The 57,671-nt window shown below is 51.6% G+C and carries 46 protein-coding genes (2 of these 46 cut by a window edge); 18 read left to right on the top strand and 28 right to left on the bottom strand.

Annotation, left to right across the window (positions count from 1 at the left end; all coding sequences use genetic code 11):
* From FMR86_RS05265 to FMR86_RS05255, 3 genes are all read left to right on the top strand, one after another.
* A protein-coding gene (locus FMR86_RS05265; RefSeq protein WP_203544782.1) for an efflux RND transporter permease subunit crosses the window boundary here: on the top strand, positions 1-1,013 show its 3' end. 2,119 nt of this gene lie to the left of the window's left edge; 1,013 of the gene's 3,132 nt are visible here — the last part of the coding sequence; its start codon lies off the left edge, out of view; its stop codon occupies positions 1,011-1,013.
* Between the two features lie 161 nt (positions 1,014-1,174).
* Positions 1,175-2,341: an AAA family ATPase gene (locus FMR86_RS05260; protein ID WP_163350035.1), complete on the top strand. Its 1,167-nt coding sequence runs from the start codon at positions 1,175-1,177 to the stop codon at positions 2,339-2,341.
* 89 nt (positions 2,342-2,430) lie between these two features.
* Positions 2,431-3,054: a hypothetical protein gene (locus tag FMR86_RS05255; protein WP_163350034.1), complete on the top strand. Its 624-nt coding sequence runs from the start codon at positions 2,431-2,433 to the stop codon at positions 3,052-3,054.
* Positions 3,055-3,088: 34 nt separating this feature from the next.
* Here the strand turns inward: FMR86_RS05255 and FMR86_RS05250 are convergent, their stop codons facing one another.
* Both FMR86_RS05250 and FMR86_RS05245 read right to left on the bottom strand, forming a co-directional pair.
* Positions 3,089-3,358 carry a hypothetical protein gene (locus tag FMR86_RS05250; RefSeq protein ID WP_163350033.1) on the bottom strand — a complete coding sequence of 90 codons (270 nt, stop codon included), beginning with the start codon at positions 3,356-3,358 and terminating at the stop codon, positions 3,089-3,091.
* 88 nt (positions 3,359-3,446) lie between these two features.
* On the bottom strand, positions 3,447-4,739 hold the full coding sequence (locus FMR86_RS05245) for an MBL fold metallo-hydrolase (RefSeq protein ID WP_163350032.1): 1,293 nt from the start codon (positions 4,737-4,739) through the stop codon (positions 3,447-3,449).
* Between the two features lie 206 nt (positions 4,740-4,945).
* Between FMR86_RS05245 and FMR86_RS05240 the strand changes: the two genes are divergently transcribed.
* From FMR86_RS05240 to FMR86_RS05200, 9 genes are all read left to right on the top strand, one after another.
* Positions 4,946-5,974, top strand: coding sequence for a LacI family DNA-binding transcriptional regulator (locus FMR86_RS05240; protein WP_163350031.1), 1,029 nt, complete (start codon positions 4,946-4,948; stop codon positions 5,972-5,974).
* 68 nt (positions 5,975-6,042) lie between these two features.
* Positions 6,043-7,047, top strand: coding sequence for a C4-dicarboxylate TRAP transporter substrate-binding protein (locus FMR86_RS05235; protein WP_163350030.1), 1,005 nt, complete (start codon positions 6,043-6,045; stop codon positions 7,045-7,047).
* Positions 7,048-7,102: 55 nt separating this feature from the next.
* A complete protein-coding gene (locus FMR86_RS05230; protein WP_163350029.1) occupies positions 7,103-7,594 on the top strand; it encodes a TRAP transporter small permease in 492 nt (163 codons plus the stop codon).
* A 2-nt stretch (positions 7,595-7,596) separates the two neighbouring features.
* Entirely contained in the window at positions 7,597-8,877 is a 1,281-nt protein-coding gene (locus FMR86_RS05225; protein ID WP_163350028.1) for a TRAP transporter large permease, read from the top strand.
* Between the two features lie 13 nt (positions 8,878-8,890).
* Positions 8,891-9,832 carry a glycerophosphodiester phosphodiesterase gene (locus tag FMR86_RS05220; RefSeq protein ID WP_163350027.1) on the top strand — a complete coding sequence of 314 codons (942 nt, stop codon included), beginning with the start codon at positions 8,891-8,893 and terminating at the stop codon, positions 9,830-9,832.
* Positions 9,833-9,895: 63 nt separating this feature from the next.
* Positions 9,896-12,946, top strand: coding sequence for a hypothetical protein (locus tag FMR86_RS05215; RefSeq protein ID WP_163350026.1), 3,051 nt, complete (start codon positions 9,896-9,898; stop codon positions 12,944-12,946).
* Positions 12,947-13,073: 127 nt separating this feature from the next.
* Positions 13,074-13,559, top strand: coding sequence for a YbaK/EbsC family protein (locus FMR86_RS05210; protein WP_163350025.1), 486 nt, complete (start codon positions 13,074-13,076; stop codon positions 13,557-13,559).
* Positions 13,560-13,565: 6 nt separating this feature from the next.
* A complete protein-coding gene (locus tag FMR86_RS05205; RefSeq protein WP_163350024.1) occupies positions 13,566-14,453 on the top strand; it encodes a M14 family metallocarboxypeptidase in 888 nt (295 codons plus the stop codon).
* A gap of 14 nt (positions 14,454-14,467) precedes the next feature.
* The gene (locus FMR86_RS05200) at positions 14,468-15,514 is read left to right on the top strand and encodes a tRNA-dihydrouridine synthase (RefSeq protein ID WP_163350023.1); all 1,047 of its coding nucleotides are present in this window, start codon (positions 14,468-14,470) and stop codon (positions 15,512-15,514) included.
* Between the two features lie 62 nt (positions 15,515-15,576).
* On the opposite strand, the gene FMR86_RS05195 is transcribed toward FMR86_RS05200, so the two are convergent.
* The 17 genes from FMR86_RS05195 to FMR86_RS05115 all read right to left on the bottom strand — a co-directional run bounded on the left by FMR86_RS05195 (position 15,577) and on the right by FMR86_RS05115 (position 40,299).
* Positions 15,577-15,966 carry a PaaI family thioesterase gene (locus tag FMR86_RS05195; protein ID WP_163350022.1) on the bottom strand — a complete coding sequence of 130 codons (390 nt, stop codon included), beginning with the start codon at positions 15,964-15,966 and terminating at the stop codon, positions 15,577-15,579.
* Between the two features lie 113 nt (positions 15,967-16,079).
* Positions 16,080-17,063 carry a metallophosphoesterase gene (locus tag FMR86_RS05190; protein WP_163350021.1) on the bottom strand — a complete coding sequence of 328 codons (984 nt, stop codon included), beginning with the start codon at positions 17,061-17,063 and terminating at the stop codon, positions 16,080-16,082.
* A 251-nt stretch (positions 17,064-17,314) separates the two neighbouring features.
* A complete protein-coding gene (locus FMR86_RS05185; RefSeq protein ID WP_163350020.1) occupies positions 17,315-18,460 on the bottom strand; it encodes a hypothetical protein in 1,146 nt (381 codons plus the stop codon).
* 15 nt (positions 18,461-18,475) lie between these two features.
* Entirely contained in the window at positions 18,476-19,876 is a 1,401-nt protein-coding gene (locus FMR86_RS05180) for a hypothetical protein (RefSeq protein WP_163350019.1), read from the bottom strand.
* Positions 19,873-23,802: a hypothetical protein gene (locus FMR86_RS05175; RefSeq protein WP_163350018.1), complete on the bottom strand. Its 3,930-nt coding sequence runs from the start codon at positions 23,800-23,802 to the stop codon at positions 19,873-19,875. The genes FMR86_RS05180 and FMR86_RS05175 overlap by 4 nt, the downstream gene beginning before the upstream one ends.
* A gap of 2 nt (positions 23,803-23,804) precedes the next feature.
* On the bottom strand, positions 23,805-25,922 hold the full coding sequence (locus tag FMR86_RS05170) for a tetratricopeptide repeat protein (RefSeq protein WP_163350017.1): 2,118 nt from the start codon (positions 25,920-25,922) through the stop codon (positions 23,805-23,807).
* Between the two features lie 14 nt (positions 25,923-25,936).
* On the bottom strand, positions 25,937-28,012 hold the full coding sequence (locus FMR86_RS05165; RefSeq protein ID WP_163350016.1) for an NHL repeat-containing protein: 2,076 nt from the start codon (positions 28,010-28,012) through the stop codon (positions 25,937-25,939).
* 322 nt (positions 28,013-28,334) lie between these two features.
* Entirely contained in the window at positions 28,335-29,936 is a 1,602-nt protein-coding gene (locus FMR86_RS05160) for a PAS domain-containing sensor histidine kinase (protein WP_163350015.1), read from the bottom strand.
* Between the two features lie 10 nt (positions 29,937-29,946).
* Positions 29,947-31,374, bottom strand: a complete 1,428-nt coding sequence (locus FMR86_RS05155) for a sigma-54 dependent transcriptional regulator (protein ID WP_163350014.1) — start codon at positions 31,372-31,374, stop codon at positions 29,947-29,949.
* 176 nt (positions 31,375-31,550) lie between these two features.
* Positions 31,551-32,810 carry a phenylacetate--CoA ligase family protein gene (locus FMR86_RS05150; RefSeq protein ID WP_203544781.1) on the bottom strand — a complete coding sequence of 420 codons (1,260 nt, stop codon included), beginning with the start codon at positions 32,808-32,810 and terminating at the stop codon, positions 31,551-31,553.
* A gap of 131 nt (positions 32,811-32,941) precedes the next feature.
* Positions 32,942-33,739, bottom strand: a complete 798-nt coding sequence (locus tag FMR86_RS05145; protein ID WP_203544780.1) for an ABC transporter ATP-binding protein — start codon at positions 33,737-33,739, stop codon at positions 32,942-32,944.
* A 29-nt stretch (positions 33,740-33,768) separates the two neighbouring features.
* Entirely contained in the window at positions 33,769-34,932 is a 1,164-nt protein-coding gene (locus FMR86_RS05140; RefSeq protein ID WP_163350013.1) for an ABC transporter substrate-binding protein, read from the bottom strand.
* A gap of 58 nt (positions 34,933-34,990) precedes the next feature.
* Complete coding sequence (locus FMR86_RS05135; protein WP_163350012.1) at positions 34,991-36,034, bottom strand: branched-chain amino acid ABC transporter permease; 1,044 nt, start codon at positions 36,032-36,034, stop codon at positions 34,991-34,993.
* Between the two features lies 1 nt (position 36,035).
* Positions 36,036-36,923, bottom strand: coding sequence for a branched-chain amino acid ABC transporter permease (locus FMR86_RS05130; RefSeq protein WP_163350011.1), 888 nt, complete (start codon positions 36,921-36,923; stop codon positions 36,036-36,038).
* Positions 36,923-38,821, bottom strand: a complete 1,899-nt coding sequence (locus tag FMR86_RS05125; RefSeq protein ID WP_163350010.1) for an AMP-binding protein — start codon at positions 38,819-38,821, stop codon at positions 36,923-36,925. The genes FMR86_RS05130 and FMR86_RS05125 overlap by 1 nt, the downstream gene beginning before the upstream one ends.
* Position 38,822: 1 nt before the next feature.
* Complete coding sequence (locus tag FMR86_RS05120) at positions 38,823-39,659, bottom strand: ABC transporter ATP-binding protein (protein ID WP_203544779.1); 837 nt, start codon at positions 39,657-39,659, stop codon at positions 38,823-38,825.
* On the bottom strand, positions 39,646-40,299 hold the full coding sequence (locus tag FMR86_RS05115) for a CBS domain-containing protein (protein WP_163350009.1): 654 nt from the start codon (positions 40,297-40,299) through the stop codon (positions 39,646-39,648). The genes FMR86_RS05120 and FMR86_RS05115 overlap by 14 nt, the downstream gene beginning before the upstream one ends.
* Before the next feature lie 660 nt (positions 40,300-40,959).
* Here FMR86_RS05115 and FMR86_RS05110 point away from each other — a divergent pair.
* From FMR86_RS05110 to FMR86_RS05085, 6 genes are read left to right on the top strand one after another with little or no spacing between them, the layout of a single operon-like run.
* On the top strand, positions 40,960-41,721 hold the full coding sequence (locus FMR86_RS05110; RefSeq protein WP_163350008.1) for a DUF3450 domain-containing protein: 762 nt from the start codon (positions 40,960-40,962) through the stop codon (positions 41,719-41,721).
* 13 nt (positions 41,722-41,734) lie between these two features.
* Entirely contained in the window at positions 41,735-43,162 is a 1,428-nt protein-coding gene (locus FMR86_RS05105; protein WP_163350007.1) for a MotA/TolQ/ExbB proton channel family protein, read from the top strand.
* Positions 43,152-43,718: a MotA/TolQ/ExbB proton channel family protein gene (locus tag FMR86_RS05100; protein ID WP_163350006.1), complete on the top strand. Its 567-nt coding sequence runs from the start codon at positions 43,152-43,154 to the stop codon at positions 43,716-43,718. Before FMR86_RS05105 ends, FMR86_RS05100 begins: the two co-directional genes overlap by 11 nt.
* Before the next feature lie 4 nt (positions 43,719-43,722).
* Complete coding sequence (locus tag FMR86_RS05095) at positions 43,723-44,136, top strand: biopolymer transporter ExbD (RefSeq protein WP_163350005.1); 414 nt, start codon at positions 43,723-43,725, stop codon at positions 44,134-44,136.
* Positions 44,133-44,786 carry an energy transducer TonB gene (locus FMR86_RS05090; protein WP_239057141.1) on the top strand — a complete coding sequence of 218 codons (654 nt, stop codon included), beginning with the start codon at positions 44,133-44,135 and terminating at the stop codon, positions 44,784-44,786. The genes FMR86_RS05095 and FMR86_RS05090 overlap by 4 nt, the downstream gene beginning before the upstream one ends.
* Complete coding sequence (locus FMR86_RS05085; RefSeq protein ID WP_163350003.1) at positions 44,783-45,994, top strand: tetratricopeptide repeat protein; 1,212 nt, start codon at positions 44,783-44,785, stop codon at positions 45,992-45,994. Before FMR86_RS05090 ends, FMR86_RS05085 begins: the two co-directional genes overlap by 4 nt.
* A 61-nt stretch (positions 45,995-46,055) precedes the next feature.
* Here the strand turns inward: FMR86_RS05085 and FMR86_RS05080 are convergent, their stop codons facing one another.
* From FMR86_RS05080 to FMR86_RS05040, 9 genes are all read right to left on the bottom strand, one after another.
* Entirely contained in the window at positions 46,056-46,913 is an 858-nt protein-coding gene (locus FMR86_RS05080; RefSeq protein ID WP_163350002.1) for a DUF89 domain-containing protein, read from the bottom strand.
* A gap of 37 nt (positions 46,914-46,950) precedes the next feature.
* Complete coding sequence (locus tag FMR86_RS05075) at positions 46,951-47,850, bottom strand: electron transfer flavoprotein subunit alpha/FixB family protein (protein ID WP_163350001.1); 900 nt, start codon at positions 47,848-47,850, stop codon at positions 46,951-46,953.
* Positions 47,850-48,620 carry an electron transfer flavoprotein subunit beta/FixA family protein gene (locus tag FMR86_RS05070; RefSeq protein WP_163350000.1) on the bottom strand — a complete coding sequence of 257 codons (771 nt, stop codon included), beginning with the start codon at positions 48,618-48,620 and terminating at the stop codon, positions 47,850-47,852. Before FMR86_RS05070 ends, FMR86_RS05075 begins: the two co-directional genes overlap by 1 nt.
* 110 nt (positions 48,621-48,730) lie before the next feature.
* Positions 48,731-50,698, bottom strand: a complete 1,968-nt coding sequence (locus FMR86_RS05065; RefSeq protein ID WP_163349999.1) for a (Fe-S)-binding protein — start codon at positions 50,696-50,698, stop codon at positions 48,731-48,733.
* 97 nt (positions 50,699-50,795) lie between these two features.
* Positions 50,796-52,253 carry an FAD-binding oxidoreductase gene (locus tag FMR86_RS05060; RefSeq protein WP_163349998.1) on the bottom strand — a complete coding sequence of 486 codons (1,458 nt, stop codon included), beginning with the start codon at positions 52,251-52,253 and terminating at the stop codon, positions 50,796-50,798.
* An 11-nt stretch (positions 52,254-52,264) separates the two neighbouring features.
* Positions 52,265-53,914 carry a glycerol-3-phosphate dehydrogenase/oxidase gene (locus FMR86_RS05055; RefSeq protein WP_163349997.1) on the bottom strand — a complete coding sequence of 550 codons (1,650 nt, stop codon included), beginning with the start codon at positions 53,912-53,914 and terminating at the stop codon, positions 52,265-52,267.
* A gap of 187 nt (positions 53,915-54,101) precedes the next feature.
* Positions 54,102-55,604: a glycerol kinase GlpK gene (gene glpK, locus FMR86_RS05050; protein WP_163349996.1), complete on the bottom strand. Its 1,503-nt coding sequence runs from the start codon at positions 55,602-55,604 to the stop codon at positions 54,102-54,104.
* Between the two features lie 130 nt (positions 55,605-55,734).
* Positions 55,735-56,625 (bottom strand): permease, encoded by an 891-nt coding sequence (locus FMR86_RS05045; protein WP_163349995.1) that lies wholly within the window; start codon positions 56,623-56,625, stop codon positions 55,735-55,737.
* A 314-nt stretch (positions 56,626-56,939) separates the two neighbouring features.
* A protein-coding gene (locus FMR86_RS05040) for a GntR family transcriptional regulator (protein ID WP_163349994.1) crosses the window boundary here: on the bottom strand, positions 56,940-57,671 show its 3' portion. Its footprint extends 6 nt past the window's final position; 732 of the gene's 738 nt are visible here — the last part of the coding sequence; its start codon lies beyond the right edge, outside the window — the gene reads right to left on this strand; its stop codon occupies positions 56,940-56,942.

Below are 57,671 nucleotides of genomic sequence, written 5' to 3'. Positions count from 1 at the left end.
GCTATCTCATGGATGACCTGCGTCCGGGTAAACCGGAAATGGAAGTCCGGCTCAAGCAGGGAGCCACTGCCCTCGGACTGGACGCCACCCAGATTGCGCGGCAGCTGCGCTCCGCTCTGCAGGGTCAGCAGGCTGCGGAGATTCAGGACGGCAGTGAATCCTATGAAATAGACGTCCGCCTTGATCCCAAGGACCGCAACACCCTCGGTGATCTGGACTACTTTCATGTGACCACGCCCAACGGTGACCAGATTCCGCTGGGCACTGTTGCGGAACTGAAAGAAGGAAGGGGCTGGGCGCGCATCGCCCGCGTGGATTCCCTGCGCACAGTGACTGTACAGGGCGATGTGGACGGACGCGTGGCTAATGCCAACGCCATTGTGGCCGATACCAAAACAAAATTCCTGCCCGAATTGATAAAAAAGTATCCGGGCGTAAGCTACTCCCTGCAGGGAGCGGCCAAGGAAGGGGACACCACCGGGAAATCCATGGGAATGGCCCTCATGTTCGGGGTCTTCGGCATCTTCGTGCTGCTCAGTTTCCACTTCCGCAGCTATCTGGAACCCATCGTGGTCATCACCGCCATCCCGCTGGCCTTCATCGGGGTCATCTGGGGGCACCTGCTCATGGGCTACAACCTGTCCATGCCTTCCATCATGGGCTTTGTCTCCCTTGCCGGGGTGGTGGTCAACGACTCCATCCTGCTGGTGGAATTCCTCAAACAACGCATGAAAGAAGGTATGATTGCGGAAGAAGCCGCATCCAAGGCCAGCCGCCAGCGTTTCCGGGCCTTGCTGCTGACCTCCCTGACCACCATTGTCGGGTTGCTGCCGCTGCTCTTCGAACGTTCGCTGCAGGCGCAAATCCTGATCCCGCTGACCTGTTCACTGGTCTTCGGCATGCTCACTTCCACAATCCTTGTGCTGAGCGTTGTCCCGGCCCTGTACACAATTCTGGATGATCTGGGATTGACCGAAGGGGCGCGTTTGAGGAAGGCGGCGGAAAAGGCTTAAAGAGTTTAAGAATACTGATAAAATTGAAAGGCCGTGGGATTTTCCACGGCCTTTTATTTGATATTTGACTGAAAGTATATCGTGCTGATAAGTTTTGAGAATAAGTTGCCAGTAATTAAATTCTCATTAATAAATTTAAGCGAAACCACTCCAATTAAATCATGATTACAAAAATTCGCGTTTATAACTTCAAGTCACTTCATGGAACGGCTAAAGGACACTATGATTTTGAACTGGAACTAGGAAAATTTAATTGTCTGGTTGGACTTAACGGATCAGGAAAGTCTACCATTTTACAATTCTTTGACTTCTTAACCGTACTAATAAAAGGAAATGTTTCTGAATGGTTTAACAGCAGGGCTTGGACAGAAAAAGAAATTAACTTTCAAGGACGCATTGAGGGCAAGCTCAATCAGGAAAGAAACATCCTCATCCAAATTAGAACAATTCAAAACGATGCCATCGTAACTTGGACGGCAGCATTTAATAGAACCAATAAAAGATGTAGTGCTGAAAGCTTTCTTTATAATGGAGAAAAAATTCTTGATGTTAATAAAAACAAATTAACTATTTATGACGAAATTACATCTATAAACCATGAATACGAAGGATCAATTGTCGCAACCTTGCAAAACAAGATTCTACCTGATGCAGTATTCGAATTTAAAAAAACAATCGAAGGAATTAAATCCTTAGACCTACTTTCCCCAAATCTACTTAGAAAAAAATCCCGGTATGAAAGCGTTGATATCGGACATGGAGGGGAAAGCATCAATGCGTTCTTACATTCCCGTTCAGCTGATGAGACCGAAAGCATAATCCAGACCATGAAATCCCTCTATCCCAACTTTTCAGGATATAACACAAAGGCCTTAAAAGGCGGGTGGAAAAAACTCTCTATTACTGAACTTCATGAAAAAGAAGCAATAGACTTCGATTCCAAACACGCCAGCGACGGCCTACTCCGCCTTTTGGCGATTATTGCCGAAGCTCAATCTGAGCACAGCTTCCTGCTGCTCGATGAAATAGAAAATGGAATTCACCCGGAACTGATTGAAAAGCTAGTCAATATTATTGCAAGAGATGTTAAGGCGCAAACCCTTGTCACAACTCACAACCCGCTGATCTTGAACTACCTGACAGACGAAGAAGCACAGGAATCAGTTTCCCTGATTTATAAGACAAAAGAAGGATTTACCCGCGCTAAAAACTTTTTTGAAATCCCAAGCGTAGCTGAAAAACTCGATATATTGGGGCCAGGAGAAGTATACGTAGATACCAATCTTGAAGAACTGACCAAGTCTCTCCATACAGAAGAGAGTGTATAGCTGTGCTGATAGTTCTTAGCGGTGAAGGGGTTACGGATTTAGGAACAAGAGAACCTGCTGAAGTTGGGGCCGGCTTTAAGCCGGGACCTATGAGCAAACTGGTTGACCTTATTTATGAGGAAGAACTCGGATACTCTCCCTCTGATTGCGATGCTTATAGATTCATAACTAAGCCAGAACTTAAGGTAGCATCACAAAACAAACCCAGAATTCTACCCGGCAGCAAGAAGCGGCAGGGACAGATATATCACTATGCATACGCCCGCGCCTTGGCTTCCATTGCCAAGAAAATAGGAAAACAGAAAAAAACGCCGACCATTGCGTTACTCTTCAGGGATTGCGACGGCTCCAACACAGCAGAGAACACAAGATGGGAAAAATTAATCTCTTCCATGGAACAAGGTTTTGCAGCGGCAGAACATAAACGCGGTGTAGCCATGATCCCCAAGCCCAAATCGGAAGCATGGCTGCTTTGCTGCAAAAAAGAAACCCCGTCCTGTGAAAGTCTGGAAGAGGAATCCGGGAATGATGCCAGCCCCAATTCACTGAAAAAGCAATTGGAAGAACAGATGCCCGAAGGCTGTAATTGCGAAACACTTTTCGAGCTTGCAGAAAAATGCTGGGGCTGCCCAAAACAAAGAGCCAAGCTACGTACAATGTCCAGCTTCAAATATTTTGAAGACAAGCTGCGACAGGCAATCAGGACTCCATAACCAGACAATACTCTTAAAATTAAAGACCTTAAACCTACTTACGATCAACCCGAATAATGACCTGCTTGGCACCGTGCCTGTCATTGACCAGACTGACATTGCCGAATTTCAAATCCCTTAGTTCAAGACCGCCGATCCTGATCCGGTATGTGCCGGGGCAATAGACGAAGGCCATGTTGTCAACTTTTGCTTCCAGAAGACAGGGGCCACTTTGCGCGGGAGTTGGAGTTGAAAGCCTGCCGATCATGAAAGAGGTTAATATCACAGCAATAAGCAGAATGTATTTTAGCGGTTTGTTCAGCATGCTTTTCTCCTTGATTTGGTTGTTGGAGAATTACACTTACAGTATTTACGCTTTAAAGCCCAGCACGCGCAAAACTTCAAAGCCTTTATCATGCCCCCACAACATAACACCGTCCCTCCTCCGCCAACGGAAAAGGACTATTCGCCAGACGGGGGCAGTGATAGCCGAGCACTCGCCCGCTGATTTTGCTTTGCAGAGCCTCGATCTGCTTCCAGTGGGAATGGACACTGTACGGGTTGTCGAATTCTATTTCATGAAAAATAAGGTCGCAGTCCCCGAACCACTGGGCTTCCAGTTCGGGACGGTTCAATATTTTATTGATGGACTCGTCATACTTGGTATCGCCGGAATAGCCGAAGCAGCGGCCTCCGGCAAAAATTTTAAGCCCGATGGAACCGTAAGGAAGAATGTGATGATTCCAGCGGCTATGGATTTTGATGGGACCAAGTTGTAACGGTTTGGCGGGACTCAATGAGTGAAGATCTACATACTCCGCCAGATCGGGAAAGAGCGGCCCGTACTGCTCTGCCAGAACCCGGAAGACCTCATCGGCAAGGATTAAATTAAGCTTACGCCCCAGCATGCGCGCCCGCTGGAGACAAGCAGTGAAACCCTGTACATGATCTTCGTGATTGTGGGTGAACAGGTAATGGGTGATATCGTCCATATGGATTCCGCGTTGCGCCAATGTCTGCGCCGGATAACCGCAGGGATCGATCCAGATTACATATTCCCCGAAACGGACGATGGAATTGGCTACGGTTCCGGTCACCCCGTTGCCGCAACCGATGGGAGTAACTTCAAGTTTATCCCTGTTTTTGCCGTCCCTTGGTATAGATGTCAGCAATTTTTCGATACTCTCATCCGGATTTTCAAGCACGGGAAAATCACTGCGACGATAAAGGGCCTCCCCTGCATCTTTGATAATCACATCACCATTTTTGCAGCAGATTTCCAGCCCGCCGTTTTTATAGCAGGGGTCGGCAACATTAAAATGGCACCATCTGTCCAGCCAGTCCTTGCGGACCACCTTCAGATTCTGGTCATCAAAAAAATAGGGAAATATCCGCTCCAGATTTTGATGAAGCTGCTGCACATCCTGCGGCAAACCGGTGTATTCTTTTAAAATACCGCCCCTGATCTGAGCCTGCCAGAGCACAAACTCTTCCCCGGTACGGTTATCACCGGACATGGATACCTCCCACGGCATAACCACTACAATCTCCTCCCGGAAACCGTGCCCGTTCAGGAATTTCACCACATCAGGCATGCTGCCCACCCGTACGGTCCCCTTGGAAGTGCGCACCAAATCTACAAACATCCCACAGTGTTCTATTCTCTGCACCCGGTCTGTCAGCTTACGTAGCGTACTGCTAGTCATCAACATGCCTCTTTTTCACAATGTATATGTTTACATAGATATGACACTAGCGAGACCGCAATGTCACATCAATTCATTATAATCAGGTCATATCAAAACAAAAAAATCAATAAAAACAAGACAAAGAACCATTTTTTAACAATTTTGTTGACACAAACATTAGCAAGCTGCTAACAAAATGTAAACGTTTACATAATGAGGTTGATGTGAGCACAATTCTTGATGTCGCCAGATTGGCGCAAGTTTCCACCGCCACGGTGTCCAGAGTGATCAATTCACCTGAGACAGTGCGTGAAACGACCCGGAAGAAAGTCCTCCGGGCCATGAAGATGTGCAATTACAAATACAACGCCCTTGCCCGTGGTTTTGTGACCAAAAAATCCAACACCATCGGACTGATCATACCAAACATCAACAACCCCGTCTTCGCAGAATCCACCCTCGGCGTACAAGAATACGCCAACAGCAAAAACATCAAAGTCATCCTCGGTAACACTTCCTACGACGCAGATCAGGAAAAAAGCGTCATCAAGGCCCTGCGCGAAAGTCAGGTGGACGGACTTATCATCACCTCCACCGACCCCAAAGGAAAACTGATCAAAACTCTTACTGAAGAAGACGTCCCTATCGTGCTATTGTTCAGCACAGTGAAGCCCGGCCCGATCTCTGCGGTTGGGGTCGACAACTACCGGGGCGGCTACGAAGCCACTGAGCATCTTGTTTCGCTGGGACATCGCAGAATCGGTATGGTTGCGGGTAGTTTCGCTGTCACCGACAGATCCTACCATCGCTGGCACGGATACCGCCAGTGCCTGAAAGACAACGGCATCCCTTATGACAGCAAATTGCTGATTCAGACCGAATACTCCCTTGAAGGCGGTCGGGATTCCATTAGAGAACTCCTGCATCTGGAAAACCCGCCCAGCGCGGTTTTCTGCTCCAACGACTACATCGCCCTCGGCGCAATTAAAGGCGCACGGGAAGAAGGGCTTTCCCTGCCCGAAGATCTTTCCATAGTCGGTTTTGATGACATGCCCACAGCCTCGTACATGGTCCCGGCCCTGACCACCATCAACCAGCCGGCCTACGAGATGGGCAGAACCGCCTGTGAAATTCTGCTGCAGATCATGGAGGACCGCACTCTGGTCATGCAGCATATGATGGAGACCAAACTGGTTGTCCGCGAATCCACCGCAGCTGTGAATACTGCTAGGGACGAGAAGGACAGACAGTAACAAAACAGGATTGCCGCAGTTGTTGCCGCAATTCTGGTAAGTAAGGAACCTTTAGGAGGAATGTAAAAATGAGCTTCAAGAAGACCCTTTCCGTGCTTTGTGCCGGAGCTGTTCTGGTCCTGTCCATGTCCGGCCTGTGTATGGCGGACGACTACAAACTGACCCTGAAACTGAGCCACGTTTTCAGCCCGGCTGAGCAGCTTTCCAAATCCATGGACGCTGTTGCCGAGTCCATTCACAAGAAAACCGACGGTGCAATCAACATCCAGACCTTCCCGCAGGCACAGCTGCCCGCATACAAGGAAGGCGTTGAACAGGTTGTACGCGGCGCACGCTTCATCTCTGTTGAAGACCCCTCTTTCATCGGCGACTATGTTCCCGATTTCAAAGCACTCTACGCTCCCATGCTTTACCGCAGCTTTGACGAATACGTTCAGCTGACCCAGTCCGACCTCGTTAAAAAAATGCAGGCCGAAGCTGAAAAGAAAGGCATTAAAATTCTCGCTCTGGACTTCATCTACGGTTTCCGTAACCTGATCACCCAGAAAGTGATCAAGACTCCTGCTGATCTCAGCGGCATGAAAATCCGTACCCCCGGTTCCAAATCCTACATCGACACCCTCACCGCCATGGGCGCGGTTGCAACCCCCCTGCCCTGGGGTGAAACCCTCTCCGCAGTCCAGCAGGGTGTTGTTGACGGCCTCGAAGGCTCCGAGTTCACCAACATCGGCACCAAAGTATACGAAGGCCCCACCAAGAACGTAGCCAACACCCGTCACATCCTCGGTACCTGCGGTGTATACATCTCCACCAAGGTCTGGAACGACATTCCGGCCAAATACCAGAAGATCATTCAGGACGAATTCTCCAGTGGTGCAACCCACATGGTCAACCTGCTCAAGTCCCAGCACGGCGGCGTGGTTAAGGAACTCGAATCCTACGGCGTAAAGTTCAACGAAGTTGACGGCGACGCTTTCCGCGCAGCCCTCAAGCCTCTCTACAAAGAACAGAAAGGTATGACCCCCGGTGTATACCAGACCATCTTCAAAGAACTCGACGCAATGAGAAAATAAAAACCTTGCGGTGCATGGAAGGAAAGCCTTCCATGCACCGTTTCTGGTGGGAACAATGTCTGAAGCATCAAGATTTCTATTCAAAAATTTCGACCTTCTGGTCAGCGGTTTTTTCCTGTGCATTACCGTTGTCGTGGTCATCGTCAATGTCGGGCTGCGCTATCTCTTTCAGGGCGGTCTCTTCTGGGCTGAAGAAGTAGCCACCACGGCCTTCATCTGGTCCGTATTCGTCGGCTCCGCAGCAGCTTACCGCTACAAAATGCATATCGGCATCGACATGATCAGCAAGATCGGCCCCAAACTGTGGCGCAACTTCATTGCCGTGATCATCGACCTGCTCATGTTCACCATCAACGGCTACATCGTCTACCTCAGCGTGCTATACATTCAGGCCAACGAGCTGAAGCGCACTCCGGTGCTCGATGTTCCGGCCCTGTATGTGAACCTTGCCCTGACAGTGGGTTTCTCGCTCATGGCGATCTACGCTCTGGCCTTTTTGTATGGCGACCTGCGCAAACTTTTCGGCCGTCAGGTAGAAGGAGAATAGACATGCTTACATTTCCCGTAACCATTGTAATGGCCCTGTACTTCACCAGTATCCCCATTGCCTTTGCCCTGCTTGCCGCAGGTCTCGCATATTTCACTTTCGGTGATGTAGGGACACCGCCGGATCTGATCCTGCAGAAGTTCATCACCTCCACCGCTTCATTTCCGCTGCTGGCCATTCCCTTTTTCATCATGGCCGGCGAAATCATGAACTTCTCAGGAATCAGTTCCAGTCTTATGAAAATGGCCGAGGTGCTCACCGGGCATCTGCGCGGCGGACTGGCACAGGTCAACGTGCTGCTCTCCACCCTCATGGGCGGAATCTCCGGCTCCGCCAACGCGGACGCGGCCATGCAGTCCAAGATTATCGTCCCGCAGATGACCAAGCGCGGCTACAGTGCATCTTTCTCCACCGCCATCACTGCCGCATCTTCTGCTATCGCTCCGGTTATCCCGCCGGGCATCAACCTGATCATCTACGCCCTCATCGCACAGGTCTCGGTGGCCAAGATGTTCATCGGCGGCTACACACCGGGCATCCTCATGTGCTTCGGTCTCATGCTTACCGTGCATTTCATCGCCAAGAAAAGGGACTACAAACCCTCCCGCGAAAAAATGGCTTCCGGCAAAGAAATCCTCAAACAGGCCCGTGAATCCATATGGGGCCTGCTGCTGCCGCTGGGCATCATCGCCGGTATCCGTTTCGGTGTTTTCACCCCCACTGAAGCCGGAGCCATGGCCGTACTTTTCTGCATCATCATCGGGGTATTTTTCTACAAAAAGCTGCGCTGGGAACATTTTCCCATCATCATGAAAAACACCATTCTGGGCACCAGCTCGGTAATGCTGATCATCATCGCGGCTTCGGTCTTCGGGCAGTACATGAGCTGGGAACGCATCCCCCACCAGCTGACCGGTGCGATTCTGGCTATCTCCGATTCCCCGTGGATCATTCTGGTGGTCATCAACATCCTGCTCCTTGTCCTCGGTATGTTCCTTGAAGGCGGCGCACTGCTGATCATCGTTGCCCCGCTTCTGGTACCGCTGATGAAGACCATGGGCGTCGACCTGATCCATTTCGGTCTGATCATGATCGTAAACATCATGATCGGGGGCATCACCCCGCCGTTCGGATCGATGATGTTCACCACCTGCGCCATTACCGGGTCCACGGTGGGTGAATTCTGCCGGGAAATCTGGCCCTTTATACTCGCCCTGCTCATCGTTCTGGTCATCGTGACCTACATGCCGGCCGTAGTAATGTTTCTGCCCAATATTCTTTAGTGGAGTTATTTAAATGATGCTCATCGGACATCGGGGCTGCAAGTACCCCGGTTACAACCAGAATACCATCCGCTCTTTTGAGAAAGTAACTTCCGAAGGTGTGCCCGCTATCGAATTCGATGTTCAGCTCAGTGCAGACAAAGAACTGGTCATTGTCCACAACCTTGACCTTGAAGAGGTTTCCACCGGAACGGGAGAAGTTTCCAGCACGGACTGCGCCACCCTGAAATCTCTTTTCGCCGGGGACCCGAAGCAGGGCGAGGACCGTATTCCTTTTCTTGCGGAAGTCTTTGATTTCTTTGCTTCCTGCGCAGCAGACAAACGCCCTGCAATCCATATGGAACTGAAAGGGAACAACACCGGAAAACAGGCCGGGGAACTCTTCAACGAATATGTTGCAGCGGGAAAACTTGCCATGTCCGATATGCTGGCAAGTTCGTTTAACTGGCAAGAACTGGAAGCGTTGAGGGAAGTCTGCCCGGACGCAAAAATCGCGTTACTTGATGGAGCCATCCGCCGCAATCTTCTGCTGGAAAAAACAGGTCCGCAGGGCGAGCAGTATTTTGCGGAGCTGTTTGCTTACGGCAACGAAGATTACATGCTGCCCCGCTTCCCTGTGCTGAAAGACAATCTGGAACTGCTGGAGAAACTCTGCCCGGAACCGCAGATTCGTGAAAAGCTGGCGCAGGAGATCAAGGACTGTCTGGGCGGTGGGTACTATACCGACGAGCTGCTGGACAATGCCTGCTCCATGAACGCTGCTTCCGTAAATCTCTGGTACCGCACCGTCTCTCCCGCTTTCATCAAGAAAGCCCACGCAAGGGAACTCGCAGTATTCGTCTATACCGCCAATCTTCCCGAAGAATGGAAAAACCTTGCCGATATGGGGGTAGACGGTATTTTCACCGATTTTTACGCGAGCGCGTCCCGCACACTGGCTGATTATAATTTTTAACCGGACATGGGGTTCAGGCACGGGGCTTCCGGCTTCTGCCGGACCCCGGAACCAAGCCATGCCATGACCAGAATTTCTTCTATTTTCTTCGATAAACTCGACTATCAGCTTTTGCAGATTGTCGATGATGTCCTCAAACGAGGTCCCAAATCCCGCGCCTTCCGCTCTCTTTTTGTCGAATACATGCATCCGCACGGGATCAAGGAAATGGCGGCCCCGCAGGGGCTGCGCATTGCCTACGCCGTAATCAGCCTGCTGGGCAGCTTTGAAAACGGCATGGCCCACGACCGTCTGAAAGCCCTGCGCTCCCTGCGCGATGAGGTTTTCCTTTCATCTTCCGGGTACTACCGCAAAAACACCGCCCGGGTACTCCTGCAAATCATGAAAAAGCTGGTCCGTCCGGGTAACAGTGAACTGAGCAGGCTCAAGCTGGCCCATGATTTCCGCATGGTTTCAGCAGGCAATCCGCGCAAAATCAGAAAAGAGCTGGCCAAATACCATCTGGTTGAAATGCCTGAAGAATGGAACCAGTACGCCTTTGACCATCACGTGCATGATGCCAATACCAAAGGAAGAAAATCACCCACGCACCTGATCATGGATGCATGGATCAAAGGCATCCGCAAGCTCAAAGTAGTTTACTACAACTACGTGCGTCCCGAAGTCATCGAAGAACTGCTTGAAGCGGGAAGCATACTGGATATAAAAGTCCGGGTGAGCATCGAACTTTCCGCCCGTTTCCGGGACAAGTTCGTGCGCTTCACCTGGGAACCCAACGTACTTTCTGACAGCTCCAGCTACCAGAAGTTCCTTGCAAAAGAGCGGGTGATTGAGCTTTTTGAGGAAGGCCGGGAGGTCTCGCGCTACCAGCAGAAATATGTCTTTGACGTACTTGCAGAATTCAACGGCAACCATCGTAAGGCACTGAACAAGCAGCTGGATGTGCATATCCCTCTTTTGGATCAGGAAGAATTTCTGGATTTTGTCGGTACCGGGCAGCCGTCAATCCTGCATCTTGGACGGTTCATCAACAACAAAATTTCAACTCTCATTGAGGAGCGTTCCGGCGAAGAGTCAGAACAGGAAGATCTGACAAACGAACAAAAAAAACAGCTTCGGGGGCTGACCGCACGGACTGTCATTGCCGAATATCTGCTCCCGGAAAAGAATCCGCAGTTGCCGAACCCGGACGAGCCGCATAAGGATACAAAGCTGCCGGAACTGCTGCGCTGCAATATCAATGAATTGATGACCCGTTTGCTGCGCATCCATTCCAGCTCGAAATTCACCCTGAACCTCGCCAACCTCACAGCACAGGACACTCTGGAACTGCTCTACGAGGGCGGGGGCATGGTCACCCATATCGAGGCATACAACCTAAAAGACGCTTGCAGAGAGATCACTGGAGACAGGCGAATCGGCGAGGAGCAGAACACACAGCTGACCGGGCAGGAAAAACATTACCGGTTGATCGGCAGATTGCAGAAGGCCCTCAACGAAGACAGTGTGATCACCCTCAAAAGCGCAATCCGCGAAATAATTTATGATTTTGAAGACCGGCTTGAACAGCTGAAAAGAGAGCAGGAACCGGCTGACTCCATAAGAGAAATGCAGGCCCGCAAGCCGGAACTGGTGGCAATTCTTTCAGACCTTGAAAAATTTCATACTATTTACCGCAAACGCAGCCTGAAATCCCGCATCGGCTCCGGGTCCACCGGACAGGCGGAGCACAGGCACGGCATGGGCTTTGTGGTTCTGGATACCCTTCCTCCGCGGGCGCGCAAGCCGTTTTACCGGAAAAATTGCGGGGAAGGCAGTACCCGTATCCCGGTCAGCGCACTGATGACCAAAAGCATCAACAGCAAGGTGGGACGTTCCGGAAGAGTGCTCTCCCGTGCTTCCGCAAACAATGACAAACGCTGGATAAAATGGAGCCTTGATTCCTTCAGGATTCACGCAGGCAAACCGGGCAATGTCGGCACTCTCGGGGGACTTAACATCCAAACCGAGAACAGCCTTGAGGGTGAAAAACACACAGACAGGCTGGACAAGCCGTGGACCTACCTGAACACCAATATTAAAAACACCGCCAAGGTTCTGATCGGTTTCATTCCGGCATTCCTGACCTTCTACCTGACCAAGGACTGGTGGCTGCTTTCATACTTCGGGGCGGTAATCTGGTTTGCAATCACCGGATCACGCAATATCATCCAGTCGGTGCTCGGCGGCGGAGGATTGCGGCGTTCTCCCCTTCTGCCATGGAACTCACTGGTCAGCTGGAGCCGTATTTCCGACTCTCTGCTCTATACCGGATTCTCAGTGCCCCTGCTGGATTATCTGGTCAAGACCCTGCTGCTGGACAACACTTTCGGGATAACCACCGCCACCGACCCCATCATGCTTTACTCGGTCATGGGGCTGGCAAACGGAATATACCTGTCCAGCCACAACGCCATTCGCGGACTGCCCAAGGGAGCAACTGTAGGTAACTTCTTCAGGTCCATCCTCGCCATTCCTGTGGCCGTGGCTTTGAGCGGACTTATCGGAGCGATGCTGGGTATGGCCGGAATCCCGGATGTAAGCGGCATTCTGCAAAAATGGGCAGCCATTATCTCCAAATTCGCGTCGGACGGTGTTGCCGCTTTTATCGAAGGTATTGCCGATCGCCAGACCAACATCAAAGCGCGAATGAGCGGCTATAAAATGAAAATCGCGCAGCTGTTTTCAGTCTTCTCCAAGCTGGACCTGCTCTTCCCGGAAGAAGATGTCCTGGAAATGCTCCAGAGCCCGAAAATAATGATGCGCACCTTGAATAAAGAGACACAGGATCTTGAAAAGCTGATTATCGTAAACGCGCTTGATCTCATGTATTTCTGGCTCTACCAGCCGCGCTCGCGAAAGGCACTGGCCATCATTATTCAGGATATGTCACGGGAAGAATGGTTAATCTTCTACCGCTCTCAGCTTATCCTGAAACGGCATAAGGAAATCAGTCAGGTCTTTGTGGACGGTCTGGTAGGCAAGCACTTCTCCAAAGCACTGGCCTTCTATCTGGACCAATCCCCGCAATACCTTGCGGACATGGAAAAGCTCGGAAAGAAGCAACTGTCTTAACTGCCGGACAATGAAAAGGGGCTGTCCCGGCACAAGAAGATGAAACAATGGCTTGATTTTACCCGCCCCTCTGCGCAATATTTCCTGCACAGGAATTAAAGAGACATGAACCGCATTGGAGCCCATAATGAGTAACGAATTAAGCAACAGCGCAAGCCGGGTGCAGGAATTTCTTTCAAAATCCGGCAAAGATTTTGATGTCCGGGAGTTCTCCAGCTCCACCAGAACAGCGGCGGACGCGGCAGAAAGTGTCGGCTGCGAAGTGGGACAGATAGCGAAATCTCTCATATTTCAGGACAAAAAAACCGACGAACTGGTGCTGGTAATCGCGTCCGGCAGCAACCGGGTGGACACCAAAAAAATCAGCAAAACTGTCGGCTTCAAACTGAAACAGGCCAAGGCTGATCTGGTAAAAGAAAAAACCGGATTCGCCATCGGCGGAATCCCGCCCGTAGCTCACAGCGAACCTCTGCAGACAATCCTTGATGAAGACCTGCAGCAATACGCTGAGATCTGGGCCGCAGCGGGTACCCCCCATTCCGTATTCCAGCTCACGCCCACTTCCCTTGAAGAACTCACCTCAGGCGAATGGCTCGACCTGCGTCAGGAATAAATACCGATGAATAAAAAATGGGGAGCAAAAGAAAAACAGGCATGGCTGGACCGTGCTGTATTTGAAAAAAATTACAAAAAAGAAGTTCTGGACCGGATTTTCGAACTGCCCGACTTTTTGCAGATAAAAAAATACGGTGAGCTGAGCTATGCTCCGCAACGCTACCCGCTTTATGCTGTAGTTCCGGCGAAATGGACTCAAGGAATCCCCACAGCACTTATCACAGCCGGGGTGCACGGCTATGAAACCGGAGGGATATACGCGGCACTCAAGTTTCTGGAAAGCGGAATTCAGGATTACTCTGAAAAATTCAATGTGGTCGTCGTTCCCTGTGTAAGTCCGTGGGGTTTTGAGACCAACAACCGCTGGAATCCCTACACGGTTGACCCCAACAGGTCATTCGGCGCAAACGGGAAATCCGAAGAGGCTGCGTTACTCAAGCAATTCGTCTCCACCATTGCGGGTGAGATACCCATCCACATTGACCTCCACGAAACCACCGACCGCGACAAGACCGTATTCCGTCCGGCACTGGCCGCGCGAGACGGTGTTGAGCCTGCAATTGAAGATATTCCGCAGGGATTCTACCTTGTGGGGGATGAAGAGAGACCTGAGCTTGAATTCCAGAAAGCGGTGGTAAGCTCAGTGGAAAAGGTGACTCCCATCGCACCGCCGGATGAGTACGGCAATATTCTCGGCAAACCGGCTGTAGCCCATGGCGTGATCTGCTACCCCATGCGCGAGCTCGGTCTGAGCGGGATAATCACCGAAGCCCCTTTTCACACCACCACCGAGATATACCCCGACGGGGCGTGGATGACTCCGGAATCAAGCATCGAAGGACAAATTGCGGCAATCCGGGGCGGACTTGATTTTGTACTGAAGCCAAAGTAGTCATGACGGCTCCCATGACCGAATCAATTTCTCAACACTTACCCGAACTGGCGGCCCGGCTAAATTCCCCCATTACCATTGGCGGAAAGAGCATCCCCAACCGTCTATGGCTGGCCCCCATGGCCGGGTTGACCCACAGTGCTTTCCGGCAGGCTCTGGCCCATTACGGTTCCTGCGGCCTGATGTTTACGGAAATGTGCAGCGCCAAGGCTGTGCCCACAGAAAAACCCGGCGTATCCCCGGTTTTTAACTGGCATACGTGGGAGCTGCCCAATCTGGTCTGTCAGCTGGTAGGTGCCACAGCGGAAGAAATGGTCATTGCCGCAAAACGCGTGGAAGACGAAGGATTCTTCGCCGTGGATATCAACATGGGCTGCTCGGCACGGGGAATGATTAAACGCGAAGCCGGGGCTGCCCTGCTCAGAACACCGGACAAAGCGGCGGAAATAGTGGAAGCTGTGCGCGAAGCTGTGTCCATTCCTGTGTTTGTCAAATTCCGCACCGGCTGGTCCAAAGAGATTGAACCGGCAATGGCAATGGCCAAGAGACTTGAATCAGCAGGGGCCGATTGTCTGGTCTTCCACCCGCGTGTGGCCCCGGACAAACGGACCCGCCCGCCCATCATCGACCACATCCGGTCTATCAAGGAAGCAGTCTCTATTCCCGTCTTCGGAAACGGCAACGTAACCACCCCGCAGCATTGCCTGGATATGCTGGACAGAACAGGCTGCGATGGAGTGTCCATCGGACGCATGGCTATGGCCCGCCCATGGCTCTTTGCCCAGTGGACATCCGGTTTCACCCCGGACGACAATATTTTTCAGGACTACGTACTGCGGCTGGCAGATGCTTTGGAACAGGATTTTGATCCCATCCGGGGAATCAAAAGATTCCGGCTGTTCATGGCCTATTTCGCGGCCAATTTCCGATACGGGCACAGCCTGCAGGCCACCTTTTCCACAGCAAAGAGCATGGATGATGTTCGGCGCATGGCCAGAGAACACATCAGGCCGGACATGGAATTAACCAAGACTCCCAACATGAATCTGTATAGTCTGTAAAACTTAGAAGCCCCGCAATGCGCTATGCATTGCGGGGCTTTGATTTTACGGGGACATTTCAGCTATGCTCCGGTCAGCACATGTTCCTTGGTAACAAAGCAGGTGAAAGTTGCGCTGAAAACCTTATCCTCATTGCAGAAGACTTCCACTTTGACGATATGTTTACGTCCGTCCTTTTCCTGCTCTTGCGCCTTGGCAATGAGAACGTCACCGACCTTGGACGGCTTTAAAAAGCGGCTCTCAGCTCCGGCCAGCACAACATTTGGATGGTTGACAGCCAGCATAGCCGCGTAATCGGCCATGCCGAAAATAAATCCGCCGTGAACCAGTCCGCTGGCGTCAGCTGCCATATTCGGGCTGCAGGTCAAACGAACTTCACTGCTCCCGGCAACAACTGCAACCGGCTCCCCGCAAAGAGCGCGGTCTATCTGCTCGTGTGTATTAATATCCATAATATTTCTCCATCTTATTTCAGAATCCCAAAGGGGCAGGACACTGCATATAAACGGAAGTCTCAAATAATTCGATGATTAACTTTATCCTTAAAAGATGAAAAGTTGCTTGTTCATGATCCGGACCCTTTGCTGCGCAGGGTATGGATGGTGATTTCCGGCGGACAGTTGAACCGGGCCTGAACACCGGAGCACCCGGCCCCGCGTGAAGTGTATCCGGACATGTTTCCGTAATTCCACCGGCCTGCGGCCATGTACCGGGGGCAGGCGGCATGGGTCATGACCGGGATTCCTCCGGGCAGGCAGATCTGCCCGCCGTGGGTATGCCCGCACAGATAGAAATCAACAGACAGGGCGGAAGCTTCGGCATATAGTTCCGGTGAATGGCTGAGCAGGATTGTCGGTATTCCCAGCGGTCGGGACCGGAAAGCCCGTTCAAGATCATGAGTGCCGTAAAAATGGGGATCATCCACCCCGGCGAGGAACAGCTCCGCGCCGTTGTGCTTGATTATCCCGCCTTCATTGAGCAGCACCCGCACCCCGCTTTCTTCCAGAGCCGGAACCTGCTCCAGAAAATCATGGTTGCCTAAAATTGCGTACACCCCGTGCGCTGCGTTTATCTGGGTGATCAACCGGGACATGCCGATGGCTGATGGTTTGTGACTGTGGAAAGTCAATAAACGATAATCCCCGGTAAGCACGCAGAGATCACAACGCAGAGGGGCGATCATATCAAAAAACTTTTTCCCGCCATCGATAAAGCCGTCGATATGGAGATCAGTCAGCTGCAATATCCTGAATCCGTCAAATTCCCGGGGCAATGCAGGGATGAGGACTTCATTTTCCTCAACCCTGAAATCAAGGCTGTTGCGCCGTCCCCAACCGCGCATCCCGCTCAAACGCAAAACAAGGTCGACAAAATTAACAAAGCTGTCCAAATTTTCCAGATGGACATGCCCGCCTCCTTTGCCGAATGCCTTGCAAAACCCCGTAGCACTAATCTCAGCCTGCATACGCAAACGCCGGGAAACTATTTTTTCGCCCATGCGCCGGGCAAGGGAAGAATATAAATCGTACGGCAGGGGATTGCGGTTCATTGCCCGGCTCCTGTTTTACAATGCTCTGAAACATGCCACATTGGAAGAAATTATGACAAATGGGAAAGAGGGCCGCATTCCACTTTTTTGTGGACACCCAGTTCAATCAGCATACGTTTCTAGTGGACAAATGTGAAGAATTCAAAACATGGCTCTACAAACTCAAGTCGAAGCCCCGCAGCATTTACGTGCTGCGGGGCTTTATTTTTCATGGAGCCAACGGTCGGAATTGAACCGACGGCCATACAAAATTACTTCTTCAGAACAAAATCAGCCTTTTGCGGAGAAACACTGAGTACTTCCAGCCTGAACTTGCCGAATTTGGCAAGAGCGACCTCATCCACAAAAGCTTCCGGGGAACCGACCAGAGTGATATCCAGCTTGGCAACATTGCCGCCGAAACTGCGCTGGCGGAGCTTGGATATGGATTTAAACTTCTTACCCATGATCTTTTTCAGCACGGTCAACTGTTTATAGTTCACATTGCTGACTGTGACGGTCATGGTTTCCTCGGTGGAAGCCATACGTTTGTCCATGCCCTTCATGAGCCTCTTGAAAGCTTTTCCGGCAGCTTCGCCGATGGCCTTGCGCTGTCCGGTAACAGCATTGATGTGCGGATAACTGCCGCTGCCCTGCCCGGTAGCAAGAATACGCCCCGTATCAGCCTGCAATGCCTGCAGGACAACATCCGCCCCGTAAGCCTGCATGCCTCCGGCCTTCATACCGCTGGCAGAGCCGATGGCCCGCCCGGTAATCAATAACCCTGCTCCGTATTGCAGGGCCACGGCCTGCGCCGCCCTCGGGTTGCCGCGCAGCACGCCCTGCACAGCCTGATCATGGGCGGAAGCTTTCTGGACCAGAGTCTGATCCAGCACGTCATAACCGTCTTCCATGAGCTTTACTATAATCTGATTGGAGACAAAGGGAAACGGATTCTGAGCCCCGTTCATCTCCTCAACCACAAGGACCATAACCGTGGGCAGGGACATTTTCTTGGCCTCTTTGGCCTGCTCCGCCAGAAAGCCCTGACTGCCAAGAAATCTTTGTAACTTGTTTTCATCCACATCCACAGCAACAGTCACCCGGAGCACCTTGCCCTCAACCTGCTGTGAAACAACGCGCTTGCCCTTCACAAAAGACAACTTTCCTTTGAGCAGGAGCGGTTTTTTACGTCCATAGGCTAGACGTCCTTTGGAGCCTGCCGGAATTTTGGATTCCATGGCCTTGGAGACAGCCTTTTTATATGCAGATTTGGTGGCCAGATTAAGGGCCGAAGCCTGGTCTCCTTCGATAATTACCCCCATACCGTTTCCATTGTAGGTTCCTGCTTGAACGCAATGGGGAAACAAAGCGATTACAAAGAATATGAAAATGAACGGACTGTACGACTTTCGCATATGAATCCTTATGTATTACTGAGCTTTTTTTATGCTCATGGGTTTCCTTTTTTTTATACTCACGGGCTTGAAATTACTTTTGTAAACTTCATACACCTGTCGCTTCACTGCGGGTTTTGTCGAGGGAACCGCAGGCAACAAACCCATCTTCCCACCTCGTCCTGGATCGTAAGTGACGGTCATGACTGCGGTTTTACCTGTCAGTAGGTTATATGACTGCTGAGGGTTACCTTCCACAACATTCATTACCTTGATGGCCGCTGTGTTCGGGGACTGTGTCCCTACATTCAAAGCCTTGATCAGCACCTGATTAGGACCCTGACGCAACATGAGCTGTACGGCTGTTTTTGAATTGCCGATGGTCGCGCTTCCCTGCACGGTCTGGCCGTTCAGAGAGATGGAAATTTTATCCCCATCCTCACTGCCATGATCCCAAATATACATGGTGGTAGGGCTGACTGAGACCGTTACCGGGGCCATTTTCTGGGCACCCGCCGGGGTTGGCAACTGCATGTTTTTGTATGGATCATAACCCGGTTTCATCCAATCCGGAGTCGGCGGCGGCAGATAAGGCGAGGGAGTGTCAACATCATTATAACCTCCGGGACCACCGCCCTGCTGATCCAGCAAAGCGTTAATCATCGCTTCTTCCCGCTGCTCTTCTGCCTCGGCCAGTGCCTGTTCGTGCTCCATCTGCATATCATGCATTTTCTGCTCAAACTCAGCCTCACTCATGGCCCCGCCCTTGACCTGCTCCTTCCATTCCGCAAGCTGCTGCGCTGCCTCGGCCTTGAGCTGCTGAGTCTTCTGGTCAGCCATTTGCTCTTGCTGAATGCGGGAATCCTCGGCCCGTTTCAAAGCCTCATCCCACTTGCCCTGCTCTGCAAGGTTGGCCTGATCAAGGGCCTGTTGCTTGGCAAGTTCACTCTGGGCATCATTGGCCCGCTCATTCTGAAGATATTCGGAGAGATCAAAGCCGCCGTCCTGCGGAGCCGAGCCCACATTCATGGCAGAACCCTGCTGACCTTGCTGGAAGGTATCTTCGGCTGCGGCAAAACCCTGAGCCAGTCCCTGAGTCTGCGAAGGATCAAACCCCTGTTCTTTATCCTTTAGCTCAAGAGCCTGAAATGTTGACCCCTCTTCACCAAAATCATCAAGAGCGGCTTCAAGCGAACCGTCATCAATTTCCAGCCCGCCAAAAGAAGGTTCACCCTCTTTATCCTGCTGTTCTTCAGGTTGAGGCGGAGGGGCGGAGAGCAAGGACTCAAGCTGGGAAATACGTGTTTTGATACGTGAAATATCTGTTTCAATCTTACTCAGGGCAGCCTTGATGGAATCCGTGTTGGTGGACGCAGCAACAGGAGCTGCGCTACCTATCAGAACCGCACACAGGAGCAGGTATAAGAGTCTTTTCATCGTGCATCCCCCAAAGCCCCGAATTCAGCTTCAAGACGGTAAAAAGCATCTTCAAGGTTCCTGAAACCGAGCCTGCGGACCTCGGCCTCAACCTGTCTGGGATCAGAAGAGGAATCTCCGGTCTGCTTTTTCATTAACTGGACAACCTGCATAAACTTCGGATCCAGCTTGTGCAAATTCTTGACCCCCTGCAAACGGTAACTTTCCCGAACGGCAAGCAGCATGGATGCCCCCTTGCTGGCCTGAGCCAAGGCTTCGCTGCGGTTACCCCGGTTTAATTCCTCATTGGGCTTGAAGAAATACATCTCACCCATCTGACCGGGGTTATTGAGCAGAACCTTATTATCACCACCCGGATTCTGCTGCTTCCATTTCCGCAACTCATCAGGATCAAGCATTTTCTTGACCTGTTCCGCCCGCGGGGTGACCTTAACCCGCTGCCCTTTTTTATCGAGCTTGTAGGAACGGTAATCGTCACAGGCTTCAGGATCATAACCGTCCATGGCCTTCTGCCCATGCCTCTCAAAGTTACTGTCATAAAAACGCTGTTTCTCAGCGGCACTCATCACTTTCCAGTTGGAAGGCTTGGGCACCTCGCTGAGCTCGGAAAAAGAACGGGAAATCACCTTGCGGTAAAGTTCCTTGGGAACTTCCATCTGTTCCCCGGTCTTCTTATTTCTAGCGACGAAATTGATATCATTGTCCGTGTTGATGGCACTGTTCTTCGCCCCCGGAGTACGCTTGGAAACCGCGACAATCTCCATATCCTTGAAGCCCGGCTGTTTCTGAATAAATTTGCGGGTCTGGCGGTACATGGGATTGTAAATCTCTTCATGCAGGGTTTTATTGAAAGCATCCTGCAGCCTTTTGGCGTCCGGCCCTTTCAGCCCTTTAAGGTCACGCATCTGGCGTGTATCACGCTGCATATCAAGAACTGTTTGTTTGTCAGCTCTGGGGTTCGTACCGCCGGAAATGGAATTACGTAATGCACGTATATGCGGCAGGTCGTTAGCATCACGCCCGCTGGTCTCAACGCGGTCCTGTGATTTTTGGTTGAGCTTCCGAGTAGCGCGGGCCGCAACCTCCTTGTCTGCCATGGCACGCTTGCCTTTCTGCTGCTGTGCGTTTTTCTGAAGACGCTCAACAAAACCCTTGCTGCGCTTATCCACCGCCGGGGTCCAAGCCGTATCAAAAGAAGCCTTAGCCTTATTGGAAGCAGTCCGGTAGGCTTTTTCAGCACCGATGGCCTTCTTCTTGGCCATGCCGCCGAGCATCATCATTTCACTGACTGTCTTGCGGTCCATGCCTGTCTTCTGGACGATGACCTCGGTCATGACCTGCGACTGGGCATTGGATAAAATACCGTTAACCCCGCTGGCAGGGTTGAAAGCACTTCCTGCGGCTTTTAGCTTTTGTCCGGTGGTGGCTCCTTTGCCGGCACCTCCTGTGGCAAGATACATGACCGCGTCCGTGCCCACCTGCTGCACCAGCGAGGCACTCATCTCATTGACCTTACGGTCAACCTGATACTCGCGGTTGGTCTTGATCAACCCTTTATACAAGGAAGCCTTCTGCGGATTGCGCTGGGCCTGCTCTTCGTAAATGGCATTGGCCGCTTCGTAATTACCTTTGGCAACCTGATTTTCTGCCTTCAGGTGTGCGCTCTGGTCCAAATAAGAGGCGACCCGCTTTCCGCTGGTAGCACTGATTTCCTGTCTCTTCTTCCAAAGCTCATCCCGGTTTTTAAGATTTCCGGTGGCAAGCTCGGCGTCAATGGCCGCAATCTTCTTTTTCGCGTTGTCCTTTTCCAGTTGCGCGGCAAGCTCAAGACCGTGATCATTGGTGCGCATGAACCGTTTCATGTCGCCTTTATCTTCAAGACCTGCCTTATAGTCCTCACGCAGATATTCAATCCGGTTCAGTTCCTTTTTTTTATCCGCAAGAAGGCGCATGGCCTTGTCTTTTTCATGGGAAGTCAAAGCGCGGGAGGCCCATGTAGCCGGATTAACACTTAATCGCTGTGTTTCAAGTCCGAGCATCATGTCATGCTCGGTAGTCAGGATCGTTTTGGTATCCTTAATGTCGTTTTTTAAATCCCGCTCAGCCTTGGCAAGGGCAAGGGCGGTTTTATCGCGCGGCGAAGCCGGGGGAGGCCCGGCACTGATCAGATCAAGACTTTTGCCGCCCTGCTGGGAAAAATAGTTTTTATCAAGCTGATCATAAACTTTCTTGGATTCCTTGCTTAAAGGCTTGCCGTAAAGTTCATGCTGAAGGAGTTCTTCCTTGCCCTGCCCGGAAAGATTTTTATAAGCCTGCACAGACCGGATGGAAGCCATGGTATTGTCATTGGCCTGCTCTTTCTGCTGATTCGCCCGTGTGGTACTACTGGTTGCCCCGGCCCCTCCGGTCACATCAGAATACTTATCCACCACCACACCTGCGGCATCACCCATTATGGATGAAACGAGATTGTAGGACTTGTAAAGCACACCGGTCTTAGATCCGTGGGTTTCCTCATTCCATGTCGCTTCGGTCTGAGTAAAAACGCCCTTGGTCTCTTCAATACGGTTACTACCGACCCTGTTCTTTTCGATAAGATCAGCCGTGGCTTTAACAGCTTCATTATTCCGAGACTGGTCGGCAACATCCTGCAAAGCTGCTGCGGCCTGCTCCCCATCTATTTTACCGGAAGCAAAATCCTGCTTTACCTGCTGGGTTTTGGCGTCAAGAGTCTGCTGTCGCTCATCCGCCCCTCTTTTCAGGGCCTCGGTCATGGCTTGCAGCTTTTCTTCATTACGGCCCAAACCCTGCTTGCCGACCTCGTTTTCCATATTGCCTTTAGCAGCAAGAGCTACGGATTTACTGAAATCACCGGTCATGGCGGCATCAAAAGCAGCCTTGGCAGTATCCTGATTACGTTGCTCCTCTTCCACCCCAAGGGACTGTTCCTGACCCTGCACGGTCAGAAGCTGGGCCACAGCTCTTTTTGAAGCATGCTCAAAAACATCATCCGCTGCTTCACGGGCTTCAGGACTGCTGTCCGGCCCTACGGTTCCGGCTTTGACCAGCATTTCCTTCTGGGTTTCTGCAAATTCCTTTTCCAGCCCGGCGGCTATTCCACGCTGTTTTTTCAGCTCATCAAGCTGCTCCTGAGAAGGACTGCCCAGTCCCAGCCATGCGTTGTCCGCTTCGGCAACTTCTTTTTCGAGTTCCTGCAGCCTGCCGTTTGCCTGAACCAGCTGTTGATGGATTTCCCGTTCCCCGTCACGTAATTCATCCAGTTCAACAGACTGTTCTTCGGGCGGCTTATTTTCAAATTCCTTTTTTTTGCGGGTCAGTTCCAACTCATCAATGACCTGCTCTTTGACTTCAAGCTGGCCTTGAAGAACATTGGCCTTGAATTCATTGCCCTCGGCTTTGGCCTGCTCAATTTCATCTTTCAGGCCGCCCACTTCCCCGGAAACTTTGTCTTTGAGAGCTTTCACATCGTCCGGGCTGTTCAACTGATTGGCGAGGTTCAGCCTTTCCTTATCAAGCCCGTCACGGATATCCCAATTCTCCGGGCCACTATATACTTCTTCAAAAGACGCAATATCTTCCAGAACTTCCTTGCGTTCTTTCCCGCCCTCGTCCTCAATCAGTACCTTCTGCTTGTATGCTGCACCGGCCTCAAGTTTCTGCTCCGCCGGAAGCCCGGCAATATCCTGCGGGGCTTTATCCTTAACCAGCTGCTCCGAAACGGGATTCTCAATGGCATTCAATGCACGCAGCAAATCAGCGCGCTCTCCTTCAAGCTGTTGCAGGAGAGCGCGCAGGGAACCAAGTTCACTCTGCACTGCCTGAACATCAACCGCCGCGCCCGCCTGAACAGGTCCGCTCAGACTGACTATACCGAGAAGTAATGTGGCAATGCAGATTTTTTTCATGATCAGCCTCCGTTTTTCACAACCAGCAGACCGATATTGTCGTAGATATAGCGGTTGGCATGCTGCACCCTCGGATCACCGAGATCGGGCGCGGAATAGATAAAACGGATATAGGATTCAACCGCTTCATCGGGCAGCCCCCTTTCCTCGGCCAGCTTGCCCGCTTCATAGTTGGCAATGGCGTGATGACTCAGCTCTTCGCGCAGAGCGAGAAATGCCTCATCAATGGCCTCACCGAGCAGCTCTTTTTTGAACCCCTCTTTGGTGGGCAGGTCATTGGGATCGGTGGGCACATTTTTGCCGGGATCACCGGGGATATAGCGGTCGGTCTGAATATCGGTTTTACGAATGGTATGTACATTTCCGATCTCGGAAGTGGTATAGTCGATGACTCTGAAGCTCATGACCGCCTCACCTTCCATGGTCAGGTCAAAAATCTCGTAACGGTAGTCGGATTCAATCTCTTCCTGCAGTTGCATGGGAGTGTTGGACATCCTGTTCTGTGCGGCGGCAAGATCAGCCTGCGCATCATTCAACTGTCCCTGTGCACCGGCAACTTCCATACTGGAACCCAATGCAATCATAGCCCCGGCCAGACCGCCGCCCATAGGAGCTTGAGCCGCCCCCATCTGGGCATTATTGACCTTGGACTGGGCCATCATGACCGCATTCTGGGCCTGCTGCAGCTCCATCTGAACTTTCTGGTATTCCGGGTTGGGAACCATGCGGGTTCCGCTGATGTATTTACTGGAACCGTAAGAAGGCTTCTCACGTCCGGATTCAACGGCGGTCACCTTGATGATGCTCCCTTTGATCCCGGCCTGCACGCCTTTGATTTTCTTGACCTGCAAGGCAGTGGATTCATCAAGGAATCCCTGCCCCAGCCCCTGTTCGCGCAGGATTTCATCCATGGTGGCCCGTTCAAGAAGACGAACGTTCTTCAAATTTGAATCTTTAAGCCGGGACAAGAGCCTGTCCTTAACGTATCCGGACGCACCGGGCTCGGCACTTTCGTTATCCACATCAAAGGAGACCCGCAGCTCTGTTTCCTGAAACAGCTGTTTCTTGGCTTCCCTGATTTTTTCATCAATATCCCAATACTGGGGCAAACCCTGCTCACGGACCAGCAGCAGATTGGCAAGAACGGTTCCGGCCTTGGATTTATCCCCTTCGTCCATGATGGCCATGGCTTCGGCATAATATTCAGCGGCCAGAGTTTGACGAATTTCGTTAAGCATCTCTTCCACATTGAGATAACCCGGCTTCATACGCGAAATCTGGGTCAGCCCGGCATTGGCCTTGGCAAGACGTCCTTCATTATAAGCACTGATCGACTCATTATAAAGCAGATCTGCCCACTGGGATTCAAGCTTGTGCTTGTATGCGAGCAGCTTCTGGTTATCAGGGACAAAGTTCAATCCGTTCTGAATTTCATCGTAAGCCTTGCGGTAATTTCTCTGCTGCAGGGCCTGACTGGACAAAAGCAGGTGATGCAGGGCCAGATTCTTCTGCTCATAAGTAGGCAGGGGCTGCATCTCCATAGCCTGACCGCTGAAATCATACGCAGACTGATAACTGCCTTTATCAATTGCGGCATCGGCCTGTGAATCATAATAAACTGCGGCCTCATGCTTGAGAGCACTGATACGATCATCAAGATCGGGCAAAGTCTGAGCATAAGGACGCAGGCTTTGCAGCGAGGTCAGTGCCCCCACCCAGTCGTGGTTTTTGCGGCCCATTTCCACAGCTTCGTCAGCCTTGGTGGCTATGCTGGAATGTTTTTTACTGACCTGCCCGTATTTACGGGCATAATCCATATTGTCCGGCTGCAATTCCACAGCCCGACCATACTCAAACAATGCCCCGCCGAGGTTGTTCTGTTTTTCGAGAGCCTGCCCGGAAGCAAAATGATCGGCTGCGGCAAAAACCTTGGCCTTTGCCAGATCAGCCAGAAGCTGACTGTTGCCGGGATCAGCCTGCAGAGCGGATTCAAAATATTCCACAGCCTTATCGTAGGAGCCGGCCTGCATAAAAGCCTGTCCCTGCGTATTTTTCTTGCAGCCGGCAAGGCTGAAAAACAATGCCGGAAGCAGCAGGGTAATGATGAGATACTTACGCATGTTTCAATTCCTCTTTACTGCAACTGGTACTTAGGTGCTTTTTTGACTTTTCTGGGTTTGGGTGCGACCCGCTTTTCCGCAGGAATCTTCTTAGGCGCACTTATGGTCACTTTGACCCTTCCGTCAGGGAAGACTTCCTCGTCTTCAACCTCGATATATTTGGACATATGCATGGGCGAAACCTTGTATTTAGCGGCAAGGTCTTTAATCGCCATCTGCTTTGCATTCTGCGTTGTTGCCTTTTTGCCAGCATCACCGTTCATACCTGGTACAGGATAAGCCATGCTTGTGGCATAAGTGCGGTCTTTTTTAACAATGCCTTTGGGATAAAAGCTGAAGACCTGAATTTTTTCAGAATCCTCATCAGCAACGTAGACCCTGCCTTTGCTCGCAGCTACAGCACTCAGTTTCTTAAAACGCCCGGTACCTTCGCCGGGAGACCCGAAAGCCACGACAAGATTTCCATCCCCATCAAAAATCTGAATACGACTGTTCTTGGAATCAGCCACATAGAGGTAATCTTTTTCATCTGTGGCAATGGAAAGCGGTTCATCAAATTGACCGAGCCCTTCACCGGGACCGCCGATCACCCGCTTGAAATTGCCGTCGGAATCAAAAAGCTGGACCCGATTGTTCTTGAAATCAAGAACATAAACATTGTCCGCGCTGTCGATGGCAAGATCTGTGGGTTTGTCGAAGCTGCCGCCTTCGGGATTCTTGGAATCCTCGGTTTCAAGGCCGAAAGAAGCCAGAAACATGGTGTCCGGGTTAAAAATCTCCACCCGGTGGTTGTCGGTATCGGCCACGTAGATCAACCCTTTTGAGTTAACCGCCACATCCGAAGGATCGTCAAACTGCCCGGTCTTGTCGCCTTTTTTGCCGAATTTGTAGTTGAAACTTCCGTCAGGATTGAGCAGCTGAATACGGTTGTTGCCGGTATCGGCAACGTACACGTTACCTGACTTGCTTACGGCGACGCCCTGCGGCTTGCGGAATTCACCGGGATCATTACCGGAATCTCCCCAGGTCAGGCTGGCGGAACTGCCGCGCAGGTGAATCTGCCCCTCTTTGCTGTTCACGGCATAGAGTTTCTTGTCCGGAGTGACGAACAGCGCGGAAATATCTTCTCCGCTGACAATTTCCTTTTCAAAAACAATCATGGGCGGGGAAACAGTTACCGGAGTCATTTCCTTTTTGCTGCTGCCGCTGATGTTGAAGGACTGGACCCTTTCGTTGCCGGTATCGACCACAAAGACGGTATCATTGTCAGTGCAGGCCAGCCCGGCAGGATCATCAAACTGCCCTCTCCCTTCACCTTCTGAACCGAAGGAGATCAGCAGACGTCCGGTTTTATCAAATTTTTTAACGCTCTGGTCTTCATCTTCTGAAATATAGATATCACCGCGCTTATCCACTGCCAGACCCATGGCATCCTTGCCGAAATCATCGCCATTGGCTGTGCAGGCAATACTTCCGCTCTGCTTGCCCTTGGAATCAAAGATGAGCACCTTGCCTACTTTCGGCACCAGCACATAAACATTGCGGGCCGGATCAAGGACGATGTCCTTAGGTTTTTCCGGAAGCTGTATGGCCCAGAGGAAAATACCCCGGGAGGAGAATACCTGCACCCTTTTGGTGCCTTCTTCGGCTACGTAAACAAATCCGAATTTATCAATGGCCACGGCCACGGGATCATTAAGTTGTCCCGGTTTAGAACCTGCTTCCCCGAAATTTTTTTTGAAGGTTCCATCCTGTTTGAAGACAACGATACGATCATTACCGGTATCAGCCACCACCACATCCCCCTCCGGGCTGATGGCTATGGAGCAGGGACTACGCATCTCCCCGTCATCTTTTCCGGATTCTCCGAACCTGCTTTTGAGATGCCCTTTGGAATCAAAAACAATAATCTGGCCTTCTTTGCCGTCCACAACAAATATTTCACCGTCCCTGTCTATGGCAATATCCACAGGTTCAGGAGTCCCGGTCGGCATGGAGGACTTGAATTTCACATTTTCAAAAGCATGGGCCGGCAATGATGCAATAAGCAGGAATAAAAGAGAAACTACATATCTACACAAATAAGGCATGGAGGACTCCATTAAAGGACAGCTTGTTAAAATCGTTGGTTGTAGCGCTTCCACCTAGAGGTAAGAACAGCGAGAAGCCCCCCCTTTACCCTGAAGGCAGGCTAAGAGACGCTCTTTCATTAATGCCATTCTTATGTTTTTTAATGTTTATTTATAGATCATACAGAGAGCAAAATGTCTAGTATAAGGCAACAAGCTGAACCTCTTTGAAACACGCAACCAGGATAATCACGCATACAAATCTGACCAAACAACCACAATAATGGACGACGCTTAAACCGAAAATTAAAAATATTGGACTGCATCTCATAGGAGAAATCTTTCATTTATAAAGCGGCAGAGAGATGACCGCAACAGTACCGCCCTCAGGCGGTGATAAAAACTCAAGTTTGCCGTTATTCATTTTGACAATGCTTGAAGAAATGGAAAGACCAAGCCCGGTTCCGCCACTGTCACGCTTGGTGGTAAAAAAAGGGTCTTCGATATGGCGCAGGTTTTCCTGCGGGATGCCGTGACCGTTATCTTTTACAATGATCATGGCCCGCGCTTTTTGCTTCTCTCCCTGACTGGTACTGACTGAGACTGATAAATGGCTGTCCTCCGCAGGCATTGCCTCACAACTGTTTACTATGAGATTCATCAACACCTGAATAAGCCGCTGCTGGTTACCTTCCACCACCGGACTCTTTTCCGGCAGCGTAAGTTCAAAATGACGAACAGTTTTTTTGATCTTATGCCGCACAAAGGTCAAAGCTCCGCGTACGACATTATTGAGTTCCACAAACTCGCGGGCATCTTCACTGTCCTGCCTTGAATAATCCTTAAGCTGGGAGACTATGTCCTTAATACGTCCCGCCCCTTCAATCATTTCACCGAGCAGATAAGGAAACTGCTCGCGCAGTTCGGAATATTCCAGCCCTCCAAGAACAAAGTCACCATGTTCATCGCTGTATTCGTCAAGAATCTCCTGCGCATCGTTCCATACATCGCGCAATGTGGGAAGATTCAAAGTCAGGTAGCTGTTGGGGTTGTTGATTTCGTGGGCCACCCCGGCCACCAGAACGCCGAGCGATGCCATTTTCTCAGCCTGCACCATCTGCCGGCGACGGCGGTCATTTTCCTTTCGTGTTGAAATATCGGTGAGCTTGCCTTCCACATAAAGAGTGTGTCCGTCATCGTCCTTTTCGCAGCGGGCATTGAATTCAACCCAGATGGATGTGCCGTCCTTGCGGAACATGCGGGTCTCGAAATCCTTGACCAGTTCCTGATCGCGCAGGATAGCCATGACCGTATCCCGTTCAACCGGATCGCAGTACAGCTGTTTGCTGATATCGGTAATGGATTCCATAAGTTCTTCCGGGCTCTTATACCCCAGAATTCGGGCCATCTCCTGATTGGCCTCTATGAATCTTCCTTTTGCCGTAGAGCGGAAAATACCTTCGAGAGCCTTGTCGAATATCGCCCGGTACTTACGGCCCTCCTCTTCAATTTCGCTCCATTCGGTAATGTCATGGGCTGCCACTGATCCGGCAACGATCACCCCGTTTTCAAAAACCGGAACATAGGTATTTTCATAGAAACGGGTTTCACCTTTGCGGGGTTTATATTCCCTTTTCAGAATATATGACTCACCGCCTAAAACGCGGTCGAAATGATTCCGTGCGGATTCGCGATCCTGATCGCTGGAAAAAATATCCAGAATATTCATTCCGGGACAAATGCTCACGCCCCAACTGTGTTTTATAAATTCAAAATGGGCCTGATTATAGGTGATGTAACGATATTCGGAATCAAAAGAAAACTGCATCAGATTGCGGGGAGCATCGATGAGTGCCCGCAATTGTTTAATTTCTTTGCGCAAACGGTTATTCTGTTCCGCAAGCGCGCTGACTCGCTTATGTAATCTCTTTGTTTCAAAACCCATACTGAATCCGTCAGCTGTCGCTGTTATCCCGCTTCATATTGTTAAGTCTCTTATTCAAAGCCTGTCGTGATATTCCAAGGCTCCGGGCCGCTTCCACCTGATTGTTTTCTGCACGACGCATAGCCTCCAAGGTCAGCTCTTCACTTACTTCCTTGAGGGTCGGAAGCTCCGTGCCGAAGGCCACCTTTTGACTGCCTGCAACGGTCGGGCCTGCTTCCAGACATACCGGTGCACCCTTTCCTATATGGTTCTGCAGCCGCTCGCTGTTCAGGACTGTACCCTCAGTACAACTGACGGCGTCCATAACCATGAATTGAAGTTCCCGAACATTTCCCGGAAAATCATATCCCATGAGCAGACCGCTGAGTTCTCCCGGAACTTCAGGCTTGGCCCGGCCCTCACTTTCGCAAGCCTGACTCAGGAAATAATCGACCAGCAACGGAAGATCTTCCTTGCGGTCACGCAGCGGCGGTATGTGCACATGGTGGGCCTTGAGTCTGTAGTAAAGATCGCTGCGGAATCTGCCGCTTTTGTTCAACTCTTCAGGATCGATATTGGTGGCGGCGATTATGCGGGCATCGGTCTTGCGGGTCAGGTCCGAACCGATAGCCATGTATTCGCGCTCCTGAACCAGACGGAGCAGTTTCAACTGTGAACCATGGGCCAGATCCCCTATTTCATCGAGAAAAAGGGTTCCTCCCCCGGCATTGACAACCAGCCCCGGACGGGCCTTGTCCGCTCCGGTGAAAGCCCCCTTCTTGTGTCCGAAGAGAGTGTCGGCAAAAATATTGTCATCAAGTCCGGCCACGTTGACCGGAACAAACTCGCCGGATCGCCCGCTGGCCCGGTGAATGGCTCCGGCAATAAGCTCCTTGCCCACCCCGGATTCCCCGGTAATGAGCACCGGTTGTGATGATTCGGCAATGGCCTCGATGTATTTAAAGATGGAGCGCATAGCCGAATTCGCAGTAACGATATTCTCAAAAATTTCGGGACGTTCAAGTCGGTCATCAAAGAAACGGGAACGCAGGGTGGTGTTTTCCCGCTTCAGCTCACGAATCTGGATGGCATGCCGGATACCTGAGACCAGAGAGCTTTTATCATAGGTTTTGACAAAGAAATCAAAGGCCCCCAGTTTTACGCATTGGACCGCTGTTTCCACCTGACTCATGCCGGTAATGACCAGAATGGGGATATCGGCATGCTTTGAGGTTACCAGCCGGATCAAATCCTCACCGCTGACATGGGGCATGGCGAGATCTGCGGCAATGACTTCCACCTCGGTGGTTTCAAGGATGGCTTCCACTTCGCGGCTGTCGTTACAGCACAGGATATTGTTTATGCCCGCAGACTTGAGGGCAAGGGAGAAGGATCGGGTCCATGTTTCCTCGTCATCAACAAGGAGTACAGGATTCTTGGGGAATGCGGTTTTACTCATACTGCGACTTCACCAGCTGTCTTCCGGTTAAAAAAGCAAGGAGCGAAATTCAGATTCCGGACAACTTCCGGAAGTTATAAATTTCAGGAATTGTCAGACCAGCCGGAAAACAGAGGAGTTCAAACAAACTGTTTCCCGACCGGTCCAACAAAATATTGCTGTAGTTTTATCAGAAGTTACTCGTAAGTGCGCTCATCCACAAGGGGGGCGGCGTCATCTTTGATGGCATTATTGTCTGCAAGGATTTCCATGACCGGACGCAGCTTGATTTTGTCCTGAAAAGCGGGGATGAACGCTTTCTCGTCCAGCTGACCTTCAAGGACCATCTTGAGCGTCAATTTATCCTTGCCGCCCTCGTTGCTGACCACGATCTGGTGTTTGGCAATGGCCGGAAATTCACGGATAACTTCAGCGACCTGTGACGGGTACACAAACTGCCCTTTGACCTTGGCGGTATCATCGGCGCGGCCGAGAATTCCCGCCAGTTTCGGCGCGGTACGCCCGCACCCGCAAGGCTCGTCCACCATGCGCGAAAGGTCTCCGGTGGCAAACCTGACCAGCGGATAGGAAAGGGTATATGGAGTGACAACCACTTCACCTATTTCGCCCATGGGCAAAGGTTCCCCGGTCTTGGGATCGCAGATTTCCACATAGCAGCGGCTGGAAACATGCATGCCGCCCAGCTCAAGGCACTCATAAGCTATGCAGCCCAGATCAGCGGTTCCGTACCCCTGACGGACCTTCATGCCGAAGGCATCTTCCACTTCGCTGCGCAGGGATTCGGGCAGGATTTCCGCTGCCACAAAAGCCACATCCAGATTAAAATCCTTTTTCAGGTCAAGACCATCAGCCTGCGCCTTCTCGGCAATAACTTTCAGATAACTGGTCATGCCCACAAATCCGGTAACGGGCAGGCTGGTCATAAGCTGCATCTGTACCGGGGTATTGCCCGGTCCCGCAGGGACCACAGCGCAGCCTATTTCGCGCAAAGGCTGCTCAAGCATCAAACCCGCCGGAGTCAGATGATAGCTGAAAGTCATCTGTACCAGATCTCCTTCACGGAAACCTGCGGCGTAGAAACCTTCGGTCCAGCCCCAGTAGTCGGCTTCACGACCTTCGGGATCGAAGATGGGACCGGGGGACTGGTAGATCCTGCTCAATTCACCGGGTTTAGCGGTGAGCAGCCAATCCAGTCCCTTTTCCTGCTGCAGGGAAATCAGGTCCTTCTTGCGCAGGACCGGAATTTTACTGAAAGATTCAAGGTCGGTAATATCAGCAGCAGATATTCCGGCTTCTTCCATGCGCGATTTGAATTCCTGTGAAGATTCCGCCGCTTTTTCGATAACGGCTTTAATTTTAGTCAGCTGCCTTTCTGACCGAGCTTCAGGAGTATCCTTTTCGTAGTCGTTAAATAGTCCGTTAGATCTATCCACCATCTCACCTCATAAAAGTAATTAATCAGATTAATCATCGCAAAATGTTTCGAAACAAACGGCGAAGCCCCGATAAAAAGTTTTGGGATTCTTAAACCCTTTTCCCAAAAGGGTTTAAGCCGCCGGAGGCATTCTTATCCCAGCCAGCGTTTGCGGCGGCGGTAGTGTTTTACGTCACGATAACTTCGCTTTTCACCGCCATGGGACAGGCCGAGATAAAATTCCTGTACATCAGGGTTGTGCAGCAACTCTTCGCCCTTGCCGTCCATGACAATGCGGCCGTTCTCCATGATATATCCGTAATCCGCCAGTGAAAGAGCCATGCGGGCATTCTGCTCCACCAGCAGCACGGTCACCCCTTCCTGCTTGTTGATCTTCTTGACGATGTCGAAGATTTCTTCCACCAGCAAAGGGGCTAAACCTAATGAAGGTTCATCGAGCAAAAGCAGCTTCGGATTGGCCATCACCGCACGCCCGATGGCGAGCATCTGCTGCTCTCCGCCGGACATATAGCCCGCCAACTGGGAACGACGCTCTTTAAGCCTTGGAAAATACGTATACACCTTTTCAAGATTCCTTGAGAAATACTTGCTCGGCTGGGTATACGCTCCGCAACGCAGATTCTCTTCCACGTTTAGATCTTCAAAAATACGCCGCCCTTCCATAACCTGAAAGATGCCCTTGCGGACCATCTTTTCCGGGCTCTGGATGTTTACCGGCTTGTCGTCATAAAGAATGGTACCGGAAGTGGCTTTACCGTCCTCGCCCTCCAGCAGACCGGAGATGGCTTTCAGTGTTGTGGATTTCCCGGCTCCGTTTGCGCCCAGCAGGGTGGTGATGGAGCCTTTCTCCACATTAAGGCTCAAACCTTTGAGCACCAGCACCACGTCGTTGTAGACGACTTCGAGGTTTTGAACGTTCAGCAGACTCATAAATAAATCCTTTTAGAGTGAATAGAAGCCTATTTACCCAGCCATTTGTCGTCGCGGGGCAGGGAGACTGTTTCGAGGAATTCGAGTTTACCGTCTTTTACGGTACAGACGTTAACAGCCATGCTCGGGCGGTGGTCATCCGGAAAGTAGCTGATTGCCGGAGCCAGTCCCATGGGATCGTAATCGCGCATGGTTTCCAGTGCTTCCTTGATGGATTTACCGGTAACCTTGCCGTTCGCGGCGGCCTTCTTCATGCCTTCCACCATAACCAGAGTGGACACGAAGCCACGCAGATAATGGGTCATCTGAGGCTGGCCTTTAGTCTGCTCTTCGATGACTTTCATGCCCGAAACGTCCTGTCCGTAAACCGCTGCAGCCTGCATGCCGAAGTTGCCCTCGCAGGCGGGTCCGGCCATCTTGGCAAGATTTTCATCATTACCCCAGATGTTGACCAGGAATTTGCCGCCAAAGCCGAGCTTCTTGGCGTCTTTCATCAGCACTGCGGTGGAAGGAGTGGTTCCGCCGACCCAGACGAAATCGGGATTCTGTTTCTTGAGGGCCAGCAGCTGCGGAGTTGCATCCATGGCTTTCAGGCCGAGAACTTCGTCGCCGGTGATTTCAAAACCCAACTCTTTTGCATATTCCTTCATGGCCTTGAGGGGAACGAGACCGTAGGGCTTGTCCGGGTAGACAAAAGCCAGTTTCGGGGCCCGGGATTCCTTCCAGTTATCTTTGATGTATTTCAATCCGGCACGCCCCTGAGTTGAGTAATCGGGCGCGATGGTAAAGTTGTAAGGAGCTTTTTTCGGGTCCATGAAATGTGCAGAGTAGGAAGCTGAAAAAACAGGAATGCGGTCACGGGAAACAAAACGCACCAGAGCTTCGGTATCCCCTGTCCCCCAACCCTGCAGAGCAACAATACCTTGAGATTTAAAACGCTTATACGCAGAAAGAGCCTGTTGCACATTATAGGCGTAGTCCACCTGAATGAGTTTGATCTCTTCTCCGTTAACACCGCCATTGGCATTGACATATGCAATGCAGTCCGTAACGCCCTGAGCGTAAGGAACACCTACACTTGAAGTAGGTCCGGTAAGGTCGGACAGTACACCGACTTTCAGGGTTGCAAAGGCTGTTGAACCTGTCAGCAGGGTTGCCATGATAACCGTTACGGTCAAAATTCTTTTAATCATTGTTCTCTCTCCTCTAAAAATGACGGATTATTTTAAAGTGCTGCCTGCACGTTTTTGTTTAATAAGCAAAAGGATAAAGCTTCCAGTAAGCCTTGATCAGTTTCCACTTACGCACCAGCCCTTCCGGTTCGAAGATCAGGAAAAGCACGAGAGTCAGTCCGAAGACACCTTCCTTTAGCGGTGCAGCCATGGCACTTGCTTCCGGTGCAACGGTTGCCAGCAAAGAGGTGGCGGTATTAAGAACTTCGGGCAGCAGGGTGATGAATATTGCACCGAAGATGGAACCGAGCACCGAGCCCATGCCGCCGATGATGATCATGGCCAGATAACTGATGGACAGCCCGATGGAGAACTGCTCCGGGGTAATGTACATGGTGTAGTAAGCCCAGAGTCCACCGGCGAGACCGGCCATGAATGAACTGGTGGCAAAAGCCTGCAGCTTATACTGGAAAAGATTCACCCCCACGTTCTCCGCCGACTGGTAGAAATCGCGGATAGCGACAAAAGCGCGGCCCGAACGGGAACGCACAATGTTTGATACGCCGAGCACGCAGACAGTGGTGATAGCGAAAATGAGATAAAACATCTTCTCGTCAGAATCGAACATGAAGCCGAAGATTTCCGGTGAATCAACAGGCATGCCGTTGGCTCCTCCGGTGAAGGATGTCCAATGCAGGAACACGTATTCCAGAATAAGCTGTGCTGCCAGTGTTGAGATGGCAAGATAAATCCCCTTCAGTCGCAGCGAAGGGATACCAAAGATCATCCCGGCAATTGCAGCCATTGCCCCGCCCCCAAGCAGGCAAAGCAGAAAGGGAAGCCCTTTGGAAGCCAGAACCGCGCAACCGTAGGCCCCTACTCCCACAAAGGCTCCATGTCCCAGAGACATCTGCCCGCAGACCCCGGTGAGCAGGTTCAAGGACACTGCGCCGATAACCGCGATCATGATCAGGTTCATTACCGATATGTAGTAGAAATCCAGCACGCAGGGCGCGGCCAGCATGGCCGCCATGAACAGCCCGAGACACGTTTTCTGGAACGTGGACGGGAAAAGCTGGTCTTCACTATTGTAAGTTGTAAAAAACAGTCCGCATTTCTGCATGTTACACTCTCTCGATTTCTTTGGTGCCGAACAGCCCGTAAGGCTTGACCATGAGGATGATGACCAGCACCACAAAGGATGCAACTTCCTTAAATCCGCCGAGATTCAACAGATCGCGGGCAAGTCCTTCGCTGAGATTCTCCAGCACACCGATGATGAGCCCGCCCAGAGCCGCTCCGAGCAGAGAGTCAAGTCCGCCCAGAATAACCGCCGGGAAGACTTTCAAACCGAGATGCCCAAGCTGGGAGTTGATGCCGTTGATGTTGCCGAGAATGATTCCGCCGATGGAGGAAACCACCGCCGCGATACACCACGACAGGGCGAAGATGTTCTTGATGCCGATACCCATGGACTGGGCGGCCTGCTGGTCAAAAGCGGTGGCCCGCATGGCAATGCCCAGCGATGAATACTTGAAGAACAGGGAGAATACCGCGAAGAGCAGCAGGCAGAGCACAGAAGCCGCGATGTAGACCGGGGCAATGGGCAGCCCGAAAACCATAATCGGCTCCTGCGGCAGGATTGGCGGGAAAACCCTGATCTGCGTTCCCCAGAAGACCTGCACCAGCGACTTGAGTATGGACGAAAGACCGATGGTGACCATGACCACCGAAATGATCGGCTCCCCGATGAGCGGCCTGAGCACCATCCGCTCCACCAGTATTCCCAGTACGAGAGAGAAAACCAGTGTGATCAGAAATGAAAGCAGGAAAGGCAGCTGGTACTGCACGGTGAGCGCGAAACAGATGTACGCTCCGGCCATGACCATTTCGCCCTGTGCGAAGTTGACCACCTTGGTGGCCTTGAAAATAATTACAAAACCAAGGGCCACCAGACTGTAGATGGAACCTACCACGAGGCCGTTGATTATGAGTTGGAGATAATATTCCATTAGCGGGCCTCGCTGATTTCGCGGATGGCTATAGGGCCGGACATGGTCCGCTCCGAGCCGTCCTGATATTTGATACGGGCGGTGAGATTAATCTCCTTTGCACCGTTATAAAGGGCATGGATGAGATCGCCGTAACGCTCGCCTATGATTTTGCGGCGGATTTTGCGGGTACGGGTCAGTTCGCCGTCGTCCGCGTCCAGTTCTTTAAAGAGCAATGCAAAACGCTTAACCGAAGTGCCGTCCTGCAAGGATTCATTGATGGATGCAACTTCTTCGCTGATAAGGTCGTAGAGATTGGGATTGGAAGCCAGATCCTGATAGGTGGTGTAGGTCAGCTGCTGCTGTTCGGCCCAACGCCCGGCAATATCACTGTCGAGACAGATGATGGCGGTGATGTAGTCGCGGTCCTGCCCGATGACCACCGCCTCCTGCACGTAGGTGGAGAACTTGATCTTGTTCTCAATGAACTGCGGGGAGAAACGGATGCCGCTATTGAGGGTCATGACATCGGAAAGGCGGTCGATAATAACCAGCTGCCCGTTGTCCTTGAAATATCCGGCATCACCGGATTTGAGCCAGCCGTCTTCAATGGTTTCGGCAGTGGCTTCCTCATTTTTAAGGTAGCCCTTAAAGACAGCAGGACTCTTGGTCAGCACCTCGCCTTCTTCGGAAATTTTAATCTCAGTTTCCGGGATGGGCTCACCCACAGTATCAAAACTGACAGAGCCGTCCTTGTGGATACAGGAAATTCCCGCCACTTCGGTCTGCCCGTAAATCTGCTTCAGGTTGATGCCCAGCGCATGAAAAAAAGTGAAAGTATCCGGCCCCAGCGGCGCGCCCCCGGTGGACCCGCTGCGAATGCGGGAAAATCCGAGACGGTCCCTGAGAGCCCGGAAAAGGCAGACCTCGGCCAGCCAATAACCGAACTTATCCAAGGCAGAGGGAGTCTGCCCGTGCAAGACCTTGTCGGCATAATTGATGCCCATGGGCAGAAATTTATTAAACAGCCAGCGTTTGAGCGGCGTGGTCTCCATAATACGGACACGGACTTTGGCAGCCATATTTTCCCACACACGCGGCGGCGAGAAAATGAGATGAGGCCCGATCTCACGGATATTTTCCTGCACAGTGTCCGGCTCTTCAGGAAAGTTTACGCAAAATCCGAAAAGCAAAGCTGAAGCCACAGCCATCATCTGCTCCCCCATCCAGGCCAGCGGGAGGAAGGATACGAATTCATCGGACTCCTTCTTGGGATCAGAGTCACCGAGATTCCAAGCCATGGACAGGAGATTCTCATGGGTCAGCATAGCCAGCTTGGGACGCCCGGTAGAACCGGAGGTAGTGGCGATAATCGCTACATCTTCGGGAACAACTTCAGCAGTCCATGTTTCGAATTGATCAGCCTTAGCCTTGCCGAGCGACCTGATGTCATCAAAGGACATAAGTCCTTGCTCATCATAATCCACCAGCCCTTTGGGGTCATGATAAATTATGTATTTGAGGTCCGGGAGCTGGTCACGGATGGACAGGATCTTGTCCACCTGCTCCTGATCCTCAGCAACCACGAGCCGTGCCTCGGAAAGGGTAAAAATGTAACCGATCTCATCCGCCGGGGAGTCCTGATAAAGTCCCACGGAATAACCGCCGATGCCCTGAATCGCCAGTTGCGCCCAAAGCCACTCAGGGCGGTTGTCGCCGATAATGACAATGGCATCGCCCTTCCCAAAACCCAATGACTTGAGCCCTGCGGCGAATTCCGATGTAATTTCAAGATATTGCTTATAAGTAAATGACTGCCAGATACCGAGATATTTCTCACGCATGGCAGTGCGGGAAGCGCGGTCGCGGCCATTTTTGATCAGCAGTGCCGGAAGTGTTGTTTTATATGGACGGCTCATTTTACCTTCCTTGATAAAGCCCGCCCTCGTCTCCGAGGTAGGCACTGATAACTTTCTTGTTCTGCTGCACTTCAGCGGGAGTTCCACAAGCGAGGATGCGGCCGAAATCGAGCACCACCACATGATCGGAAATATCCATAACCACCCCCATATCGTGCTCCACCAGAAAGACTGAAATGCCCCACTCCTCGTTGATATCGAGGATGTAGCGGGCCATATCTTCGGTTTCTTCTAGGTTCATGCCCGCCATGGGTTCGTCGAGAAGGAGCAATTCAGGTTCCGCAGCCAGCGCGCGGCCCAGTTCCACCTTCTTCTGGACCCCGTAGGGCAGATGTCCGGCAGTCTGGTGGCGGTAAGGGGAAAGTCCGAGAAAATCGATGATCTCCTCCACCCTCTGCCTGTGTGCGGACTCTTCCCGGCGGGCTTTGCCGAAGTAAAGAAGTGAGGACAAAATTCCATAGTTAATACGCGAATGACGCCCCACCATCAGGTTATCCAGTACGGAAAGCCCCCGAAACAGGGCGATGTTCTGAAAAGTACGGGCCATGCCGAAATGGGTACGCTTGTTGGCTGGCGTACCAAGCATCTCATCCCCTTTAAGGGTGATGGAACCGGTGTCGGGAAAGTAACGCCCGGAAATACAATTGAGCATGCTGGTCTTGCCTGCACCGTTGGGGCCGATGAGTGAAGTGATGCTGCCTTTGCGCACGCCGCAATTTACCCTTGAAAGAGCGGCAACGCCTTTGAATGTCAAAGTGACATCCTTAACCTCAAGCAGCGGCTCACCCATGGGGACCGGGTCACAATCCGGTTTGAAAAAAGGACTACTGCCATTCATCCCTGAAATCCTCCGGACCAACTACATCGTATCCGTTCTTCTGCAGGGCAGCGGCAACGGAAGAGGGATTATCGGCATTTACCCGAATAACGACCATTCTGCGGTCATCATGATTGAAGGTACCTGTAGAGATAATGGAATAGCCAAGGTCGTCGATGAGGCTGGAAACATGCTTGAGCACGCCGGGACGGTCCTCTACTTCAAAAACTATGCGGGACCCCCCTTCTGCAAAACCCATTTCCTCGGCCAGCACGTCGAGAATAACATTGCGGTTGATGTAGCCCAGAAGATTGCTTTCAGCGTCCACCACTGCGAGACCCGCCAGATTCTTGCGGCGCATGATCACCGCTGCTTCCTCGATTTCAGTTTCGGGGCTGACAGTAGTGATGTCTGTGCGCATGATCTTTTTCAAGGTCAACTTGGAGAGCAGATAATTAATTTCGTGCTTATCCAGTCCGGTCATAGAGGAAGGCATTGCAGCACTTATATCTTCCTTGCGCACATAACCGACCAGTCTGCCGCCCTCCACGATGAGCAGCATCCACAGCATATTGTCATCCATAAGGATGGAAGCATCTTCAGCCAGCGTATCCGGTGATTGCGGCATGAAGTCTTTCAGCATTTTGAGCCCGACGTACATTATATGTAAACCTCCTGAAGCGAATAAGTTCAGTCCCTTACTGAAAGGAACGTGCCAAAGCATGACTGAAGATTCGACCAGGAAGCCTACAATAATATTGTCAATTTATTTAAACCACTTAGGACTATTAGCTTTACTAAAAACACGCCAAAGGAATACTGACGGCAGGAATCTGCTCAGGCTTGAACGGAGACTATTCTGCAACTTTTGTTGACAGATTTTTTAAAGACAGGTGGGGGAGCTACTTTTGTTGCGCAAAGAAGCCTTTTGCAACTTTTGTTGCAGAAGCAACTTTAGTTGCAGCATATTTAAATGTAGTCCTGAGCGGATTGTACGCACGAGTCAGCTCACTTCTCTGCTAAACAAATGAAGCCCCGCAATGCACCAACACATTGTGAGGCTGTACTTTCATATTTTTTACCAGCCTTTTTTGATAAATCTGGGCCGCCCCTCCAATAAAAAATTCATTATGGAGCATTTTAAATTCTTCAAAGAGCAGAAATTAACAACACTCCTGCCTAAAAGGGTGGATGCCGTCAGCTTCTTATCTGAATGCATTACTCCCGACATTATGATTAAAGGCTGCGATTGGTATCTTTATTTTTGAATTGATAAAGAATTTCACACTCAAAATCATTTAACCCGAAATATGAGTTTTCCATGCTTAAATCAATAACGCTTGGGGCACTTCTGACGATCGCGATGACCGCCAATGTGTGCGGAGCAGCATCACAGCCCACCTATGAAAAAGCAGTAAAGGCACTGAAAACAGAAGCCGCTGCATCTGAAAAATATCAAAAATGGGACGACATCAAGAGAGAGCTTGCCGCTGAAATCACCAACATGAAGATGCTTGATGACTGGATGAGTTTTCAGAACAAAAAGTATCAACGCTATATAAAAAGGCAGCAGAAAACCATTGCGGAATTAAAACGCCGCAAAGCTGAAGCACAAAAAATACGCATGGAACTTGAACCTTTTCTGGAAACAATTGTCGATAAGCTGGAAGAACAGGTCAATGCCGACCTTCCTTTTCTGAATAAGGAAAGGACGCAGCGCATCGCTTTTCTGCGGGACTCCCTTGACGACTACCATCTGGAACTCAGCGAAAAACTGCGCCGGATTTTCGAAGCCCTGCAGGTTGAGACAGAATACGGACGCAATGTGGAAACCGCTTCAGAGCAGATCGAATTGAGCGGGATTCCGACCACGGTCTCTGTTTTCCGGCTTGGCAGGACGGCACTCTATTACCAGACCGAAGACGGCAAATCCTCCGGCTACTGGGACCGCCACGGCAAAACATGGGTGCCTGTAAATACCGAATTTTCCAGAGATATCCAGAAAGCAAAAGACATGGCCTCGCGCAAGCGGGCAGTGGAACTGATCTCCCTGCCCATCACGCAACCGGCCGACAAAATATGACAGGGAAAATCCAATGAAAAAATATATCCTTGCACTGCTTGCCATCCTGATTCTGGTCACTTCGGCTCAGGCGGCAAACACAAATACAAAACCCCGGATTGATACTGATAATCTGCAGGCAGCGAAACAGGAAGCCAGACAGACAGAACTGATCATCACCGAACAAAAAATAGCAATCACACAGGAAGCTGCCGCACTGAAAAAATCCATTGCCGGAAAAAAGGAAACACTCGGAACCCTGAAAACACAATACGAAGCCCTGCTGGCAGAAGAAAAGAAGCTTAAGGAAGAGCTGGCTGAACAGGCTCACGAACTGAAAACCATTGACGGCGCAATCCGTACCTCTGCCAAACAGGCCAGGGATTATTTCAACGAAAGCCTGACCACGCCGGATCATCCCGAACGTTTGCCTGTGCTTGAGGCAATCCTTAAGCCCAACAGATTTCCGGGAATGGAGAGCATAAAACAGCTCTTGAATCTTTATCTCCATGAAATGCACACAGGCGGGGAGATCCTCCACAAAACAACTGAATTCACCGCAAAAGACGGACAGAGCAGGAACGGCGAAACCATCCGTATCGGCACATTTACCACTGTGTTCAGGACCCCTGACGGAGAACTCGGTTTTCTGCGGCCTGATTTAGGCGGTGCCGGACTTACCGCTGTTGCCGGGGAACCGGGCTGGATGCTCTCCCGGACCATCAATGATTTCTTTGACGGCAAAAGCAACCTGTTCCCCGTGGACATCTCCAACGGAGCCGCCCTGCAACGGATCGCCCAGACCCAGAAGAGTTTCACGGAATGGCTGTCCGCCGGAGGCATACTTGTCTGGCCGATCCTCCTTGTGGGATTGATTGCCGCGCTGATCATTATCGAACGATTCATCTCCCTGAGCCGAATCAGGGCCAATTCCGGCAAGAACATGGGCCGGATAATTGAAATGGTTTCCAGTGGAAAATGCTCGGAATGCCGGGAATTCTGCCTGCAGAAATCCAGCTTTCCCACCTGCCGGGTTATTAGCCACACCCTGAAATATGCCGGCACAAGTAAGGAAATCCTCGAAAACGCATTTCAGGAGGGACTGCTTAAAGAACTCCCTCTTCTTGAAAGATTCCTGCCGACCCTAAATGTTCTGGCTGCAGTGGCCCCGCTTCTGGGGTTGCTGGGAACGGTCACAGGCATGATCAATACCTTTCAGATCATCACCATATACGGAACCGGTGATCCGCGCATGATGTCCGGCGGCATCTCCGAAGCATTGGTCACAACCCAGCTGGGTCTGGCCGTTGCTGTACCGATTATGCTCCTGCACCACATCCTCGATCGCAGGGTAGATAAAATTGTGGGCGACATGGAAGAGAAAGGTGCCACAATCGCTGTGGCCCTGATGAAGAAAAATCCCGCGACAGGAAAGGGTACGGTGTACGGAGATGCTGCATAATCTTCTGGAAAAATGGTTCTTCCACATTCAAAACGGCGGGGAAATCATCGTTCCGATTTTTCTGCTCTCTATCATCATGTGGACATTGATCTTCATTAAAACCCGCTATTTCCTGTTGGTCAAAAAGAGTGAGCACACAGCGGGACACACCGGATGGCAACGGGAAATCCATAGCCAATACCAATTCCGGCACAGCAGCAATGCAGAATTGAACAGGAAAACTCTGGATTCAATTCAGTCCGTCCAGCAGGCCAAAGCCATGCGTCACATCCGCACCATCATGGTTCTTGCGGCCCTTGCTCCGCTGCTGGGGCTGCTCGGCACAGTGACAGGCATGATCTCAACATTTGACGTCATCGCCATATCCGGCACCGGTAATGCCAGAGCTCTTGCTTCGGGTATCTCCGAAGCCCTGATCACCACCCAGAGCGGGCTGATCGCAGCTGTGCCCGGAATGCTTTTCGGGGCGATTCTCTACAGCAGGGCCGACAAACTCAGTAAACGGATTGAACTTTTCTGCATCGGCCTGCAACACGGAACAACTTCAGAGGAATAGCCGGATGAAAAATATACGCCAAAGAAGAAAATTACGCAGCGGTACATCTGAAATAAATATGACCCCGCTGATTGATATGGTCTTTATTCTTTTGATTTTTTTCATTGTAACCACCAGCTTTGTACGCGAAGCCGGAGTGGAAGTGGAACGCCCTTCCGCCCAGTCCGCCGAGACCAGGGCGAAAGCGAGCGTGATCCTCGGACTTACCGCTCAGGGGCGGGTATTTGTCGAAGGCCGCTCACTGGATATCCGCTCTGTGCGGGCCTACATGGAAAGATTTCTAGCCGAAACCCCCGAAGGTTCCGCCGTTGTTGTTGCGGATAAATCCAGCCACACCGGCACATTGGTTCAGGTGCTGGATCAATGCCGCCTGGCCGGGGTGAAAGCTGTCAGCGTTGCAGCAAGGAAACCGCAATGAGCCCCCGTGCTGCCGGTGAATATTCTCTTTGCCTGCTTCTCGCTCTATGCATGGCTGGAGGAGTAAGTCTGGGCATGGTCTGTCTGACTGAGATTGAGGAACCCAAAACATCTCCGCTCATTGAGGGAGCCATCCGGCTGGCTGCCCCGGAACCGGATCAGATCGTCGAAGAAAAAAAGGAGAGGCTGCAGGATGAACCGGAACCGCCCAAGGATCTGGATTTAAAATTTACCGCAAACCCAACATCCAAACAGCAGGCCCCGGTCATGCAGATGAGGATTCCCGCCTTTGCTGCGGACATCCATCCGTCCCTCAGCGACGGCATCAACATCCCTACAGCCTCTCTGGGAAGCATGGGCTTTAATATCAATGAGGTCGACGATGTTCCGCAGGTGCTGCGCAGTGTCCCCCCGGAATATCCATACGCTGCAAAACGTTCAAGAACCGAAGGAAACGTTGTGATCAGGCTGTTGGTCAAAAAGGACGGCAAACCAGACAATCTTTCCATCCATTCTTCCTCTCCGGTGGGGATATTCGATTCTGCCGCCTTGAGTGCAGCCGTAAGATGGCGTTTCAAGCCCGGACGCTATGCCGGAAATGATGTGGACACATGGGTTTTGATTCCATTTAACTTTGAGATGACACAATGATGCACTCAGTTCGTAACATTTCTCTGGCGGGATTTCTCTGCGCCTGCCTGATTCTGCTTTGCACACCCCTTGCCGGGGCGAAGAACTTTCCGCCGCAGGCCAGACACGCCATGATCAAGGCCCAGTCAGATTTAAAAGAAGGAAATATGCAGGGGGCTGAGAGAACCCTCAGTGAATATATCCGGACCACAAAAGAAAAAGTCCCGGCTGAAGTGTTCATTATGCTGGGCGGATCCAGACACGATTCAGGCAACAAAAAAGGAGCCTTAGCCGCTTTTCTTGAGGGATATACACTCTGTCCCGGCAACCAGTCGCTCTGCCGCAACAGCGCGGTGCTTCTTTATGAACAAAAGAAATATGAGCAGGCGGCCCGGATGTTTGAAAATACATACGAACTTGCAAAGCCCAAAGATCCGCAAATGCTTTATCATGCCGGAGCCGCATACTATGAAGGGGAAAAGTACAGGCAATCCGCCCGGATTCTAGCCCGCCTTTTGGCTGAAACCCAAAATCCCCAAAAGGATTGGATCAAACTGGCTGTCCATTCTTATTTGCTGTCCGGACAGCAAAAAAAGGCCCTCAGATGCCTGAAAAAACTACTGAAAAAACACCCTGAAACACCTGAATACTGGAAAATGCTGGCCAAGGTGGAAATGGACCGCAAAAAATATGTCGACGCTGCCGCCGCTCTGGAAATGGGCTACAGCTTCAGCTCTCCCACAAAGCAGGAAAACAGGCAACTTGCTCAATTATACAGGTACATTAACGCTCCGCTCAAGGCCGCTGATATCCTGAACGGATTGTACGGAAAAAACCCCACAAATAAACAGATTCAGGAGCTGGTTTCGCTATACAGCTGCGCCGGAAAACCGCAGCAGGCTTTAAAGCTTGTGGATCAGGCACTGAAAAACAATCCGCAGCAGAAGTCTTCCCTGCAACTGCTGATGACCAAAGGCAAACTGCTGTATCAGCAGCGCAAATTCAACGCCGCCAGAAGAGCCTTTTCACTCTACCTGAAACAAAACCCGAAGGATTCTGAAGCACGCTTATACAGAGGGTTTTGCTTTTGGGAACTTAAACAATGGCAGCTTTCCAGAAATGATTTCCAGAAACTGACCCACATAAAAAAATACAAAGCCAGAGCCAAAAGGGCACTGACTGCACTGGACGACCTCCAAGAGGCCAGAACTGAAGCAACAGAAGGGTAAGTTTATGAAAAAACATGTCTGATTCTGGCAATACTCATTCTGCTGAGTGCGGACAGGGAAGCTACTCCTCACAAATTAAAACAGAACTCCCCTGCGCGCACTCAAGCTTATCAGCCACAACCCTGCATTTGGCTTTAAAAGCAAAAAATACCGGACGGTTTGAACGCTCGTAAAGGGCCTCAAAATTGCCCTGCCCCTTACAGAGTACGATATCGGCGGAGTTGTAAATCTTGAGAAGTTCCGGGGAGGCCTGCTCCAGTACGGTTCCAAAAGTGGTACAGCCGGAAGGAATGGTCCGGCATATTTTATCCATGCCCACAAATTCAGCGTCTTCCATAAGCGCATCATTGAGGATCGGCGCGCTGCGCACGGCGTAGGTCAGGTCAATTCCACGCTCAACCAACTGTCTGGCAAGGATGGTATCCAGCGCGATTTCCCCGGCGTTGTCACCGAGGATGAGCATACGCGCTCCGGGCTTGAGCAGCTTCTCCAGTTCCTGCACGGCTCCGTCCATGAACGAAGTATCGTTCTCACTGCCCAGGGCGGCTTGCCAGTCGAACATTTCCGGCGGACCGTGATCGATATAGTTGCCGATGATGGACACATTCAAGGCTGTGCGTAAAGAATCGTCAGACGCTTTAACAATTTCTGAAACTGCCGGGACGGCTTGCATAACCTGACGGTTGGCTTCGCGCTTTATTTCAGCATAAGGATCGCTGTTGCCAAGGATTTCATAACCAAGGGGATAAAGTTTCTGCGCCCAGTGCGGAACGGTCTGTTCCATGGACAGCGTGTGCAGCCGGGAAGCCCACTCGTGCAGCAGCCGTTCGTGTTTTTGCGGCTCATCAGGGGCGGCAATGCGGGCCATTTTAAGCCCTTGCGACAATAAACAGACCTGACAATCAAGATGGGGAATCATGGTTAACTCACTTTTTTAGACCGGAACAGGACATCCATTAAATCTTTTCCAGTAAAAGCGGGAGAAATTCATTTGCATCGGCCACCACCAGCACATCGGCCAGATCACGGATGGGCGCGTCCAGATCTGTATTCACTGCGATTACATACTTTGAAGAACGTGCTCCGGCAGAGTGCTCCACTGCCCCGGAAATACCGCAGGCAATATAAACCGCGGGCTGAATAGACTGCCCGGTTATGCCGATCTGGCGGCTGTTCTCCACCTCCTGCGCATCTACCAGCGGACGGGTTGCCGCATGTTCGCCTCCAAGCTTTGCGGCCAACTCTTTTACACGGGCGAGCGAATCATCATTCAGCACCCCCCTTCCGGCAGCTACAACAACCTCAGCCTTGCCGAGATCTACAGAGCTTTCATCTCCGTCTTCGTAACCGAGAAATTCAAAACGGCTATGCGCTTCAACATGCACTGTAATGATTTCGGAAGGCTCGCACTGCTGCTTCCCGGCGGGAAAGGCTCCGGGTTGAAGGGTCACGACAGTGCAGCCTTGACCTAATTCGACTTCCCGCTGCAACTTACCGTTGTAAACCGGAACGACCAGCTTCCCGTTCCGCAATCCGGCCACCCCGGAAACGCAATCCGCTTCCATGGCGCATGCCACACGCGGAGCAAGATCCCAGCCGTAGCTGGAATGCAGAAAAACGACCATATCCGGCTGTTCTTCGGCCACAACCTTGAGGATGGCCTCTTTGTGTACATCCGGTGCGTAGCTGTTTGATTCAAAAAAATATAACCGCCCTTCAGCCGAGGGCAATTGCTCCCTGTCCCCGGACGCAAACATGGTCTGCTCCGCTCCCAACTGCTCGGCAAAAACGCAGAGTTCGTTCACCCGTCCGGAAACAACACCGTCCAGCTGTTCAGCAATGAGTAGAACTTTCATTATTTCCCCCGCCCTACAGCCAGCCGTAATTTTAAAATATCGGCCACGTCTTCAGCCAGTTTTTCCACGACACCGCCCATAATCAGACAGCCGGACTTTTCAGGAACAACAAACCGTTGGTCCTTCTTTGCCGAAAGATTGCGCAGCTCATCAGCTGCGATAGTTGTGAGAGGCTTCTTTTTGGCCTTCATAATATTGAGAAATGTGGGATAGCGCGGCAGATTCAAGCCGGACTGGCAGCTGATCACAGCGGGAGACTTAACGGCAACTTTACAACGGTTGCCCTTCTCCAGCTCCCGCTTGAGCATAAAACGGTCCTGCTCACATGAAAATCCAATCACCCCGGTAACAGTAGCAAACGAAAGCATTTCGCCCAGCATAGGGCCGACCTGCGCATTGCCGAAATCTTCCGATTGCTGGCCGCAAAGGATCAAATCGTAATTCTTATCTTCAGCATAGGCGGCGATGGTTTTGGCCGCTTCAAAAGGAGTGGCAACATCTTCCGCTTCATCCAGAATATGCACGCCGCTGTCCGCGCCCATTTCAAGAGCTTTGCGCAGAGCAGCCTGCGCCCTTTGCCGTCCTACGGTGAGCACATCAACGGATGAAGCATGGCCCTGATCTTTGAGCAGTAGCCCCTGTTCCACAGCGTAGGTGTCGTATTTGTTCATGCGCCAGACAAGGTTGCTCTCGTCAAGAGTGCCGTCTTCTTTAAGTGTGAAGCGGGCCTCCAAATCAGGAACCTGTTTGATGCATATTAATATTTTCATGAAGATGCCTTCGGCGACCCTGCCGGGGGCCTTAAACCCTTTTTGAAAAAAGGGTTTAAGAATCCCAAAAACTTTTATTAAGGCTTCGCCGTTAAAATTTATAAATTCTATTAGATATTCTCTGCGAGGACCTCGGCAATATCTCTTACCTTCATTGCACCATTACCGCTCTGCTTCATGCCTTCTTCAAGAGTTGTCAGACAAAACGGACAACTGGTAACGAGCTGGTCGGTATTTGTCGAAGCCGCCATTTCAGCGCGCTTGATGTTCATCTTCTTGCCGCCTTGGGACTGGGCCAGAAAACGCCCGCCCCCGGCACCGCAACAGACTGCTTTCTGGCGGTTAGTATCCATTTCGCTCAAACGTCCGCCTGCAGCCATAATCAGATTGCGGGTGGGTCCGTAGATATCATTATGGCGTCCAAGATAGCAGGGGTCGTGGTAGGTGCAGGAAAATTTCTCACCCCTGACTTTCAGTTTGCCTTCGGCCAGCAGACGCTCCAGATATTCAGTATGGGAGAGAACTTCCGCAGTGAAACCGAAATCACGGTAGTCTTTGTTCAGGGTATTGAAACAGTGCGGACAGGTGGTGACTACGGTCTTGATACCGTACTTCCTGATCCGGCGGATATTTTTCATGGCCAGCTCTTGAAAGAGATATTCGTTACCCAGCTTACGGGCAGGCTCGCCGCAACACTGTTCCTGCTTGCCAAGAATGGCTACATTCACCTTTGCGGACTGACAGAGTTTAATGAAGCTGTGGGCCACGTTCTTGCTGCGCTGGTTATAAGAAGCGTAGCAGCCCGAAAAATAGACAATATCCGCTGTAGGTCTGGCGGACAGGTCAATAACGTTAAGTTCCTCAAACAAGGAATCACGTATGGAAGGCTCGCTTCCAAAAGGGTTACCGGTCACTTCAATTCTCTCCATAGCTTGTTGTACTTCCTGTCCCGGAAATTCACCTTCCATTAAGGCAAGATTCCGGCGCATTTCAACGATCCTGTCCACATGTCCCATGGACACAGGACAGACTTCCTCGCAGGCCAGACAGGTGGTGCAGGACCATATTGCTTCCTTACCCACCGATCCGATAATTCCCTCCTGCGGGGAATTAAAAGAAATTTCATTAAGTTTCCCCACCAATTCCATGGGCGAGAGAGGCAACCCCGCATTCAAGGCCGGGCAGACTTCATCACAACGTCCGCACCGGGTGCAGCTGTCCAGTTCCAGCAATTCCTTCCAGCTGAAATCATGGACATGTGCGGCCCCGAAATTTTCAATAGTCTCATCTTCAAGATTGAGGGGGACAAGGGCCGCTTTGGGTCCCTGCCCAGCGAGAAGTGAGGTTGCGCAGGCAGTAAGCATGTGCTTCATGGCGGTGTAAGGAACCAGCCCCATAAATCCAAAGGCCAGAATTGCATGAACCCACCAGAGCTTTTTATGCAGGGCAAGCAGATGCCCCTGTCCAATTCCCTCAAAAATCAAAGCCAGCGTATAACCAACCGGAGACCACAGGGATTGCAGACTGTCCATCTCCGTAACGGCCATGCGTGTGCCTTCAACCGCGAAACCGGAAACCAGTACCGCCAGCAGCAGGGATAAAACAGCTATTTTTCCGGTTCTCTCTTTATCCTTCTCGGCCCTTACCCGTCTGATCAGGAAGTAGGAGACAGCCCCGGTTCCGATGAATCCGCCGAGATCGAGAATGAAAGAGAACAGAAGGTAAAAACGGCCCTTGAGAAATTCGATTCCAAAAATCGGCCCGCTCAGATGTGTCTGCACTGCGATGAGCAGACTTCCTCCGAAAAACATCAGTATGGACCAGAAAAGCAATCTGTGAACCCTGCCGCTGAAGCTGCCTTTTGCGACCCTTTTTTGTGAAAGAACCTCCGCCAGATTGCGAAGTATTGCTTTCCCTTGAAAGCGGCGGGCCACGGGGCGCCCCTTCCTGTAAGTTTTTACAAGACGGGTCACCCCGAGAACCGCTGCAGCAACTGCAAGCAGTAACAGGAGGGACATGAGGGACAGGGAAGAAACCTCAGGTCCGATGTTCCAGTATATTTCACGGGTAAAATCCATGTAATTTACAGAACTCCTTTTGGAGGAAGCTTTGGCAGTGTATTTGGAAAGAGCCGCAGGGTAAGGGAAGAACCCCGCGGCTCTCTATTTACTAATTCTACAGATCCAGTTTGCCGGGGTTCATGATGCCGTTGGGGTCGATGGCTTTTTTAACGCGCTCAAGGACCTTCCAGCTGGAACCGAGGGTATCTTTAACGTAAGGCAGACGGGCCAGACCACCACCGTGATGGTGGGAAAGGCATGCGCCGTGCTTTACGCAGATGGACATGGCAACATCCCAGATTTCGAGCATTTTCTTCTCAGCGGTGGCATCGTCTTCTTCCTGACCGAGCAGGATGATGTACAGGGAAGTGCCCTGCGGATAGACATGGGAGAAGTGGCCGAGAACTTCAGCTGCGTAAGGCTTCAGGGCTTCCTTCAGCTCGGTGTAGGTATCCATGATGCCGTGCCAGAAGTGGGCAATTTCGATGGTCTCAGCCAGACCGCCCTTGGATTTGAGCAGATTCTCAACAGTGGAGAAATCGTAACGGCGACCGCGCCATGCTTCTACTGCATCGGGACCGATCTTCTTGCCGTTGAACTTGGCGCAGATGTCCATGCAGGCTTCGTATTCGGCCTTGGCAACAGCTTCCACACCTTCAAAACCGAGGAACATGACACACTTGTCGAATTCCTTGTCCTGCATGGCGTGCTTTGCTTCTTCGAAATCGTAGTAGCGGACCAGTGCGGGCTTGAGGCCTTCGCGGGTGATGATGCGCATGACGTCAACACCGTCCTGCACGGAATCAAAAGTGATGGCTTCGAGGATGCGGTCATCAAGCAGAGGGAAGATTTTCAGGGTTACATCGGTAACAACGCCGAGGGTTCCTTCAGACCCCATGAAGATGTGGCGGAGATCCGGCCCCATGGCTGCGCGGGGTACGTTCATGGTTTCAATGATCTCACCGCCGGGCATTACCGCAGTGTAGGTAACCACGAGGTCTTCGATGCCGCCGTAACGGGAGGAAAGCTGGCCCATGGCACGGGTGGCAACCCAGCCTGCAACAGTTGAGCGATCAAGGGACTGCGGGGAGTGGTTCAGGGTGTAACCGCGCTCGTTCAATTCAGCTTCCAGCTTGTGACCGAATTTACCGCACTGCACTTTAACCATGAGGGAATTTTCATCAAGGGCGATGACTTCGGTCATGGCAGTGGTATCGAGAGCGATGCCGCCTTTTGCGGGCAAAGCCTGACCGGTAACACTGGAACCGCCGCCGTAAGGAGTAACGGGAACTTTGTTTTCATCAGCCCATTTGAGAATCTCGCTGACCTGCTCGGTACTGTTGGCTTTGACCACAACATCGGGACCGAACATGCGCTTGCCTTGATTCTTCCATTTGAAACAGGCGGGCCAGGTATCGTAGCTGTGGTCCATGATAGACTGCTCATCGGTAAGCACAGCTGCCGCGCCGATGGTTTCTTTCAGGCTGTCGATCCATACGGGATTGGCAGAGGGTTTAAAGTTCTTTTCGGTCTCGGCAATAAAGTTCACGAGGGTATTTTGTCTGGCATTCATTTTCATAACTCCTAATTTGCGAAATCATTTGTTCCGGGTGCGCAACGGTTTGCAGCTACCCAATTTGAATAACTATCAATTTCTTTCCCTGTCTGCTCCGCGGACCAGCCAAGGTGTTTTGCCATTTCGTCAGCGACGGAGGAGGCGATGGACAGACCTCCATCACGCCGCCAGTAGAAGAGTGAGGCCCTTCTGGTGAAAAAGTCGGTGATGGTCCGGGACATTTCGTATTTCACTGCGTAAATGACCTCGGCCCGGATTACATCGTAACCGCCCATATCATCGGCGCAGGAAGGATCGCTTTCGATCATCTCGGCCATGAGCAACGCGTTGCCGCCGTAGAGGGAAAGCAGCCGCTCTTTAACAGCTTCCGGGAGATTCATGGAAGCGAGCTTGCTCTTGGCTGCGTAGGTTTGCCCTGCAGCCCCGCCGCTGACCGGGACTTCATGGGTGTTGGAAGCCGGAATATCCTTCATGCCGAAAGTCTGGCCCAGCAGTTCAACAGCCTTATCCACAACCTGAAGGCCCATAACCCGGGCAGTGGTCAGCTTGCCGCCGCCGATGGTCAGCAGACCTTTGGGGCTGACGAAGATTTCATGTTCACGGGAGACCGCGCTGGCGTTACGGGAATCTTCCGGCGCGATGAGCGGGCGAAGTCCGGCCCATGTGGCGATAATATGATCGCGGGTCAGATTACGGCCCGGAATGGTGTGGTTGGCGACATCGAGGAGGTAATCGATATCTTCATCTGTGGCGGTGACGTTATCCAGCGGACCGTCATAATCGGTGTCGGTGGTTCCGACGTAGACCAGATCGCCGTCCAGCGCGGGAATGGGCCAGACCACACGGTTATCTCCGGGAGCGCGCAGGAATACAGCATGATTCAGCGGAAAATCTTCCTTGCTGAGTACAATGTGTACGCCCTTGGTGGGACGCAGGCGGACATCACCCACACCCTGCTCCAGATGGCGGACGGTATCCACCCACGGGCCGGTGGTGTTAATGACCTGTTTGGCGGAAATAGTTCCCACTTCGTTGGAAAGAACGTCCTTGATTTCAACGCCGTTGATACGTCCGTTGTTCTCAGTGAATCCGGTGACTTCCATATAGTTTGAAATGTGTGCACCGCCAACAGCCGCACCCTTGATGGTCTCGATGGTCAGACGGGCATCGTCAGTGAGGAAATCGTAATAGTAGCCGCAACCTTTGAGGCCGTCGGAATTGAGATGCGGTTCCATCTCACGCAGCTTTTTGGCCTTGTACATCTTGTGGCGGCGGATGGATGGTGCGCCGGAAAAGAAATCGTAAAAGGTCAGCCCCAGATTGAGCTTGAACAGACCTTCCGGGTAGCCGTCATACTGCAGGTACATGAACGGTCTGGGATGGGAGAGATGCGGAGCGAGTTTGAGCATGAGTTCGCGTTCCCGGCAGGCCTCGCGGACCATTCGGAATTCAAAACTTTCCAGATAACGCAGCCCGCCGTGCAGAAGTTTGGTGGAGCGGCTGCTGGTGCCCCATGCGAAGTCATTTTTTTCAACTAACGCAACTTTGAGTCCCCGAAGCGCGGCGTCCCTTGCGGTGACTGCTCCGGTAATGCCGCCGCCGATGACCAGAATGTCGTAGGTTTCGTTGGCAAATTGCGCGATGGTAGTTCTTTCCATTGTAAAAATCCTAGGTAATTGTTTTTCTGCCGGGAGCCGCGTGGGAGTGTATGTCCGGCTCCCGGCAAAAAAACATGGTGGTGGTTATTTAGTGCCTCCGGCGGCCCTGCCGGGGGCCTTAAACCCTTTTGCAAAAGGGTTTAAGAATCCCAAAACCTTTTAATAATTTTGGTTGGATTAGTTCTATTTATTCCTCATCATCCTTGGCCCAGTTCATGGCCCGCTTTACTGCGCGGTTCCAGCTGCGGTAGAGGCTGTCGCGCTCTTCGCTGCTCATCTTGGGCTTGAAGACGCGGTCTACGGTCTGGTCATCAAAACAGGCTTCCGGGCTGGGCCAGTAGCCTACTGCCAGTCCGGCCATGTAGGCTGCACCGAGGCTTGTAGCTTCAGTTACGGAAGGACGCACAACTTCGGCATCGAGCATGTCGGCCTGAAACTGCATCAGGAAATTGTTGGCAGAAGCACCGCCGTCAGTGGCCATTTTCCTGATTTCCACACCGGAGTCATCCTGCATGGCACCGATGAAGTCCTTCATGGAATAAATGATGCCCTCCAAGGTGGCCCGGATCAGATGGGCGCGGGTGGTGCCACGGGTGATGCCGATGATCATGCCTCTTGCATAGGAATCCCAGTAGGGAGCGGAAAGTCCGGCCAGTGCGGGCACGAAGAAAACCCCGCCGTTATCATCAACGGATTTGGCCAGCTCTTCAGTGTCCGGGGAAGCTGGGATCATTTCCGCACCGTCGCGCAGCCATTGCACTGCTGATCCGGTTACTGCGGAATATCCTTCAAGGCCGTAGGTGGTCTCGCCGTTCATGCGCCATGCAATGATGGTGTTCAGGCCGTTTTTGGAGATTTCGGGCTTGGTACCGATGTTCATATCAACAAAGGATCCTGTGCCGTGGGTAACTTTCAGGGTACCCGGCTCAATGCAGCCCTGCGCGAAGAGTGCGGCATGCTGGTCGGCAATGGCCCCGGTGATGGGGATAGGCACACCGAGGAAGGATTCGTCGGTCATGCCGTAATCGCCGGAATCAGGCATTACTTCGGGGAACATATTCAGCGGCAGTCCGAGGAAATCCAGCCATTCGCTGTACCAGTCATCTTTATGCAGATCGTAAGCCCCGGTAACGGAGGCGTTGGATGCGGAAATCGCGTGGGTCTTGCCGCCGGTGAGCTTGTAAATCAGCCATGAGTCGATGGTACCGAAAGCAAGGTCGCCTGCTTCAGCTCGTTTGTTGAATCCCGCAATGTTATTCTTCATCCAGTGCAGCATGAGCGAGGAGTAAACCGGGGCCATGGCCCAACCGGTTTTGCCGTAAGTCTTATCAGCCCACTCAGCACGGATTTCTTCCACATAGTCGGCGGTACGGGTATCCTGCCAGACAATGGCGCGGGAAATGGGTTTCCCGGTGCGTTTGTCCCAGACGATGGTGGTGGCACGCTGGTTGGTGATACCGATGGCCGCGATCTGAGAAGCCTTCAGCCCCGCTTTTTCAAGGGCCTTACGAGCCATGCTGCGGGTTGCACGCCATATTTCCTGCGCGTCATGTTCCACGCGGTCCGGCGCGGGATGATGCTGTTCAAATTCAGTGTAGGCCTGTGCCTTGATCTCGCTGTTGCGGTTGAAGATAAGTGCCCGGGTTCCGGTGGTACCTTCGTCGATAACCATTATATATTTCTTTTCCATTTTGATCCCTCTTTTGAGTGCCTTCGGCGACCCTGCCGGGGGCCTTAAACCCTTTTGGAAAAAGGGTTTAAGAATCCCAAAACTTTTTATTAGGCTTCGCCATTAGTTTTTTACAATCACCTTAGCTTAATTAGAAAGGCATGGGTATTTTGTAGAGACCCAGATTTCCGCAAACCAGAGACAAACTGGTCACTGCGGCGATAGTGCAGGCCGGAGGATCGATATGGGTGTCGCCGTGTACGTGGAAAGCATCGGCGAAATATTCGCCGAGCACTGCGGCGATGGTCCCGAAGATGGTACCCATAAGAATACTTCCGCTGGACGCGGTGACCACGGCGGCGATGAGGGTGATGTGGTGGGTTACCGGAACCTGAAGACCGAAGAAAAGGAATGCGAGACTGGCTGCGGAGATAGCGAAGCCGAATACAACGCCGCCGTTATCCACGCCGATGGCGGTGGTCAGGTAGGCGGAAAGCGCACCTGCGCCGACACCGATGATCAAACGCTGACCGAGGCTGCTCTGCCAGGGAACCCATTCAGTTCCGGGAGCGGGTTCGAATCTGCTGGAACCTTCAGCAACTTTACCGAATATACCGTTACCCCAGATAACCCGGACGATAATACCGGAAACAACAACAGAAAGGGCGATGGTGTCGGTCCACGGAAAATTAACCAGAGTGAAAAGATAGTTGAGGAGATAGCCGACAATGCCGAAGATACCGCCGATGAGCAGCACATCAGGCTTATTAAGACCCATCATGGGAGAAACAATATCTTTACCGCCGCCTTCGAGAACACCTTTTTTAGCTGCGTACGCCGCTGCGGCCACGCCGGATGCAAACCCGCCCACATGGGGGCCGAAAGCAGCACCGAGGGGAACGCTAAGCAGATCAGCCCCGGTTGCCTGTGCAGCAACACCGACCAGAATAAGAATACCGACAAAAACAAAGGCTGCCAGTCCACCGATTGCAGCACCGAAAATTCCACCAGCAAAAGCTACCAATAAACTTAAAGTTTCCATTCTTCACCTCTTGAAACCAAACTCTTTGCCAATCTTCGGATGCACACCCCGTGCACTCCCGGCTTTCCCAAGCCTGCGGTCCTTTTCCTAACATTTGCGGACCGCTTTCCGCATTGACTGACGACCAACGTCTGATTTATCTTTAAAAGTTCAGAAGGCGCACCACTCCTGTTCAGTCTGCCCGCAGACCTCAGGTAATGCGATCTAATCCCCTGTTGCAGCAGGTTGATCTGATCAGTACGCTTTCGGTTTCCCAAAGCCGGGCAGCAATGTCCGGCTTCTTTTTTTTGCAGTTTCCCTTTTTAATTCCTCCTCTATTTTACAAGGACGACAGTCAGTGAATAGCTGTCTCCCCGGTTGAAACATCTTGCGTATTTCAAGGGTCTACCCTCTTCGGAGTAGAGCACTCTTTCCCCGTAAAGGACCGGGCTGCCGGATTCTGATTCAAGGATGCCGGCCAGTTCATTGTCGGCCAGTTGGGCCTTGAGTTTCTCAACAACATTGGCCAGACCGAAACCCATGTTTTCGATCAACTGCCAGGTGTGCTGTTCATCCAGTCCGAGGTCGGCTGTAGGGATGTCGACCAGATCGGAAAACAGTGAGAGTGGAAGAAAAGCATCATGATAAGTGATGGGGGTCCCGTCCATATAGCGCAGGGTGGTCAACCGGATAAGATCATCGCCCACCTTGATCTGCAATGCTTCGGCCTGTTCTTCATCAGCCTGCACAATTTCACGTTTGAGCAGTTTGGCTGAAGGCTCATGGCCTTCCATACGACAGGTAGAGAAAAAATCTGTAAGATGGGTATGGTCACGTTGAAAAGGCGACTGACTGACAAAAACACCGACCCCGTGCCTGCGGTAAACCAGTCCGGCATCCACCAACCCGTCAATGCTCTTGCGGATGGTCATACGGCTGACCCCGAACTGAGCCGCCAGATCATGCTCCGGAGGCAACCGATCGCCGCAACGCAACTCACCCGAACGAATCTGGGCACTGATGTGCTCCCGGGCCTGAATATATCTGGGTATTCCTCTGGTATTCAA

Origin of the sequence: Desulfovibrio sp. JC010 (genome assembly GCF_010470675.1) — a bacterium.
Taxonomy (GTDB): domain Bacteria; phylum Desulfobacterota; class Desulfovibrionia; order Desulfovibrionales; family Desulfovibrionaceae; genus Maridesulfovibrio.
The sequence above is the reverse complement of the archived record's forward strand: the minus strand, read 5'-3'. Positions and strand labels throughout refer to the sequence as shown.

What these genes read in the sequence shown, in the direction of transcription:
- FMR86_RS05260 (WP_163350035.1), top strand. Translation starts at nt 1,175, where the DNA reads ATGATTACAAAAATTCGCGTTTATAACTTCAAGTCACTTCATGGAACG.
- FMR86_RS05255 (WP_163350034.1), top strand. Translation starts at nt 2,431, where the DNA reads ATGAGCAAACTGGTTGACCTTATTTATGAGGAAGAACTCGGATACTCT.
- FMR86_RS05250 (WP_163350033.1), bottom strand. Translation starts at nt 3,358, where the DNA reads ATGCTGAACAAACCGCTAAAATACATTCTGCTTATTGCTGTGATATTA.
- FMR86_RS05245 (WP_163350032.1), bottom strand. Translation starts at nt 4,739, where the DNA reads ATGACTAGCAGTACGCTACGTAAGCTGACAGACCGGGTGCAGAGAATA.
- FMR86_RS05235 (WP_163350030.1), top strand. Translation starts at nt 6,043, where the DNA reads ATGAGCTTCAAGAAGACCCTTTCCGTGCTTTGTGCCGGAGCTGTTCTG.
- FMR86_RS05230 (WP_163350029.1), top strand. Translation starts at nt 7,103, where the DNA reads ATGTCTGAAGCATCAAGATTTCTATTCAAAAATTTCGACCTTCTGGTC.
- FMR86_RS05225 (WP_163350028.1), top strand. Translation starts at nt 7,597, where the DNA reads ATGCTTACATTTCCCGTAACCATTGTAATGGCCCTGTACTTCACCAGT.
- FMR86_RS05220 (WP_163350027.1), top strand. Translation starts at nt 8,891, where the DNA reads ATGATGCTCATCGGACATCGGGGCTGCAAGTACCCCGGTTACAACCAG.
- FMR86_RS05215 (WP_163350026.1), top strand. Translation starts at nt 9,896, where the DNA reads ATGACCAGAATTTCTTCTATTTTCTTCGATAAACTCGACTATCAGCTT.
- FMR86_RS05210 (WP_163350025.1), top strand. Translation starts at nt 13,074, where the DNA reads ATGAGTAACGAATTAAGCAACAGCGCAAGCCGGGTGCAGGAATTTCTT.
- FMR86_RS05205 (WP_163350024.1), top strand. Translation starts at nt 13,566, where the DNA reads ATGAATAAAAAATGGGGAGCAAAAGAAAAACAGGCATGGCTGGACCGT.
- FMR86_RS05200 (WP_163350023.1), top strand. Translation starts at nt 14,468, where the DNA reads ATGACCGAATCAATTTCTCAACACTTACCCGAACTGGCGGCCCGGCTA.
- FMR86_RS05195 (WP_163350022.1), bottom strand. Translation starts at nt 15,966, where the DNA reads ATGGATATTAATACACACGAGCAGATAGACCGCGCTCTTTGCGGGGAG.
- FMR86_RS05190 (WP_163350021.1), bottom strand. Translation starts at nt 17,063, where the DNA reads ATGAACCGCAATCCCCTGCCGTACGATTTATATTCTTCCCTTGCCCGG.
- FMR86_RS05185 (WP_163350020.1), bottom strand. Translation starts at nt 18,460, where the DNA reads ATGCGAAAGTCGTACAGTCCGTTCATTTTCATATTCTTTGTAATCGCT.
- FMR86_RS05180 (WP_163350019.1), bottom strand. Translation starts at nt 19,876, where the DNA reads ATGAAAAGACTCTTATACCTGCTCCTGTGTGCGGTTCTGATAGGTAGC.
- FMR86_RS05175 (WP_163350018.1), bottom strand. Translation starts at nt 23,802, where the DNA reads ATGAAAAAAATCTGCATTGCCACATTACTTCTCGGTATAGTCAGTCTG.
- FMR86_RS05170 (WP_163350017.1), bottom strand. Translation starts at nt 25,922, where the DNA reads ATGCGTAAGTATCTCATCATTACCCTGCTGCTTCCGGCATTGTTTTTC.
- FMR86_RS05165 (WP_163350016.1), bottom strand. Translation starts at nt 28,012, where the DNA reads ATGCCTTATTTGTGTAGATATGTAGTTTCTCTTTTATTCCTGCTTATT.
- FMR86_RS05160 (WP_163350015.1), bottom strand. Translation starts at nt 29,936, where the DNA reads ATGGGTTTTGAAACAAAGAGATTACATAAGCGAGTCAGCGCGCTTGCG.
- FMR86_RS05155 (WP_163350014.1), bottom strand. Translation starts at nt 31,374, where the DNA reads ATGAGTAAAACCGCATTCCCCAAGAATCCTGTACTCCTTGTTGATGAC.
- FMR86_RS05150 (WP_203544781.1), bottom strand. Translation starts at nt 32,810, where the DNA reads ATGGTGGATAGATCTAACGGACTATTTAACGACTACGAAAAGGATACT.
- FMR86_RS05145 (WP_203544780.1), bottom strand. Translation starts at nt 33,739, where the DNA reads ATGAGTCTGCTGAACGTTCAAAACCTCGAAGTCGTCTACAACGACGTG.
- FMR86_RS05140 (WP_163350013.1), bottom strand. Translation starts at nt 34,932, where the DNA reads ATGATTAAAAGAATTTTGACCGTAACGGTTATCATGGCAACCCTGCTG.
- FMR86_RS05135 (WP_163350012.1), bottom strand. Translation starts at nt 36,034, where the DNA reads ATGCAGAAATGCGGACTGTTTTTTACAACTTACAATAGTGAAGACCAG.
- FMR86_RS05130 (WP_163350011.1), bottom strand. Translation starts at nt 36,923, where the DNA reads ATGGAATATTATCTCCAACTCATAATCAACGGCCTCGTGGTAGGTTCC.
- FMR86_RS05125 (WP_163350010.1), bottom strand. Translation starts at nt 38,821, where the DNA reads ATGAGCCGTCCATATAAAACAACACTTCCGGCACTGCTGATCAAAAAT.
- FMR86_RS05120 (WP_203544779.1), bottom strand. Translation starts at nt 39,659, where the DNA reads ATGAATGGCAGTAGTCCTTTTTTCAAACCGGATTGTGACCCGGTCCCC.
- FMR86_RS05115 (WP_163350009.1), bottom strand. Translation starts at nt 40,299, where the DNA reads ATGTACGTCGGGCTCAAAATGCTGAAAGACTTCATGCCGCAATCACCG.
- FMR86_RS05110 (WP_163350008.1), top strand. Translation starts at nt 40,960, where the DNA reads ATGCTTAAATCAATAACGCTTGGGGCACTTCTGACGATCGCGATGACC.
- FMR86_RS05105 (WP_163350007.1), top strand. Translation starts at nt 41,735, where the DNA reads ATGAAAAAATATATCCTTGCACTGCTTGCCATCCTGATTCTGGTCACT.
- FMR86_RS05100 (WP_163350006.1), top strand. Translation starts at nt 43,152, where the DNA reads ATGCTGCATAATCTTCTGGAAAAATGGTTCTTCCACATTCAAAACGGC.
- FMR86_RS05095 (WP_163350005.1), top strand. Translation starts at nt 43,723, where the DNA reads ATGAAAAATATACGCCAAAGAAGAAAATTACGCAGCGGTACATCTGAA.
- FMR86_RS05090 (WP_239057141.1), top strand. Translation starts at nt 44,133, where the DNA reads ATGAGCCCCCGTGCTGCCGGTGAATATTCTCTTTGCCTGCTTCTCGCT.
- FMR86_RS05085 (WP_163350003.1), top strand. Translation starts at nt 44,783, where the DNA reads ATGATGCACTCAGTTCGTAACATTTCTCTGGCGGGATTTCTCTGCGCC.
- FMR86_RS05080 (WP_163350002.1), bottom strand. Translation starts at nt 46,913, where the DNA reads ATGATTCCCCATCTTGATTGTCAGGTCTGTTTATTGTCGCAAGGGCTT.
- FMR86_RS05075 (WP_163350001.1), bottom strand. Translation starts at nt 47,850, where the DNA reads ATGAAAGTTCTACTCATTGCTGAACAGCTGGACGGTGTTGTTTCCGGA.
- FMR86_RS05070 (WP_163350000.1), bottom strand. Translation starts at nt 48,620, where the DNA reads ATGAAAATATTAATATGCATCAAACAGGTTCCTGATTTGGAGGCCCGC.
- FMR86_RS05065 (WP_163349999.1), bottom strand. Translation starts at nt 50,698, where the DNA reads ATGGATTTTACCCGTGAAATATACTGGAACATCGGACCTGAGGTTTCT.
- FMR86_RS05060 (WP_163349998.1), bottom strand. Translation starts at nt 52,253, where the DNA reads ATGAATGCCAGACAAAATACCCTCGTGAACTTTATTGCCGAGACCGAA.
- FMR86_RS05055 (WP_163349997.1), bottom strand. Translation starts at nt 53,914, where the DNA reads ATGGAAAGAACTACCATCGCGCAATTTGCCAACGAAACCTACGACATT.
- glpK (WP_163349996.1), bottom strand. Translation starts at nt 55,604, where the DNA reads ATGGAAAAGAAATATATAATGGTTATCGACGAAGGTACCACCGGAACC.
- FMR86_RS05045 (WP_163349995.1), bottom strand. Translation starts at nt 56,625, where the DNA reads ATGGAAACTTTAAGTTTATTGGTAGCTTTTGCTGGTGGAATTTTCGGT.